Source organism: Kitasatospora paranensis (assembly GCF_039544005.1).
Classification (GTDB): domain Bacteria; phylum Actinomycetota; class Actinomycetes; order Streptomycetales; family Streptomycetaceae; genus Kitasatospora; species Kitasatospora paranensis.
Genome location: NZ_BAABKV010000001.1, coordinates 1,125,321 through 1,181,163, shown reverse-complemented (window position 1 = coordinate 1,181,163; position 55,843 = coordinate 1,125,321). Strand labels below are relative to the sequence as shown.

At 75.3% G+C, this 55,843-nt stretch carries 46 protein-coding genes and 14 pseudogenes (2 of these 60 only partly in view); 37 read left to right on the top strand and 23 right to left on the bottom strand.

Features of this window, described 5'->3' with window-relative positions:
• The 8 genes and pseudogenes from ABEB13_RS06015 to ABEB13_RS05980 form a co-directional block, all read left to right on the top strand.
• Nucleotides 1-308, top strand: a pseudogene (locus tag ABEB13_RS06015) (acyclic terpene utilization AtuA family protein) (it extends 1,317 nt beyond the left edge of the window).
• Nucleotides 305-1,903, top strand: coding sequence for an acyl-CoA carboxylase subunit beta (locus ABEB13_RS06010; protein ID WP_345704604.1), 1,599 nt, complete (start codon nt 305-307; stop codon nt 1,901-1,903). Before ABEB13_RS06015 ends, ABEB13_RS06010 begins: the two are co-directional and overlap by 4 nt.
• 14 nt (nt 1,904-1,917) lie before the next feature.
• Nucleotides 1,918-3,845: pseudogene (locus ABEB13_RS06005) on the top strand (acetyl/propionyl/methylcrotonyl-CoA carboxylase subunit alpha).
• Nucleotides 3,846-3,963: 118 nt separating this feature from the next.
• Nucleotides 3,964-5,144 (top strand): annotated as a pseudogene (locus tag ABEB13_RS06000) (acyl-CoA dehydrogenase family protein).
• Nucleotides 5,145-5,310: 166 nt separating this feature from the next.
• Nucleotides 5,311-6,912, top strand: coding sequence for an AMP-binding protein (locus ABEB13_RS05995; RefSeq protein ID WP_345704603.1), 1,602 nt, complete (start codon nt 5,311-5,313; stop codon nt 6,910-6,912).
• A 44-nt stretch (nt 6,913-6,956) separates the two neighbouring features.
• Nucleotides 6,957-7,586: a TetR/AcrR family transcriptional regulator gene (locus ABEB13_RS05990; RefSeq protein ID WP_345704602.1), complete on the top strand. Its 630-nt coding sequence runs from the start codon at nt 6,957-6,959 to the stop codon at nt 7,584-7,586.
• Nucleotides 7,587-7,719: 133 nt separating this feature from the next.
• On the top strand, nt 7,720-8,478 hold the full coding sequence (locus ABEB13_RS05985; RefSeq protein WP_345704601.1) for a PAS domain-containing protein: 759 nt from the start codon (nt 7,720-7,722) through the stop codon (nt 8,476-8,478).
• Nucleotides 8,454-10,190 carry an ATP-binding SpoIIE family protein phosphatase gene (locus ABEB13_RS05980; protein ID WP_345704600.1) on the top strand — a complete coding sequence of 579 codons (1,737 nt, stop codon included), beginning with the start codon at nt 8,454-8,456 and terminating at the stop codon, nt 10,188-10,190. Before ABEB13_RS05985 ends, ABEB13_RS05980 begins: the two co-directional genes overlap by 25 nt.
• Before the next feature lie 54 nt (nt 10,191-10,244).
• Here the strand turns inward: ABEB13_RS05980 and ABEB13_RS05975 are convergent, their stop codons facing one another.
• From ABEB13_RS05975 to ABEB13_RS05960, 4 genes and pseudogenes are all read right to left on the bottom strand, one after another.
• Nucleotides 10,245-10,466 (bottom strand): helix-turn-helix domain-containing protein, encoded by a 222-nt coding sequence (locus ABEB13_RS05975; RefSeq protein WP_345704599.1) that lies wholly within the window; start codon nt 10,464-10,466, stop codon nt 10,245-10,247.
• Complete coding sequence (locus ABEB13_RS05970) at nt 10,466-10,951, bottom strand: DUF2975 domain-containing protein (protein WP_345704598.1); 486 nt, start codon at nt 10,949-10,951, stop codon at nt 10,466-10,468. Before ABEB13_RS05970 ends, ABEB13_RS05975 begins: the two co-directional genes overlap by 1 nt.
• Before the next feature lie 169 nt (nt 10,952-11,120).
• A complete protein-coding gene (locus ABEB13_RS05965) occupies nt 11,121-11,912 on the bottom strand; it encodes a diacylglycerol kinase (protein ID WP_345704597.1) in 792 nt (263 codons plus the stop codon).
• A 145-nt stretch (nt 11,913-12,057) separates the two neighbouring features.
• Nucleotides 12,058-13,637, bottom strand: a pseudogene (locus ABEB13_RS05960) (FAD-binding oxidoreductase).
• Nucleotides 13,638-13,711: 74 nt separating this feature from the next.
• Here ABEB13_RS05960 and ABEB13_RS05955 point away from each other — a divergent pair.
• The 9 genes and pseudogenes from ABEB13_RS05955 (at nt 13,712) to ABEB13_RS05915 (ending at nt 21,794) form a co-directional block, all read left to right on the top strand.
• On the top strand, nt 13,712-14,299 hold the full coding sequence (locus ABEB13_RS05955) for a TetR/AcrR family transcriptional regulator (RefSeq protein WP_345704596.1): 588 nt from the start codon (nt 13,712-13,714) through the stop codon (nt 14,297-14,299).
• Nucleotides 14,296-15,863, top strand: a pseudogene (locus ABEB13_RS05950) (glycerol-3-phosphate dehydrogenase/oxidase). The gene ABEB13_RS05955 and the pseudogene ABEB13_RS05950 overlap by 4 nt, the downstream one beginning before the upstream one ends.
• A gap of 37 nt (nt 15,864-15,900) precedes the next feature.
• Nucleotides 15,901-16,143 carry a hypothetical protein gene (locus ABEB13_RS05945; protein WP_345704595.1) on the top strand — a complete coding sequence of 81 codons (243 nt, stop codon included), beginning with the start codon at nt 15,901-15,903 and terminating at the stop codon, nt 16,141-16,143.
• The gene (locus ABEB13_RS05940) at nt 16,119-16,535 is read left to right on the top strand and encodes a class I SAM-dependent methyltransferase (RefSeq protein ID WP_345704594.1); all 417 of its coding nucleotides are present in this window, start codon (nt 16,119-16,121) and stop codon (nt 16,533-16,535) included. Before ABEB13_RS05945 ends, ABEB13_RS05940 begins: the two co-directional genes overlap by 25 nt.
• A 122-nt stretch (nt 16,536-16,657) precedes the next feature.
• A complete protein-coding gene (locus tag ABEB13_RS05935) occupies nt 16,658-18,124 on the top strand; it encodes an oxidoreductase (protein WP_345704593.1) in 1,467 nt (488 codons plus the stop codon).
• Between the two features lie 10 nt (nt 18,125-18,134).
• Nucleotides 18,135-19,115 (top strand): leucine-rich repeat domain-containing protein, encoded by a 981-nt coding sequence (locus ABEB13_RS05930; RefSeq protein WP_345704592.1) that lies wholly within the window; start codon nt 18,135-18,137, stop codon nt 19,113-19,115.
• A 115-nt stretch (nt 19,116-19,230) separates the two neighbouring features.
• Entirely contained in the window at nt 19,231-19,875 is a 645-nt protein-coding gene (locus tag ABEB13_RS05925; protein WP_345704591.1) for a hypothetical protein, read from the top strand.
• Nucleotides 19,761-20,906: a PP2C family protein-serine/threonine phosphatase gene (locus tag ABEB13_RS05920; RefSeq protein ID WP_345704590.1), complete on the top strand. Its 1,146-nt coding sequence runs from the start codon at nt 19,761-19,763 to the stop codon at nt 20,904-20,906. Before ABEB13_RS05925 ends, ABEB13_RS05920 begins: the two co-directional genes overlap by 115 nt.
• A 231-nt stretch (nt 20,907-21,137) precedes the next feature.
• Entirely contained in the window at nt 21,138-21,794 is a 657-nt protein-coding gene (locus ABEB13_RS05915; protein ID WP_345709554.1) for a VIT1/CCC1 transporter family protein, read from the top strand.
• A gap of 177 nt (nt 21,795-21,971) precedes the next feature.
• On the opposite strand, the pseudogene ABEB13_RS05910 reads toward ABEB13_RS05915, so the two are convergent.
• From ABEB13_RS05910 to ABEB13_RS05895, 4 genes and pseudogenes are all read right to left on the bottom strand, one after another.
• Nucleotides 21,972-23,460 (bottom strand): annotated as a pseudogene (locus tag ABEB13_RS05910) (MFS transporter); the annotation flags it as partial.
• Nucleotides 23,457-24,011: a TetR/AcrR family transcriptional regulator gene (locus ABEB13_RS05905; protein ID WP_345704589.1), complete on the bottom strand. Its 555-nt coding sequence runs from the start codon at nt 24,009-24,011 to the stop codon at nt 23,457-23,459. The pseudogene ABEB13_RS05910 and the gene ABEB13_RS05905, both read right to left, overlap by 4 nt.
• Before the next feature lie 135 nt (nt 24,012-24,146).
• Entirely contained in the window at nt 24,147-24,545 is a 399-nt protein-coding gene (locus ABEB13_RS05900) for a cell division protein SepF (RefSeq protein ID WP_345704588.1), read from the bottom strand.
• 270 nt (nt 24,546-24,815) lie between these two features.
• Entirely contained in the window at nt 24,816-25,325 is a 510-nt protein-coding gene (locus ABEB13_RS05895) for a DinB family protein (protein ID WP_345704587.1), read from the bottom strand.
• A 199-nt stretch (nt 25,326-25,524) separates the two neighbouring features.
• Here ABEB13_RS05895 and ABEB13_RS05890 point away from each other — a divergent pair, with 199 nt between their 5' ends.
• Nucleotides 25,525-25,878 (top strand): DUF2568 domain-containing protein, encoded by a 354-nt coding sequence (locus tag ABEB13_RS05890; RefSeq protein WP_345704586.1) that lies wholly within the window; start codon nt 25,525-25,527, stop codon nt 25,876-25,878.
• Here the strand turns inward: ABEB13_RS05890 and ABEB13_RS05885 are convergent.
• The 3 genes and pseudogenes from ABEB13_RS05885 to ABEB13_RS05875 all read right to left on the bottom strand — a co-directional run bounded on the left by ABEB13_RS05885 (nt 25,853) and on the right by ABEB13_RS05875 (nt 28,781).
• Nucleotides 25,853-26,503, bottom strand: coding sequence for a TVP38/TMEM64 family protein (locus ABEB13_RS05885; protein ID WP_345704585.1), 651 nt, complete (start codon nt 26,501-26,503; stop codon nt 25,853-25,855). The genes ABEB13_RS05890 and ABEB13_RS05885 overlap by 26 nt on opposite strands.
• Nucleotides 26,500-27,414 carry a deoxyribonuclease IV gene (locus ABEB13_RS05880; protein ID WP_345704584.1) on the bottom strand — a complete coding sequence of 305 codons (915 nt, stop codon included), beginning with the start codon at nt 27,412-27,414 and terminating at the stop codon, nt 26,500-26,502. The genes ABEB13_RS05885 and ABEB13_RS05880 overlap by 4 nt, the downstream gene beginning before the upstream one ends.
• A gap of 177 nt (nt 27,415-27,591) precedes the next feature.
• Nucleotides 27,592-28,781: pseudogene (locus ABEB13_RS05875) on the bottom strand (MFS transporter).
• A 118-nt stretch (nt 28,782-28,899) separates the two neighbouring features.
• Between ABEB13_RS05875 and ABEB13_RS05870 the strand changes: the two are divergent.
• The 4 genes and pseudogenes from ABEB13_RS05870 (at nt 28,900) to ABEB13_RS40320 (ending at nt 32,560) form a co-directional block, all read left to right on the top strand.
• The gene (locus ABEB13_RS05870) at nt 28,900-30,075 is read left to right on the top strand and encodes an ROK family transcriptional regulator (RefSeq protein WP_345704583.1); all 1,176 of its coding nucleotides are present in this window, start codon (nt 28,900-28,902) and stop codon (nt 30,073-30,075) included.
• Nucleotides 30,076-30,236: 161 nt separating this feature from the next.
• Nucleotides 30,237-30,653, top strand: coding sequence for a TOBE domain-containing protein (locus tag ABEB13_RS05865; protein ID WP_345704582.1), 417 nt, complete (start codon nt 30,237-30,239; stop codon nt 30,651-30,653).
• 67 nt (nt 30,654-30,720) lie between these two features.
• Nucleotides 30,721-31,434 carry a glycerophosphodiester phosphodiesterase gene (locus ABEB13_RS05860; protein ID WP_345704581.1) on the top strand — a complete coding sequence of 238 codons (714 nt, stop codon included), beginning with the start codon at nt 30,721-30,723 and terminating at the stop codon, nt 31,432-31,434.
• Nucleotides 31,431-32,560, top strand: a pseudogene (locus tag ABEB13_RS40320) (winged helix DNA-binding domain-containing protein). Before ABEB13_RS05860 ends, ABEB13_RS40320 begins: the two are co-directional and overlap by 4 nt.
• 46 nt (nt 32,561-32,606) lie before the next feature.
• Here ABEB13_RS40320 and ABEB13_RS05845 read toward each other — a convergent pair.
• Nucleotides 32,607-33,458: a universal stress protein gene (locus ABEB13_RS05845; RefSeq protein WP_345704580.1), complete on the bottom strand. Its 852-nt coding sequence runs from the start codon at nt 33,456-33,458 to the stop codon at nt 32,607-32,609.
• A gap of 348 nt (nt 33,459-33,806) precedes the next feature.
• Here ABEB13_RS05845 and ABEB13_RS05835 point away from each other — a divergent pair.
• A pseudogene (locus ABEB13_RS05835) lies at nt 33,807-34,867 on the top strand (AI-2E family transporter).
• A gap of 30 nt (nt 34,868-34,897) precedes the next feature.
• Here the strand turns inward: ABEB13_RS05835 and ABEB13_RS05830 are convergent.
• Nucleotides 34,898-35,845 (bottom strand): hypothetical protein, encoded by a 948-nt coding sequence (locus ABEB13_RS05830; protein WP_345704579.1) that lies wholly within the window; start codon nt 35,843-35,845, stop codon nt 34,898-34,900.
• Between the two features lie 189 nt (nt 35,846-36,034).
• Between ABEB13_RS05830 and ABEB13_RS05825 the strand changes: the two genes are divergently transcribed.
• The 4 genes from ABEB13_RS05825 (at nt 36,035) to ABEB13_RS05810 (ending at nt 40,460) form a co-directional block, all read left to right on the top strand.
• Entirely contained in the window at nt 36,035-36,994 is a 960-nt protein-coding gene (locus ABEB13_RS05825; protein ID WP_345704578.1) for an alpha/beta hydrolase, read from the top strand.
• Between the two features lie 53 nt (nt 36,995-37,047).
• Nucleotides 37,048-37,833, top strand: a complete 786-nt coding sequence (locus tag ABEB13_RS05820) for a spermidine synthase (RefSeq protein ID WP_345709551.1) — start codon at nt 37,048-37,050, stop codon at nt 37,831-37,833.
• A 59-nt stretch (nt 37,834-37,892) separates the two neighbouring features.
• Nucleotides 37,893-38,744 (top strand): class I SAM-dependent methyltransferase, encoded by an 852-nt coding sequence (locus ABEB13_RS05815; protein ID WP_345704577.1) that lies wholly within the window; start codon nt 37,893-37,895, stop codon nt 38,742-38,744.
• Nucleotides 38,745-39,398: 654 nt separating this feature from the next.
• The gene (locus tag ABEB13_RS05810; protein WP_345704576.1) at nt 39,399-40,460 is read left to right on the top strand and encodes an EcsC family protein; all 1,062 of its coding nucleotides are present in this window, start codon (nt 39,399-39,401) and stop codon (nt 40,458-40,460) included.
• 127 nt (nt 40,461-40,587) lie between these two features.
• Here the strand turns inward: ABEB13_RS05810 and ABEB13_RS05805 are convergent, their stop codons facing one another.
• The 7 genes and pseudogenes from ABEB13_RS05805 to ABEB13_RS05775 form a co-directional block, all read right to left on the bottom strand.
• Nucleotides 40,588-41,679, bottom strand: a complete 1,092-nt coding sequence (locus ABEB13_RS05805) for an LLM class flavin-dependent oxidoreductase (protein WP_345704575.1) — start codon at nt 41,677-41,679, stop codon at nt 40,588-40,590.
• Nucleotides 41,680-41,682: 3 nt separating this feature from the next.
• Nucleotides 41,683-42,582, bottom strand: a complete 900-nt coding sequence (locus ABEB13_RS05800) for an ABC transporter substrate-binding protein (RefSeq protein ID WP_345704574.1) — start codon at nt 42,580-42,582, stop codon at nt 41,683-41,685.
• 59 nt (nt 42,583-42,641) lie between these two features.
• The gene (locus tag ABEB13_RS05795) at nt 42,642-43,439 is read right to left on the bottom strand and encodes an ABC transporter ATP-binding protein (protein ID WP_345704573.1); all 798 of its coding nucleotides are present in this window, start codon (nt 43,437-43,439) and stop codon (nt 42,642-42,644) included.
• Nucleotides 43,436-44,314, bottom strand: a complete 879-nt coding sequence (locus tag ABEB13_RS05790) for an ABC transporter permease (protein WP_345704572.1) — start codon at nt 44,312-44,314, stop codon at nt 43,436-43,438. The genes ABEB13_RS05795 and ABEB13_RS05790 overlap by 4 nt, the downstream gene beginning before the upstream one ends.
• The gene (locus ABEB13_RS05785) at nt 44,311-44,772 is read right to left on the bottom strand and encodes a substrate-binding domain-containing protein (RefSeq protein ID WP_345710002.1); all 462 of its coding nucleotides are present in this window, start codon (nt 44,770-44,772) and stop codon (nt 44,311-44,313) included. Before ABEB13_RS05785 ends, ABEB13_RS05790 begins: the two co-directional genes overlap by 4 nt.
• A gap of 101 nt (nt 44,773-44,873) precedes the next feature.
• Nucleotides 44,874-45,113 (bottom strand): annotated as a pseudogene (locus tag ABEB13_RS05780) (ABC transporter substrate-binding protein); the annotation flags it as partial.
• A gap of 254 nt (nt 45,114-45,367) precedes the next feature.
• A pseudogene (locus tag ABEB13_RS05775) lies at nt 45,368-46,350 on the bottom strand (ABC transporter substrate-binding protein).
• A 361-nt stretch (nt 46,351-46,711) separates the two neighbouring features.
• Here ABEB13_RS05775 and ABEB13_RS05770 point away from each other — a divergent pair.
• From ABEB13_RS05770 to ABEB13_RS05755, 4 genes and pseudogenes are all read left to right on the top strand, one after another.
• A pseudogene (locus tag ABEB13_RS05770) lies at nt 46,712-47,494 on the top strand (IclR family transcriptional regulator); the annotation flags it as partial.
• A 228-nt stretch (nt 47,495-47,722) separates the two neighbouring features.
• Nucleotides 47,723-48,406: a DedA family protein gene (locus ABEB13_RS05765; protein WP_345704571.1), complete on the top strand. Its 684-nt coding sequence runs from the start codon at nt 47,723-47,725 to the stop codon at nt 48,404-48,406.
• Between the two features lie 99 nt (nt 48,407-48,505).
• Nucleotides 48,506-49,174, top strand: a complete 669-nt coding sequence (locus ABEB13_RS05760; RefSeq protein WP_345704570.1) for an O-methyltransferase — start codon at nt 48,506-48,508, stop codon at nt 49,172-49,174.
• 55 nt (nt 49,175-49,229) lie between these two features.
• Nucleotides 49,230-50,122, top strand: a pseudogene (locus tag ABEB13_RS05755) (Gfo/Idh/MocA family protein).
• Nucleotides 50,123-50,164: 42 nt separating this feature from the next.
• Here ABEB13_RS05755 and ABEB13_RS05750 read toward each other — a convergent pair.
• Nucleotides 50,165-51,250 (bottom strand): hypothetical protein, encoded by a 1,086-nt coding sequence (locus ABEB13_RS05750; protein ID WP_345704569.1) that lies wholly within the window; start codon nt 51,248-51,250, stop codon nt 50,165-50,167.
• Nucleotides 51,251-51,410: 160 nt separating this feature from the next.
• Here ABEB13_RS05750 and ABEB13_RS05745 point away from each other — a divergent pair, with 160 nt between their 5' ends.
• Nucleotides 51,411-51,959 (top strand): GNAT family N-acetyltransferase, encoded by a 549-nt coding sequence (locus ABEB13_RS05745; protein WP_345704568.1) that lies wholly within the window; start codon nt 51,411-51,413, stop codon nt 51,957-51,959.
• A 46-nt stretch (nt 51,960-52,005) separates the two neighbouring features.
• Here the strand turns inward: ABEB13_RS05745 and ABEB13_RS05740 are convergent, their stop codons facing one another.
• Nucleotides 52,006-52,377, bottom strand: coding sequence for a YkvA family protein (locus ABEB13_RS05740; protein WP_345704567.1), 372 nt, complete (start codon nt 52,375-52,377; stop codon nt 52,006-52,008).
• A gap of 227 nt (nt 52,378-52,604) precedes the next feature.
• Here ABEB13_RS05740 and ABEB13_RS05735 point away from each other — a divergent pair, with 227 nt between their 5' ends.
• The 3 genes and pseudogenes from ABEB13_RS05735 (at nt 52,605) to ABEB13_RS05720 (ending at nt 54,470) form a co-directional block, all read left to right on the top strand.
• Nucleotides 52,605-53,183 (top strand): GNAT family N-acetyltransferase, encoded by a 579-nt coding sequence (locus ABEB13_RS05735; protein WP_345704566.1) that lies wholly within the window; start codon nt 52,605-52,607, stop codon nt 53,181-53,183.
• 55 nt (nt 53,184-53,238) lie between these two features.
• Nucleotides 53,239-53,586 (top strand): hypothetical protein, encoded by a 348-nt coding sequence (locus ABEB13_RS05730; RefSeq protein ID WP_345704565.1) that lies wholly within the window; start codon nt 53,239-53,241, stop codon nt 53,584-53,586.
• A gap of 87 nt (nt 53,587-53,673) precedes the next feature.
• Nucleotides 53,674-54,470, top strand: a pseudogene (locus ABEB13_RS05720) (DUF4184 family protein).
• A gap of 46 nt (nt 54,471-54,516) precedes the next feature.
• Here ABEB13_RS05720 and ABEB13_RS05715 read toward each other — a convergent pair.
• Nucleotides 54,517-55,098 (bottom strand): hypothetical protein, encoded by a 582-nt coding sequence (locus ABEB13_RS05715; RefSeq protein ID WP_345704562.1) that lies wholly within the window; start codon nt 55,096-55,098, stop codon nt 54,517-54,519.
• 199 nt (nt 55,099-55,297) lie between these two features.
• On the opposite strand from ABEB13_RS05715, the gene ABEB13_RS05710 reads away from it, so the two are divergent.
• Both ABEB13_RS05710 and ABEB13_RS05705 read left to right on the top strand, forming a co-directional pair.
• On the top strand, nt 55,298-55,531 hold the full coding sequence (locus ABEB13_RS05710) for a hypothetical protein (protein ID WP_100891861.1): 234 nt from the start codon (nt 55,298-55,300) through the stop codon (nt 55,529-55,531).
• Nucleotides 55,532-55,673: 142 nt separating this feature from the next.
• Nucleotides 55,674-55,843: the 5' end (the start) of a hypothetical protein gene (locus ABEB13_RS05705; RefSeq protein ID WP_345704561.1), read on the top strand. The gene runs 1,285 nt beyond the window's last position; only the first 170 of its 1,455 coding nucleotides appear in the window; the start codon lies at nt 55,674-55,676; its stop codon lies beyond the right edge, outside the window.

Sequence of the window (55,843 nt, the reverse complement as noted above, 5' to 3'; positions counted from 1 at the left end):
GGGTGCTCGGTGCCCGCAGTGGGGACAAGGGCGGCGACGCCAACCTCGGGGTGTGGGCCCGCAGCGACGACGGCTGGCGCTGGCTGGCGCACACCCTGACCGTCGACCTGCTGCGCACGCTGCTGCCCGAGGCGGCCGCCCTGCCGGTCGAGCGGCATCTGCTGCCCCACCTGCGCGCCGTCAACTTCACCCTGACCGGACTGCTCGGCGAGGGCGTCGCCGCCCAGGCACGCTTCGACCCGCAGGCCAAGGCGCTGGGGGAGTGGCTGCGCTCCCGGCACCTCGACATCCCGGAGGCCCTGCTGTGACCATCCTCGCCACCCGCCTGGACACCGGCGGCGACGAGTACGCGGACCACCGCGCCGTCATGCTGGAGAAACTGGACGCGCTCGCCGTCGAGCACGCCAAGGCGCTGGCCGGCGGCGGCCCGCGCTACGTCGACCGGCACCGCGCCCGCGGCAAGCTGACCGCCCGTGAGCGGATCGAGCTGCTCGTCGACCAGGACTCGCCGTTCCTGGAGCTCTCGCCGCTGGCCGCCTGGGGCAGCGACCACCCGGTCGGCGCCTCGCTGGTCACCGGAATCGGCGTCATCGAGGGTACCGAGTGCGTCATCACCGCCAACGACCCGACGGTGCGCGGCGGTTCCAGCAATCCGTGGACTCTGCGCAAGGCGCTGCGGGCCAACGAGATCGCCCTGCACAACCGCCTCCCGCTGGTGAACCTGGTCGAGTCCGGCGGCGCCGATCTGCCGAGCCAGAAGGAGATCTTCATCCCGGGCGGCGCGCTGTTCAGGGACCTGACCCGGCTGTCCGCCGCCGGGATCCCGACGATCGCCGTCGTGTTCGGCAACTCCACTGCCGGCGGCGCGTACGTGCCGGGCATGTCCGACCACACGGTCCTCGTCCGGGAGCGGGCCAAGGTCTTCCTGGGCGGCCCGCCGCTGGTGAAGATGGCCACCGGCGAGGAGGCCGACGAGGAGCGGCTCGGCGGCGCCGACATGCACGCCCGCACCTCCGGCCTGGCCGACCACGTCGCCGAGGACGAGCCGGACGCCTGCCGGATCGCCCGGCGGATCGTGCACCGCCTGCACTGGCGCCGGGAGGGACCGCGCCCGGACATCGCCGCCGCGCCGCCGAAGTACGACGAGGAGGAGCTGCTCGGCATCGTCCCCGGCGACCTGCGGGTGCCGTTCGACCCGCGCGAGGTGATCGCCCGGCTCGTCGACGGCTCGGACTTCGACGAGTTCAAGCCGCTGTACGGGCCCAGCCTGGCCACCGGCTGGGCGACCCTGCACGGCTACCCGGTGGGCATCCTGGCCAACGCGCAGGGCGTGCTGTTCAGCGCCGAGTCGCAGAAGGCCGCACAGTTCATCCAGCTCGCCAATCAGCGGGACATCCCGCTGGTCTTCCTGCACAACACCACCGGCTACATGGTCGGCGAGAGCTACGAGCAGGGCGGCATCATCAAGCACGGCGCGATGATGATCAATGCGGTCTCCAACTCCCGGGTGCCGCACCTCTCCGTGCTGATGGGCGCCTCCTACGGCGCCGGGCACTACGGCATGTGCGGCCGCGCGTACGAGCCGCGCTTCCTGTTCGCCTGGCCGAGCGCCAAGTCCGCGGTGATGGGCCCGCAGCAGCTCGCCGGGGTGCTCTCGATCGTCGCCCGGCAGTCCGCCGCAGCCAAGGGCACCCCGTACGACGAGGACGCCGACGCGGCGATCCGGGCCATGGTCGAGCAGCAGATCGAGGCCGAGTCGCTGCCCGCCTTCCTCTCCGGCCGGCTGTACGACGACGGGGTGATCGACCCGCGCGACACCCGCACGGTGCTCGGCATGTGCCTCTCCGCCGTCCACAGCGGCCCGGTCGAGGGCGCGCGCGGCTACGGCGTCTTCCGGATGTAAGGGCAAAGGACGAGATGATCACCTCACTGCTGGTCGCCAACCGCGGCGAGATCGCCCGCCGGGTCTTCCGGACCTGCCGGGAGCTCGGTATCGCCACCGTGGCCGTCCACTCCGACCCGGACACCGACGCCCCGCACGTCCGGGACGCCGACGCGGCCGTCCGGTTGCCCGGTGCGGCCCCGGCCGACACCTACCTGCGCGGCGACCTGGTGATCGCCGCCGCCCTCGCCGCGGGGGCCGACGCGGTCCACCCGGGGTACGGCTTCCTGTCCGAGAACGCGGAGTTCGCTCAGGCCGTGCTGGACGCCGGGCTGACCTGGATCGGCCCGCCGCCCGCCGCCATCGCCGCGATGGGCTCCAAGACCGGCGCCAAGCGGCTGATGGCCGCGGCCGGGGTGCCGGTGCTCACCGTCGGCGACACGCCCGCCGCGAGCGACCTGCCGCTCCTGGTCAAGGCCGCGGCGGGCGGCGGCGGGCGCGGCATGCGGGTCGTTCGCGACCTGGCCGAGCTGCCCGAGGCGCTGGCCGCCGCCCGCGCCGAGGCGCTCGCCGCCTTCGGCTCCGACGAGGTCTTCTGCGAGCCGTACCTGCCGACCGGGCGGCACGTCGAAGTCCAGCTGATGGCGGACGCGCACGGCACCGTCTGGGCGGTCGGCGACCGGGACTGCTCCCTCCAGCGCCGCCACCAGAAGGTGGTCGAGGAGGCCCCCGCGCCCGGCCTCGAACCGGAGCTCCGGGAGTCGCTGCACTGCGCCGCCGTCGACGCGGCCCGCGCGATCGGCTACATCGGCGCGGGCACCGCCGAGTTCCTGCTCGCCCCGGACGGCCGGCTGGCCTTCCTGGAGATGAACACCCGCCTCCAGGTGGAGCACCCGGTCACCGAGTGCGTCACCGGGCTCGACCTGGTCGCCCTCCAGATCGCCGTCGCCGAGGGCGATCGGCTGCCGGGGAGCCGCCGGCGACCACCGGCCACGCGATCGAGGCCCGGCTCTACGCGGAGGATCCGGCCCGCGACTGGCAGCCGCAGACCGGACGCCTGCATCGCGTCGAACTCGCGACCCCGGCCGTGGAGTTCACCACCGCGCCCGGGCCGCACGGGCTGCGCCTGGACTCCGGCGTCACCGCCGGGTCGACCGTCACCGTGCACTACGACGCGATGCTCGCCAAGGTGATCGCCTGGGCCCCGACCAGGGCCGCCGCGGCCCGCCGGCTCGCCGACGCGCTCGACCGGGCCCGGCTGCACGGGCCGGCCACCAACCGGGAGCTGCTCGTCCGGGCGCTGCGCCACCCGGCGTTCCTGGCGGCCCGGCTGCACACCGGCTTCCTGACCGAGCACGCCGCCGACCTCACCGCCCCGGACGGCAAGGACCGGGCGACCGCTGCCCTCGCGGCCGCTCTCGCGGACGCCGCGACCCGGCGCACCGCACTGCCCTCGGGCTGGCGGAACCTGCCGTCCCAGCCCCAGGTCAAGCGCTACCGCACCGCCGACGGTGAGGAGTTGGAAGTCCGCTACCGGCTCGGCCGGGCCGGTCTGGACGCCGAGGGCCACCCGGGCACCCGGCTGCTCGCCGCCGAGTGGGACGGGGTCGAGCTGGAGGTCGACGGGGTGCGCCGGGCCTACCGGGTCGCCGCCTACGGCCCGGCCGTCCACGTCGAGGGCCCGCTCGGCGCGGTCGCCCTCACGGCCCTGGACCGCTTCCCCGACCCGGCCGAACGGACCGAGCCCGGCGCCCTGCTGGCCCCCATGCCGGGCACCGTCGTCCGGGTCGCCGTCGCGGTCGGCGACACCGTCACCGCCGGCCGGCCGCTGCTCTGGCTGGAGGCGATGAAGATGGAGCACAAGGTGAGCGCCCCCGCCGACGGCGTCGTCACCGAACTGCGGGTGGAGCCCGGCCGCCAGGTCGAGCCCGGCACCGTCCTCGCCGTCGTCCAGCCCGCCTGATCCGCCGATCCCGCCCGCACGATCCCGCCGCCCGGTCCGGCCGCCCGCCGGCCCCCGGCCCGGTGGCCGGGCCGTGCACATCCCCGCCCTCACGCCCTCCGCCCGGAAGGACCATCGCATGTCCGCACCGCGCACCACCGCAGGCCCGCTCGTCGAGACCCCCGAACAGACCGCGCTGCGCCGGGCGGTGGCCGACCTCGCGGCCCGCTACGGCCAGGCGTACTTCCAGGACAAGGCCCGGGCCGGCGAGCCCGTCACCGAACTCTGGGCCGAGGCCGGGAAGCTGGGCTACCTCGGCGTCAACCTGCCCGCCGAGTACGGCGGTGGCGGCGCCGGGATCACCGAGCTCTCGATCGTCCTGGAGGAGCTCGGGGCGGGCGGCTGCCCGCTGCTGATGATGGTCGTCTCGCCCGCGATCTGCGGCACCGTCATCGCCCGCTTCGGCACCGAGGAGCAGCGCCGGCAGTGGCTGCCCGGCCTCGCCGACGGCAGCCGCAAGATGGCGTTCGGCATCACCGAGCCGGATGCCGGCTCCAACTCCCACCGGATCGGCACCGTCGCCCGCCGGGACGGCGAGGACTGGCTGCTCAGCGGCCGCAAGGTGTTCATCTCGGGCATCGACCAGGCCGACGCGGTGCTCTTCGTCGGCCGTACCGAGGATGCCCGCACCGGCAAGCTCCGGCCGTCCCTGTTCGTCGTCCCGCGCGACACCCCGGGCTTCGAGTACCGGGCCATACCGATGGAGCTGGTCGCGCCCGAGAAGCAGTACCAGGTGTTCCTGGACGACGTCCGGCTGCCCGCCGAGGCCCTGGTCGGTGACGAGGACGCCGGGCTGCTCCAGCTGTTCGCGGGCCTCAACCCGGAGCGGATCATGACCGCCGCGTTCTCGATCGGCGTCGCCCGCCGGGCCCTCGCCACCGCGGTCGACTACGCCCGTACCCGCACGGTCTGGGACGTGCCGATCGGCGCCCATCAGGGCATCGCGCACCCGCTCGCCCAGTGCACCATCGAGGTCGAGCTCGCCCGGCTGATGATGCAGAAGGCGGCCCACCTGTACGACGCCGGCGACGACCTGGCGGCGGGCGAGGCCGCGAACATGGCCAAGTACGCGGCGGGGAGGCCGCCTGCCGCGCCGTCGACCAGGCGGTGCAGACCCTGGGCGGCAACGGCCTCACCCAGGAGTACGGTCTCGCGGCGCTGCTCACCGCCACCCGGGTCGGCCGGGTCGCGCCGGTCAGCCGGGAGATGATCCTCAACTACGTCGCGCAGCATACCCTCGGCCTGCCCCGCTCGTACTGACCCGCCGTCCGGCGGCCGCCGGTGTCGACCCGCCGTCCGGCGGCCGTCGGGGTGTCACCGGTGCCCGCCGGACGGATCTCTCGTGTCCGCCCTCTGGGCCCCGGGCCGGAAACCCGGCAGGCTGTCACCAGCGCAGAACCACACCGAGGACCAGCCGGAGGCATGCATGGTGTTCCGCAGCGACCACCCCGACATCGAGCCCCTCGACCTGCCGATCCACGAGGCCGTGCTCGGGGACCTGAACGGCCGGGCCCACCTGCCGGCCCTGGTCGACGGCGTCACCGGCACCGCGCTGACCTACGCCGAGCTGGCCGAGGCCACTCGCCGCACCGCCGCCGGACTCGCCGCGGCCGGCGTTCGCCCGGGCGACGTGGTCGCGCTGTACAGTCCCAACTCGATCGCCTACCCGGTCGCGCTGTACGCGGCCTCCCGGGCCGGTGCTGTCGTCACCACCGTCTCCTCGCTCGCCACCCCCGGCGAGCTGGCCGGCCAGCTCCGCGACAGCCGTGCCCGCTGGATCGTCACCATCGCCGCCTTCCTGCCGACGGCAGCCGCGGCCGCGGCCGAACTCGCCGCCGAGGGGCACCCGATAGCCGAGATCGTGGTCTGCGACCGGGCGCCCGGGCACCGGTCGCTGGCCGACCTGGCGGCGGCCGGCGCCGAGGACCCGGCGCCGATGATCGACCCGGCCCGCGACCTCGCGGTGCTGCCCTACTCCAGCGGCACCACCGGCCTGCCCAAGGGCGTGATGCTGACCCACCGCTCGCTCGCCTCGAACCTGGCCCAGACCGACGCGGTGCACGCCACCGAGCCGGGCGAGCGGATCCTCGCGGTGCTGCCCTTCTTCCACATCTACGGGATGACGGCGCTGCTCAACCAGCCGCTGCGCAGCGGCTCCACCGTGGTCGTGCTGCCGCGCTTCGACCTGGAGCAGTTCCTGCGGACCATCCAGGAGCAGCGGATCGAGGGTGTCTTCGTGGCCCCGCCGATCGTCCTCGCGCTGGCCAAGCACCCGCTGGTGGACCAGTACGACCTGTCCTCCGTCCGCTACGTGCTGAGCGCCGCCGCCCCGCTGGACGCCGACCTCGCGGCGGCCGCCGCCCGCCGGCTCGGCCTGCCCCGGATCCTTCAGGGCTACGGCATGACCGAGCTGTCGCCGGTCACCCACGTGGTGTCGCTGGACGACCCGAACCCGCCGCCCGGCACGGTCGGCCGGATGGTCCCCTCGACGGAGCTGCGGGTGGTGGCGCTGGACGACCCGGCGTCCGACCTGCCGGCCGGGGAGAGCGGCGAACTGCTCTTCCGCGGGCCGCAGGTGATGAAGGGGTACTTCGGCCGCCAGTCGGAGACCGACGCGATGATCGACGACGACGGCTGGCTGCACACCGGCGACGTCGGCTACGTCGACGAGCGCGGCTACCTCTTCGTCGTCGACCGGGTCAAGGAGCTGATCAAGTACAAGGGGTACCAGGTCGCGCCCGCGGAGTTGGAGGCCCTGCTGCTCACCCATCCCGAGATCGCCGACGCCGCAGTGGTCGGCGTCACCGGCGAGGACGGCACCGAGCGGCCCAAGGCGTACGTGGTGCGGACCCCGGGCAGCGCGCTGACGGGAGCACAGGTGGAGGAGTACGTGGCGGCCCAGGTGGCCCCGTACAAGAAGGTGCGGGCGGTCGAGTTCCTGGACGCCGTACCGAAGTCCGCGAGCGGCAAGATCCTCCGCCGGGAGCTGCGCGGCCGCCCGCGGACCGCCTCCGCCGAGCCGATCTGAGAGGATCGGCCCCAGCCTCCGACGTCCGCGACCCGAGAGCAGCCATGACCGCCCATGCCGCCGCCTTGCGCGCCCCGCAGCAGGACCGTAGCCGCGCCACCCGCCGACGCCTGCTGGAGGCGGCGGTGGAGTGTCTGGCCGAGGTGGGCTGGAACGGCTCCACGGTCGCCGTGGTGGCCGAACGCGCCGGGGTGACCCGCGGCGCGGCGCAGCACCACTTCCCGACCCGGGAGGACCTCTTCACGGCGGCCGTCGAGTACGTGGCGGACGAGCGGCTGGCGGCGGTGCGGGCCAGCGCGGAGCAGCTGCCGCCGGCCGGGTCGGGCAGGACGGAGGCCGTGGTCTCCATGATCGTCCGGCTGTACACCGGCCCGCTGTTCCGGGCCGGGCTGCACCTGTGGGTGGCCGCCGCCACCGAGGAGGCGCTGCGCGAACGGATCGTCGCCCTGGAGAACCACGTCGGGCGCGAGTCGCACCGGGCCGCGGTGGAGTTCCTGGGCGCGGACGAGTCGGTGCCCGGGGTGCGCGAGACGGTGCAGGCCACCATGGACATGGCCCGCGGCCTGGGCCTGGCGAACCTGCTGACCGACGACGGCCCGCGCCGGGCCGGCATCGTCCGGCAGTGGGCCGGCCTGCTGGAGACCGCGCTCGCCGGCGGACGGCCCTCGTGCTGAGCCCCGCGGACAGACCCCGCCCGTTCCGGCGCCCGGCGCGCAGTCGCCGACCGGTCGGGCTTTCGGCAGTCTGGTGGGAGCCGGGTTGTCCGGACTTCTACCGGGAAGGTACCGGGCAGGTGGATTCCTGATCATGCACGGATTCGAGTGGACGGCCGCCGACGGCGCCGGCCGCGGCGAGGCGGGCGCCGATCCGGCGCGCCTGGGTGGCCACCGGCTGGTGCCGCTGGCGACCGCCCTCGTCCAGGCCGACGGCCGCATCCTGCACTGGAGCGAGGAGGCGGAGGCGCTCTCCGGCTACCCGGCCGAGCTGGCCGTGGGTGCTTACGCCGCGCAACTGCTGGTGCCGGAGGTCCGGCGCGAACGGGTGCAGGAGCTGTTCCGGCAGATCATGGCCGGTCCCGGCTGGTCGGGGGTGCACCCGATCAGGCACCGGGACGGGTCCGACATCGAGCTGGAGTTCCACACCTATCCGATCGCCGGGCCGGACGGCAGCCCGTTGCTGCTCGCCACCGCCTCGGACGTCCGGGCGCTGCGCCAGGTGGAGGCGGACCTCGCGGTGCTGGACGGCCTGTTCACCCAGTCCCCGATCGGCATGGCGGTCTACGACACCGACCTGCGCTACGTCCGGCTGAACAACGCCCTCGCGAAGATCAACGGGGTGCCGGTCGAGGACCACATCGGCCGGCGGGTCGCGGCGGTGCTGCCGGGCATCAACAGCGCCGAGATCGAGGCGGTGATGCGCCAGGTGCTCAACACCGGCCGCCCCGTCGTCGACGCCCGCTCGCACGGCCGCACGCCGGGGATCCGGGACGCGACCGGGCCTGGTCCGCGTCCTACTTCCGGCTGGAGGACTCCACCGGCCGGGTGCTCGGTGTCAGCTCCTCGCTGATCGACGTCACCGAGCGGTTCCAGGCCGAGGCGCGGGCCGCCCGCGCCCAGGAGCGCCTGGCGCTGCTCGCCGAGGCCACCGCCCGGATCGGCACCACCCTCGACCTGCAGCGCACCGCGGAGGAGCTGATCGAGGCGGTCATCCCGCGCTTCGCCGACTTCGCCACCGTGGACCTGCTGGAGCCGGTGCTGCGCGGCGAGGAGCCCGCGGCCCTCCAGCCCGACAAGTCCGTCCAGGTCCGGGCCGTCGCGGTCGGCGAGGCGTACGAGTCCGGGCTCACCCGGGCGGCCGACGCGGTCGGCGTCACCAGCGAGTACGAGGCCAACCGGGTGTACACGCAGTGCCTGCGCAGCGGCCGGCCGCTGCTGCGCGCCCGGGTCGACGAGGACGTGCTGCGGGGCCTGGTACCGGACTCCGAGCGGGTCGCCCCCGGCGTCGCGGCCGGCGTCCACTCGTACCTGATGGTGCCGGTGCTGGCCCGCGGCATGGTGCTCGGCGGCGCCGAGTTCGTCCGCACCCGCAACCCGGAGCCGTACACCGCCGCCGACGTCGCGCTCGCCGAGGAGCTGGTCGCCCGCGCGGCGCTCGCCATCGACAACGCCCGGCTGTACCGGCGCGAGCGGGAGACCGCCCTCACCCTGCAGCGCAGCCTGCTGCCGCAGGAGATCCACCGCACGCTGGGCCTGGAGATCGCCCACCGGTACCTGCCGAGCAGCCTGGTATCCGAGGTCGGCGGCGACTGGTTCGACGTGGTGCCGCTCTCCTGCGGGCGGGTCGCGCTGGTGGTGGGCGACGTGATGGGGCACGGCATCCGGGCCGCCGCCACCATGGGTCAGCTGCGCACGGTGGCGCGCACCCTGGCCACCCTGGACCTGGCGCCGGAGCAGGTGCTGACCCGTCTCGACGAGACCGCCGGCGCGATCGGCGAGGGACAGTTCGCGACGTGCGTCTGCCTGGTCTACGACCCCGTGGAGCGCACCTGCACGGTCTCCTCGGCCGGGCACCTGCCGCCGGTGCGGATTGCCGCGGACGGTTCGGCCACCGTGGTCGAGCTCCCGCCCGGGCTGCCGCTCGGGATCGGCGGCGCGGCCTTCGAGAGCGTCGAGTTCACGCTGCCGATGGGCGCCACCGTCGCCCTCTACACGGACGGCCTGATCGAGCGCCGCGGACACGACCTCGACGAGGGCATCGAACTGCTCTGCCGCACGCTCGCGGCCCGCTCGCGGACTCTGGAGGAGAGCGCCGACGCCGTCCTCGGCACCCTGGTGGCCGAGGGCACCGACGACGACATCGCGATGATCCTGGCCCGGGCCCTGCCGGTGCCCGCCGAACGGATGGCGACGCTGCACCTGCCCGCCGACGGCCCGCTGCCCTCGCAGGCCCGCCGTTTCACCCGGGCCACCCTGCAGAACTGGGGCCTGACGGTGCACGGCGACTTCGCCGAGCTGATGGTCAGCGAGCTGGTCACCAACGCCCTGCTGCACGCGGACGCGCCGCGCCGGCTGCGGCTGTTCCGGGACGACCGGATGCTGACGGTGGAAGTCGCCGACGCGGGCGGCCAGCCGCCGCGGCTGCGCCCGTCCGCCGAGGAGGACGAGGGCGGCCGCGGCATGCACCTGGTCAGCGAGCTCGCGCACCGCTGGGGCTCGCGCAACACCCGCGAGGGCAAGGTGGTGTGGGCCGAGATCGAGCTGCCCTACCGGGCCGGCTGACCGCCGGCCGGCCCGGCGCCGGGCGCGCCCGGGCCCGCGCCCGCCCGGGGCGCGTCATCCGCTCGCGGCGTCGTCGGCTTCCCAGCGCAGCAGGTCGCCCGGCTGGCACTTGAGCACCTCGCAGAGCGCGGCGAGGGTCGCGAAGCGCACCGCCTTGGCACGGCCGTTCTTGAGCACCGCCAGGTTGGCCGGGGTGATCCCCACCCGGTCCGCGAGCTCGCCGACGGACATCTTGCGCCTCGCCAGCATCACGTCGATGTCCACGGTGATCGGCATCAGATCACCTCGTCCAACTCGGCCCGCAGCTGCGCCGCTTCGACGTCGCGTGCGACGGCCTGCACGAGCAGCGTCCGCATCACGAGCACGAGGAGCGCGACCCCCAGGATGGCCAGGCCGATCCCGGCCATGATCACGGTGACGCCCGGGTCCTCCCGCTGGCCCGGAGCATTGACGGCCGTGACCGAGAACCAGACCAGGGAGGCCGCCACGATCGCACCGATCACGCCGTCCACGTAACGGAAGGCGGCGTGGGAGAACACGGTCCCGCGCCGCACCATCGCCAGCAGTCGCCAGACGCAGACCACGGCGACCTGGACGGACACCATCCCCAGGATCGTGATCACGCGCAACGGGGTGAGCGGGAGCGACCCGTCCACCGGTTTGGTGGCCAACGCCCACACCATGCCCGCCTGTACGAACACGGTGCCGGCGAGCACCACCACGAGCACGGCGCGCAGCGCACGTACGGTCAGCTTTCCCACGACCCATCCCTCCATCGAGTTGCGATGGGAATCTATCGAGTTTCGATAGGTTGGGCAAGGTGTGGGGGCGAGGACGGGCGGTGGTTCCGCACCGTGGCGGGCCGGATCCCGGCCGGTGGCGCGGAGCGGGTGCCCGGAGCGCGTCACCGGCCGGACGGCGGACGGCGCGTCAGGCGGGGACGACGATCCGCAGGGCGCCCGGCGCCACCGTCACCTCGGCCGGCAGGGGGCCGACGTACTCGCCGTCCGCGTACGCGGTGATCCCGGCGGACTCGATCCGTACCGAGGCCGTCCGGTAGGTCTCCACCTCCTCGTGGTGGACGTGGGTGCCGCGGAAGACCGTGGGGAAGAACCGGGCGACCCGCAGCCGCGGCATCGCCCGGACGACGGTGAGGTCGAGCAGCCCGTCGGCGTGGTCGGCGTCGGGGCAGATCAGCATCCCGCCGCCGTAGCTGCGGGTGTTGCCGGCGGCGGCGAGGACGAGGTCCCGCTCGACCACCGTGCCGTCCGCCAGCACCAGGCGGAACGGCAGCGGCCGCAGATGCGCGAACTCCACCAGGATGGCGAGGTTGTAGCGCATCCGCCCGCGCGGCCAGCGCAGCCGGTTCGTGCGGTCGCTGACCAGCGAGTCGAAGCCGGCGGCCAGCACCGAGCCGAAGTGCCGCACGGTGCCGTCGGCCGTCTCCACCCGGCCGAGGTCGACGGTGACCGTCCGGCCGTCGAGCAGCACGTCGGCCGCCGCCTCCGGATCGCCCAGCGGCAGCCCGTACTCGCGGGCGTGGTCGTTGCCGGTGCCCGCGGGGACGATGCCCAGCGCGACGCCGGTGCCGGCCACCGCCTCGAGGGCCAGCGCCACCATGCCGTCGCCGCCCGCGACCGCGAGCACGTCCACCCCGTGGTCGACCGCTTCGCGGGCGACCCGGACGGCGTCCTGCGGGTCCGCGCCGACGACGTCCAGCACCTCGGCGCCGCGGCCCGCAGCCGGACGGCGGCCCGGCGGGCGGCCTTCTGCGCGTGGCCGCCGCCCGCCGCCGGGTTGGTCAGCAGGACCACCCGGCGGCGGGCGCCCTGCGCGGGAGCGGCTCCGGGCAGGGGATCGGGGCCCGTCACGGGATCAGCTTGCCGGGGTTGAGGATGCCGGCCGGGTCGAGGGTCTCCTTGACGGCGCGCAGGATCCGCACGCCGAGGTCGCCGATCTCGGCGTCCATCCACGGACGGTGGTCGGTGCCGACGGCGTGGTGGTGGGTGATGGTGCCGCCGTTGCCGACGATGGCGTCCGAGACCGCGCGCTTGGCCGCGTCCCACTGCGCGATCGGGTCGTCCTGCTGGGCACCGAGCACGGTGAAGTACAGCGAGGCGCCGGTCGGGTAGACGTGCGAGATGTGGCAGAGCACCAGGGACGAGCTGCCGCCGGCGGTCAGCGCGGACTGCAGCGAGGCGGCCACCGCGTCCTTGAGCCGGCCGAGGTTGGCCCAGTCGGTGGCGGTCTCCAGGGTCTCGCAGAGCGCCCCCGCGTCGAGCAGGGCGTCCCGCAGGTACGGGGCGTTGAACCGGCCGTGCTCCCAGGCCCGCGCGGGTTCGGCGCCGAGCGGGTGCCGCCGGCGGCCAGCAGTACGGCCCTGGTGCGCTCGTGGCGGGCCTCGGCCTGCTCCTTGGTGCCCTCGAACACGGTGACGGCCAGGCATCCGCCGGTGACCTGCTCGCCGCCGATCCGCTCCGTCATGGCCAGGTTGACCGCGGTCTCGGCCTCGTCGGAGAGCCGGATCACGGTCGGGCCGGTGCCCTGCTGCTCCACCTCGCGCAGCGCCGCGGCGCCGGTCGCGAAGTCCGGGAAGGACCAGGCCTCGTGGATCTTCACCGCGGGGACGGGGTGCACCCGCAGCCGGACGGCCGTGATCACGCCGAACACGCCCTCGGAGCCGAGGAACAGCTCGCGCAGGTCCGGCCCGGCCGCCGAGGCCGGCGCCCGTCCGAGGTCGAGCGTCCCGGCCGGGGTCACCACCCGCAGCCCGCGCACCATCTCGTCGAAGCGGCCGTGGCCGGCCGAGTCCTGTCCGGAGGAGCGGGTCGCCGCGAAGCCGCCGACGGTCGCGAAGCGGAAGCTCTGCGGGTAGTGGCCGAGCTCGAAGCCGTGCTCGGCGAGCAGCTCCTCGGCGCGCGGCCCGGTCACCCCGGCGCCGAGCACCGCCTCGCCAGAGACGGCGTCCAGCGCGAGCAGCCGGTCGAAGCGGCGCAGGTCGAGGGAGAGCACGGCGGCCAGGGCGCCGCGGACGGGGTCCACGCCGCCGACCACGCTGGTGCCGCCGCCGAACGGCACCACGGCGATCCGGCGCTCGGCGCAGACCGCGAGCAGTGCGGCGATCTCCTCCTCGCTGCCGGGCAGCACCACGCCGTCCGGCGCGTCCTGCGGCTCGCGGCTGCGGCGGCGCAGCAGGTCGGGCGTGGACTTGCCGCCCGACCGCGGCAGCCGGTCGGCGTCCGCGGTGGACACGTGTTCCGGGCCGACGACCGCGGCCAGCGCGGCGACGTCCTCGCCGGTCAGGGCGGACGGGCGGAGCCGGATCTCCGCGGCGGTCGGCCGGTCGCCGTCGAGCGGCGACACCCCGAGCGCCGCGGCCAGCAGCCCCCGGATGTCGTCCGACAGCGGCTTCGCGAGGGCGGGGTCGCCCCAGGCGTCCCACGCCATCGGGGAGCGGCAGCGCGGGGCTCCGCCGGGGCCTGCTTGCGTCTCAGATGCCATGCGTTACAGTATTACGCATTATGTCAAGTAGTAACGCCGGGCCCGAGCAGCCGACCAGCACCGACGACGCGATCCTCGACGCCGCCGCCGACCTCATCGTCCACCTCGGCGTGCACCGCACCCAGCTCGCCGAGATCGCCCGGCGCGCCGGGGTCAGCCGCCCCACCGTCTACCGCCGCTGGCCCGACGTCCGGGCCGTCATCGGGGCCCTGCTCACCCGCGAGATCCGCGCCACCCAGCAGCAGGTCGCGCTCACCGGCGAGGACCGCGAGGCCTTCGTCGCCGCCGTCGTCGAGGTCGCCGTCCGGCTCCGCGACCACCCGGTGCTCGGCGCCCTGCTGCACTCCGACTCCGACACGCTCATGGAGTACGTCGTCGAGCGGCTCGGCACCAGCCAGCAGGGTCTGCTCGACGCCCTGCGCGCCGCGATCGTCCAGGGCCAGCGGCACGGCTCGATCCGCGCCGGCGAACCCACCGAACTCGCCGCCATGGTGCTGCTCATCGCCCAGTCCACCGTCCAGTCGCACCGCATGGTCGCGCACCTGCTGCCCGAGCAGGCCTGGCGTCGCGAACTGGCCTCCGCCCTGAACGGATACCTCGCACCATGACCCCCACCGCAGGCCGCCCCGACCCCGCGTACGCGGGCACCACCGTCCTCGACGCGCGCCGCCGCACCCGCGAGCTCGACGCCCTGGCCGACCGCCCCGCCGTCGACCTGCTGGTGATCGGCGGCGGCATCACCGGCGCCGGCATCGCCCTGGACGCCGCCGCGCGCGGCCTGCGGACCGTCCTCGTCGAATCCCGCGACCTCGCCTTCGGCACCAGCCGCTGGAGCTCCAAGCTCGTCCACGGCGGCCTGCGCTACCTCGCCTCCGGCCGGATTGGCGTCGCCCGCGAGAGCGCCGTCGAACGCGGCATCCTGATGACCCGCACCGCCCCCACCTCGTCCGCGCCCTGCCGCAGCTCGTCCCGCTGCTGCCCGCCGTCCGGCCCGCCCAGGCCGCCCTGGTGTACACCGGCTTCCTCGCCGGCGACGCCCTGCGCGCCACCGCCGGCACCCCGGCGCGGCTGCTGCCCCGGGCCCGCCGGATCGGGCCGGCCGCGGCCACCGCCCTCACCCCCGCCGTGCGCAGCGACGGCCTGCGCGGCGCACTCGTCGCCCACGACGGCCAGCTCGTCGACGACGCCCGCCTGGTCGTCGCCGTCGCCCGGACGGCCGCCCAGCACGGCGCCGCCGTCCTCACCCGGGTCCGCGCGGAGCAGGTCACCGGGACGGGCGCGCTGCTCACCGACACGCTGACCGGCCGCGGCCTGCACGTCACCGCCCGCGCCGTGGTGAACGCCACCGGCGTCTGGGCCGGCGAGGTCGACCCGTCCGTCCGGCTGCGGCCCAGCCGCGGCACCCACCTGGTGTTCGACGCGGCGGCCCTCGGCCACCCCCGGGCCGCCCTCACCGTCCCGGTGCCCGGCTCCACCAGCCGCTTCGTCTTCGCCCTGCCGCAGCAGCTCGGCCGGGTCGTGCTCGGCCTCACCGACGAGGACGCACCCGGGCCCGTCCCCGACGTGCCGGTGCCCACCGACGGCGAGATCACCTTCCTGCTCGACACCGTCAACACCGCGCTGCGCACCGCGCTCACCCGCGAGGACGTCCGCGGAGCCTTCGCCGGGCTGCGGCCGCTCATCGACACCGGCGACGGGGCCACCGCGGACCTCAGCCGGCAGCACGCCGTCATCGAGTCGCCCACCGGTGTGATCACCGTGGTCGGCGGCAAGCTCACCACCTACCGCCGGATGGCCCAGGACGCCGTCGACACCGCCGTCCGCACCCGCGCCCTCGCCGCCGCGCCGTGCACCACCCACCGCCTGCCGCTGGTCGGCGCCCCGGGCCACGCCGACAGCGCCCCGCCGGCCCCCGGCGCCCCCGCCTCGCTGACCGCCCGTCACGGCGGCGCCGCCGCGGCCGTACTGGCCGTCGCCGCCGTGCCGCGCCCCGACGAGCCGGTCGCCGAAGGCATCGACGTCACCCGGGCCGAGATCGCCTGGGCGGTCACCCACGAGGGCGCCCTCGACGCCGACGACGTCCTGGACCGCCGGACCCGGATCGGGCTCGTCCCCGCCGACCGCGAGCGGGCCCGCCCCGCGGTCGAGGAGATCCTCGCCGGTCTGCGCTGACCTCGGCACCCGGCCCGCCGCAGTGCCAGACTGGGAGGTGGCGCTGGAGGTTGTGATGGGCTACTACGGCGACCGGGTCGTCCCACGGATCCTGAACGTCGCGTGCGCGATGGGGGAGGCCGGCACGCTCAGACGCAGGGTCTGCGACGGCCTGGAGGGCGTCGTCATCGAGATCGGCTTCGGCTCCGGCCTCAACGTGCCGTTCTACCCGGCGGCGGTCACCCGGGTCGACGCGGTCGAGCCCAACGACGTCGGATGGGGCTGGCGCAGAAGCGCCTGAACGAGACCCCGGTCGAGGTGCGCCGGGCCGGCCTGGACGGCCAGCGGCTCCCGTTCGCCGACGACACCTACGACTGCGCGCTGTCCACCTGGACCTTGTGCACCATCCCGGACGCCGACGCGGCCCTGCGCGAGATCCGCCGCGTCCTCAAGCCCGGCGGCCGGCTCTTCTTCATCGAGCACGGCCTCGCCCCGGACGAGAAGGTCCGCCACTGGCAGCACCGGATGGACCCGCTCCAGCAGCGGCTGTTCGCCGGCTGCCACCTCACCCGGCCGATCGCCGACCTGATCACCGGCGCCGGCTTCGTCCTCGCCGACGTCGACTCCTTCTACGAGAAGGGCGCACCCCGCATGATGGGGGCCGACACCCTCGGCACCGCGGTCGCACCCTGAGCCCCCGGGCCGTCACCCGCGGCGCGCCGTCCGGCGGCCCAATTCCACCTGTGCCGTCGGAGGGGCCGCGGCCCTCCACTAGGCTGCTGAGCCGGTGTCAACCGACCACGGGGGAGCAGAGGGTGGCGTTCGGTGAGCTCGGCACGGCCGAGCAGCGGCTGTGGGACGACTTCCCTGCCGGGGTCGCGGTCGACCTCCGGGCGGCGGAGGACCGGACGGTCCGCGCCGAGGTGCTCACCGCCCTGCTGCTGCGCGGACCGGACGCCGCCGCGGGCCGGGTCGGCGGCCTGCGGCTCACCGGCGCCCGGATCACCGGGCAGGTCGACCTGGCGGGCGCCGGGCTCGACTTCCCGCTCGGCCTCACCGACTGCGACTTCGAGGAGCCGGTGCTGCTGCGCGGTGCCTCCCTGCGCGGCACCACCTTCCACGGCTGCCGGATTCCCGGCCTGGACGGCTGGCTGCTGAAGGTCGACGGCAACCTCTTCTTCGAGGACTCCGTCATCGCCGGCCGGCTCACCCTGACCCGCGCCCACATCACCGGCGAACTGCGGCTCAGCGGCGTCACCCTCACCGCGACCGAGCTGGTCGGCCTGCCCGCCGAGACCGACCCGGCCTGCGCCCCCGGCGTCTGGGCGCTGTGGGCCGGCGGCCTGGTCATGGAGGGCGGCTGCTTCGCCCGCAAGGGCTTCCGCTGCCGCGGCGGCCTGCGGCTGCCCGGTGCCCGGTTCGGCGGCGGGCTCTTCATGGAGGGCGCGCAGATCGACAACCCGCTCGGCGACGCCCTGAGCGGCGACGACCTGACCGCCTCCACCATGGTCCTCACCGACGGCTTCACCGCCAACGGCGCGATAGCCCTGCCCGGTGCCACCGTCCGCAGCCGGCTCTCCTTCGACGGGGCCCACCTCAACGGGGCCGGCACCGCCCTCGACGGCAGCCGGCTCACCGCCGGCGACCTCCACCTCACCCCCGCCGCCCGCCCGGCCGGGAGCCTCGACCTCCGCGAGGCCCAGGTCGCCGTCCTGCACGACAACGCGCACGCCCGCGCCGCCGACACCCGCCTCGACGGCCTCGTCTACACCTCCGTCCAGGGCGTCACCGGCCTCGACGAACGCCTCGCCTGGATCGGCCACGCCCCCGGCTACACCCCGCAGCCGTACGAGCAACTCGCCGCCTGGTACCGGCGGATCGGCCACGACGACGACGCCCGCCGCGTCCTGCTCGCCAAACAGCGCCGCCGTCGCCGCACCCTCGGCCCGCTCGGACGCGCCTGGGGCCGGGTGCTCGACGCCACCGTCGGCTACGGCTACCGCCCCTGGCAGGCCGCCCTCTGGCTGATGCTGCTGAGCGCCCTGGGCACCGCCGCGTTCGCCGAGGGCCGGCCGACCGCCGCCCAGCCCGGCCAGGGCGTCCCGTTCAACGCCTTCGTCTACACCCTCGACCTGCTCGTCCCGATCGGAGGCTTCGGCCAGCGCACCGCCTGGTACTTCACCGGGCTCCACCAGTGGCTCGGCTACGGTCTGATCGCCGCAGGCTGGCTGCTCACCACCGCCGCCGTCTCCGGCGTCACCCGCGCCCTCAACCGCACCTGAGGAGCCTCCCGTGGACCTCCCGCCCGACCTCCCGCGCGGAGCGCTCCGGCTGGATCCGGACGGCCGCCCGGTGGCCCTGCGCGCGCCGCACCACGGCCTCACCGACTGGCCCGACGGCCTGCGGACGCTCGCCACCCTGCGCCACATCGACCTCGACGGCAACGCCCTCACCCGGCTGCCCGCCGACGTCCTCGCCCTCCCCGAACTGCACACCCTCCTGCTGTACGGCAACCGGATCACCGCCGTCCCCGGCGCCGTCGGCCGGGCCCGCCGGCTGCGCCACCTCAGCGTCGGCGGCAACCTCCTCACCGCCGTCCCCGACAGCCTGTGGACGATGACCGGGCTGCACTCCCTCAACCTCGCGGAGAACGCGCTCGACACCGTCCCCGACAGCGTCGGGAACCTCACCGGCCTGCGGATGCTCGACCTCGCCCACAACCGGATCGACCACCTCCCCGCCGCCCTCGGCGACCTGCCCGACCTGACCGACTTCCTCTACCTCGGCGACAACGGCCTGACCCGCGTCCCCGCCTCCCTCGGCCGGCTCCACCGCCTCCGCTACCTCGGCCTCACCGGCAACCGGCTCACCGCACTCCCCGACACCCTCGGCGGCCTCGCGGCCCTGCGCGAACTCCGGCTCCAGGACAACCGCCTGACCGCCCTGCCGGACACCCTCGGCCGGCTCACCCGGCTCCGCGAACTGCACCTCACCGGCAACCCGGTCACGGAACTCCCCGACACCCTCGGCGCCCTGGCCGACCTGCGGCTGCTCGACCTGCGCAACACCCCGCTGCGGCGGCTGCCCGACGCGGTCGCCGCCCTCACCTCGCTCACCCACCTCGACCTGCGCGCCACCCGGATCACCGACCTCCCCGACGGCCTGGCGCGCGTGCCGCACCTGGAGAAGCTCGACCTGCGCTGGACGAAGCTGGAGACCACCCCCGACTGGCTGGCCGACCTGCGCGACCGCGGCTGCGCCGTCCTGCACTGACGGCCCCGGCCCTCAGCCGAATGGCTGACCCCCACCGCTGCGCAGCGCCGTACCGCGCCCCGCGCCGCGGCCGGGGAGATGCTGGGCGTACCCGCCGCCGGACCTCGGAGAGCCGATGCCAGACCCCGCACCCGCCCAGGGCACGGCCGAGGCCGCACGCCTGCGGCGGACGGTGGCCCGGCTGCGCCGGGAGCACCGTGCCCACCGGCTGGTGCTGGCCGGCGAGACCGCCGACGATGTCGACGCGTCCCAGGCGGCCCCGCCGTCCGTCCGGCCCGCCGAGCCCGTGGTGCACGAGCTGCTGGACGCCGTCCCCGTCCCCGCAGCGCTCACCGAACCGGTCATCGACGCCGACGGCACCGTCCGCGACCTCGCGGCCCTCGCCGTCAACCGGGCGGCGGTGCGCTTCGCCCACCACACCGGCGCCTCGCTGCGCGCCCTGGTCGCCGAGCGGCCGGTGCTGCTGCAGCGGTTCTTCCCGGCGCTGCGCGACCGCGGCTGCTCACCGCCCTCGCCGACGTCGCCCGGACCGGCCGCCCGATGGGCGAGCGGACGGTGGACTGGCTCCGCCGACGCTCGGGCGGCCGCATCGAACACCGGCGGGCCCTGCTCTCCGCGCACCCCTGCGGCCGGCGGGTCCTGCTGGTGCTCAACCGCGAGGGCGGACAGGTGCTCGCCGTCGACGCCCAGCGGATCGCCCGGGTCGGCTGGGCCGAGTGGAACCTCCTCGACGGCCGCGTCGAGGCCTCCGACGGCCTGACCGGACTGCTCGGCCTCGACCCGGACGACCCGGCACCGAACCTGGCCACGCTGCTGGGCGCGGTCGCGCCCCCATCGCTGCCGAGGCTCCACCGCGATCTCGACCGGCTGCTCGACGGCGGCCGGCTCGATGCCGAGACGACACTGACCGTCCACGGCCGGGCGCGGCGCGTCCGGCTGGTCGCCGAGTCCGTCCGGGCGGCGAACGGCGGCCCGGTCCTCGGCGTGCGCGCCGTGCTGCAGGACGTCACCGACCTCGCCGAGAGCCGGCGGGCGCTGCGCATCCAGGAGTCGGAGACGCTGCGCGAGCGCCGCCGCGCCGACGCCGAGGAGGAGGTGGTGCGCCGGCTCCGGGAGGCCCTCGTGCCGCGTGCCGCCACCCCGCTCACCGAGCTCGGGCTCAGCACCGCGGTCGCCTACCGGCCGGCCGAGGCCGGGGTCGGCGGGGACTGGTACAAGAGCCGTCGGCTGCCCGAGGGCCTGGCGCTGCTGGCGATCGGGGACGCCCGCGGCCACGGCCTGGACGCCGTCGCCCTGATGTCCCGGCTCCGGCACGCCCTCGGCGGCCTCGCCTTCACCCGGGCCGTCGTCGAGGACCTCGGCACCTGGCTCAACGAGATCGCCTACGACGACGGCCCCGAGTCCACCGCCACCGCGGTGATCGCCCGCTACCACCCCGAGCGGCGGCTGCTGCGCTGGATCTGCGCCGGCCACCTGCCGCCCGTCCTGGTGCGCGACGGCCGCGCCCGCACCCTGGTGCCGGACCTCGGCCCGCCGTTCGGCGTGCTGCCCGACACCCGCTACCGGGCGGTGGAGACCGTGCTGCGGCCCGGCGACACCGTGCTGCTCTACACCGACGGCCTGGTCGAACGCCGCCACGAGGACATCGACCGACGGATCGACGCCCTGGTCGAGGTCGCCGAGCGGCACACCGGCGAGGACCTCCAGCGCTGCATCGACGGCATCGTGCAGGCCATGTCGGGCCCGCGCTCCGAGGACGACGCCACCATCTTCGGAGTACGGCTGCGCTGACCGGTGCGGGGCCGGACAGTCCCGGGCACCACGGCAGGTGCGAGCGGCCGAGGACACTCCGAGCGGCCGAGGACACGTCGTGCCGTACGGCCGCCGAGGCCCGCCCGGGACGCAGACTGGCTCCGTGGACGAATCAGCCGACCGCGGCGCGAGCAGCACGAGCCCCCACCCCCGCCCGACGGGGCGGGCCAGGCCGACCACGAACCGGGGCACGGCGGACTCGGCAGCCGACTGAACTGGCTGCGGGCGGGCGTACTCGGCGCCAACGACGGCATCGTCTCGACGGCGGGCCTGGTGGTCGGCGTCGCCGGTGCCACCGGCTCGCGGGACACCCTGATCGCTTCCGGGCTGGCGGGCCTGCTGGCCGGTGCCCTGTCGATGGCCTCCGGCGAGTACGTCTCGGTCAGCACCCAGCGCGACGCCGAACGGGCCGCGCTCGCCCAGGAGAAGCACGAGCTGGCGACCATGCCGGAGGAGGAGCTCGCCGAACTGGCGGGCATGTACGAGGCCAAGGGCCTGAACCCCGATCTCGCCGGCGAGGTGGCCGAGGAGCTGACGGCACGCGACGCGCTGGGCGCCCACGCCGAGACCGAGCTCGGCATCGACCCCGACGAGCTGACCAACCCCTGGCATGCGGCGCTCGCCAGCTTCGTCGCCTTCACGGTCGGCGCGGTGCTGCCGCTGCTCGCCATCGTCCTGCCGCCGGCGGGCCTGCGGGTGCCGGTGACCGTGGTGTGCGTGCTGGTCGCCCTGGTCGTCACCGGTTGGATCAGCGCCCGGCTGGGTTCGGCACCGCCCGGCCGGGCGATCCTGCGCAACGTCGCCGGCGGCGCCCTGGCCATGGGCGTGACCTACCTGGCCGGGTCGCTGCTCGGCGCGGTCGTCTGACCGGCCCCGGCCGCCGCCCCGGCCCCGGCCCCGGCCCCGGCCGCCGCCCCGCGTCTGCTGCCCGCGGCTATGCCGCGCGGGCGGGGTCGGGGTCGGGGCCGGCTCCGTCGGCTCCTCGTCGGAGTGCGGGCCGACCTCCACCGGGCCGGTCGCCGCGGCGTTGCCGCCGTGGGGGTGGCGGAGCAGCCGCCAGGCGAGGGCCGCGGACACCAGCAGCAGGCCGGCGGCCAGCCACGCCGCCACGTTCATGCCGTGCACGAAGGCCTGTTCGGCGTCGGCGATGAGGCGGGCGCCGGCCGCTTGCGGGAGGGTGCGGGCCGTCTCGACGGCGCCGCCGATGGACTCTCTGGCCTGCGTCGCGTCCACCCCGGCCGGGACGCGCAGCGCGCCGGCGTAGAGGGCGGTGACCACCGAGCCGACCAGGGCGATGCCCAGCGCCGTGCCGAGCTCGTAGGCGGTCTCGGAGACCGCGGAGGCGGCCCCGGACTTCTCCGCGGGCGCGGCTCCGAGCACGAGGTCGGAGGCGAGGGTGTACACCACGCCCTCGGCGGTGCCGACGGCCAGGAAGGCGGTGCCGAGCAGCAGGTAGGTGCTGTCGGTGTGCACCAGCCCGAGCACGGCGAGGCCCGCACCCATCACGAGCAGGCCGCCGGTCAGGGTGGCCCGGGCACCGGTGCGTCGGGCCACCCGTGCGGTGAGCAGCCCGCCGACCACGGCGCCGACGAAGGCCGGCATCTCGGCGATGCCCGCGGTCAGCGGCGACATGCCGCGCACGAGCTGGAGGTACTGCGACATGAAGAAGATCACGCCGGACAGCCCGATCAGCGAGGTCAGGGTGCCGACCACGGCCGCGGTGAAGCGCCGGTCGGCGAAGAGCCGGACGTCCAGCAGCGGGGTCTCCAACCGGAGCTGACGGCGGACGAAGGCGACCAGCGCGGCCGCGCCGAGGACGAAGGCGGCCGGCACGCTCCAGTGCGAGAGCGGACCGTGCGCGGCGGCCTCCTTGACGCCGTAGACCACGCCGATGACGCCGGCGAGCGAGAGCACGACGCTCGCCGCGTCCCAGCGGCCGGGCCGGGGGTCGCGGGACTCGGGCAGCAGCCAGCGGCCGAGGGCCAGCAGCAGCGCCAGCACGGGCAGGTTGAGCAGGAACGCGGAGCCCCACCAGAAGTGCTCCAGCAGCAGCCCGCCGACCAGCGGGCCGAGGGCGGCGCCGGCGGTGGCGCCCGCGCCCCAGATGCCGATGGCGGTGGCCCGCTCCCGGGCGTCCGGGAAGAGCGCCCGGATCAGCGACAGCGTGGAGGGCATGATCGTGGCGCCGGCGACTCCGAGCAGGGCGCGGGCCAGGATCAGCCAGCCGGCGCTCGGCGCGTACGCGGCGAGCAGCGAGGCGGCGCCGAACGCGGTGGAGCCGAGCAGCAGCAGCCGCCGGCGGCCGATCCGGTCGCTGAGGGCACCCATGCTGACGAGCAGTCCGGCGAGGACGAAGGAGTAGGCGTCGCCGATCCACAGCAGCTGGGTGCCGCTCGGGTGGAGCGACTCGCTGATGGAGGAGGGCGAGGGAGAGGACGGTCGCGTCGACGGCGACGAGGGTGACGGCCAGGACGAGTACGCCCAGGCCGGCCCAGCGCTGCGGGGCGCGGACCTGGACGTGGGTGCCGTTCATGAGGGTTCTGTTCTCCTGGTGGCTCCGCCGAGGAAGAGCTCGGTGAGCGAGTAGGCGCTGTCGCGGGGGGCGAGTCGTCCGTCCTGGACGGCCCAGCCGACGCCGGCGAGGAGGTCGAAGAAGGCCTCGCTGAGCCAGCCGGCGGTGAGCTCGATCCGGAACACGCCCTGTTGCTGTCCGCGCAGGAAGAGCGCGCGGACCCTGGCGTCCTGGATGTCCCAGAGGCGGTTGATCTCCGGGTCGTCGTAGAGCTGGTTCTCACCGGTCAGGAAGGCGCAGAGGGCCGCGTCCGGGACGACCGCCTCGACGAGGCGGCGCAGGGCCTCCTGGGCGTCGCCCTCCTCGATCCGGGCGGTGTCGCAGGCGGTCGCGAATCTGCGCAGGCTGAGCATGCCGACCTCGCGGATCAGCGCCTCGCGGCCCGGGAAGATCCGGTGCAGCGTGGCCCGGCTGATCCCGGCCGCGCGGGCGATCTCGTCGAGGTGCGCCGTGGGGCGCCGTGAGAGCACGCCGACGGCTGCTTCGAGGACGGAGTCGCGGTCGGTGGCCATGGATCGAGTGTAGAGCAAATGAGACATGGATGTCTCATTCTTAATTCCGGCGTCTCGATCGAGAGGGGGCGGGCCGGCCCCGGGCAGCAGAAAACCGGGGACGGCGGATGCCGTCCCCGGCCGGGGAGGGGTGGGTCAGCTCTGGTTGTAGAAGCCGGTGCCGTCCTGCGGGCGGTCGATCACCGTCACCTCGACGTCGGCGGGGGTCAGCAGGAAGACCCGGCGGGCGATCCGCTCGATCCCGCCGCGGGTGCCGAAGATCAGCCCGGAGGCGAAGTCCACCATCCGCTTGGCCTCGGGGCCGGTCATCTCCGTCAGGTCCATCACGACGGGCGTGCCGGTGCGCAGGTGCTCGCCGACGGTGCGGGCGGCCTCGAAGCCGGTCGGCTTCAGCGAGACGATGCGGGCCGCCGGCGCGGGCACGGCCGGCAGTGTGTCCTCGGCGTCCCACGGGTCGTCGTAGACCGCAGCGGGGTAGCTGCCGGAGGGCATCAGCCACCCGTTGTGGTGGTGCTCGTCGCGAAGTGCTCCCATGCCGCGCCTCCCTGTCCCGTCCCGTCCGCGTCCCCCGCGGTGTCCATGTCCTACTGACACGTCATCCACAAGGTGGAACTGTCCGAGTATCGCACTGATCACCGGTTCGGTGCCCGCTCGCGGCAGCCGTCCGTGGCGTGGCGCGACCGAGGGCCGGGATGATCCCGGTGATCGGTGCGACGCCGCAGGTCGCCGGACGGTTCCGCGGGTGGACCATATCGGTGTACGACGACAGCGGGTTGACGATCCGTCAACGAAGACGTAACGCCGTCACTCGCCGGTGACTCCGTCGATCCGCTCCCGCAGAAGATCGGCGTGTCCGTTGTGCCGCGCGTACTCCTCGATCATGTGGACGAGGATCCAGCGCAGCGTCACCTCGTTGCCGTGACGCAGCCGCTTGCCGACCGTCTCCAGCGGCAGCCCGGCCGCGGCCTGGCGGGCCAGGTCGATCTGGGCGCGCCAGGTGGCGAAGTCCGCCTCGGCGTCGGCGGTGTCGATGTCGTCGAAGTCGCCGTCCTCGTTCTCGTCGGTCCAGTACAGGCCCTGCTTGAACTCCTCGCCCTGGAGACAGCCCTGGAACCAGGCCCGTTCCACCTCGGCCATGTGGCGGACGAGCCCGAGCAGGGAGAGCGAGGACGGCGGCGCCGACCGCTGCCGCAGCTGCTCGGTGCTCAGCCCCTCGGTCTTCACCGCGAGGGTCTCGCGGTGGAAGTCCAGCCAGGCGTTGAGCATGGTCGTCTCGTCGGCGGCGAACGGGGGATCGATGCGTGAGGTCGTCATGGCCGCCATCCTGACGCAGCGTCCGGCGGGGCTGCCACCGAATTGCCGCCGGACACCCCGTGTCCGAACGAATCCGGGCCGATCGCGCCGAAGGGGGTGGCACCGGCCCCCGACCGCCCTAGGCTGTGCGCTCACGGAGACGTGTCGACGAAGACTGTGTCGGGGGAGGGGAAGAGCCGTGCGGGGTGGTGTGGCGGGGGTGGCCCTGCTGGTCCGGTTCCTGCTGGAACTGTGCGCGCTGGCCGCGCTGGCGTACGGCGGCTGGGCCGCGCCGGGGCCGCTCGCGCTGCGGATCGCGCTGGTCGTGCTGCTGCCGGTGGTCGCCGCCGTGTTCTGGGGGCGCTACGCCGCGCCGAGGGCGTCGGTGAAGTCGCCGGTCGGCTGGCTGCTGACCCAGCTGCTGGTGTTCGGCGGCGCGGTCGCCGCCCTGGCGCTCGCCGGGCACGGCCTGTGGGCGCTGGTCCTGGGCGTGGTGATGGTCGCCGACACGGCGGTGCTGGCCGGGTACGGCGAGTGGCGTCCGCCGGTCAGGGAGACTCCGGCCGAGGGGTAGCGACGGCCGCCCTGGCCCGCCACAGCGAGACCAGGCTGGCCGCTGCCAGCGCCACCACCACCGCGGACGACACCAGGAAGGCCGGCGAGGTGGGCGAGGACGCGCTCGCCCCGGCCACCACGTACGCGGCGGTGCCCGGCAGCACGCCCAGCGCGGTCGCCCCGAGGAACGGGGCCGCACGGACCCCGGACAGCGCGCACGCGTAGTTGGCGGCCTGGAACGGCACCCCGGGGATCAGCCGCAGCAGCAGGACGCTCCGGAAGCCCTGCTCGGTGAGCCGGCGGTCGACCGCCGCGGCCGCCTTCGCCCGCAGCAGCGGCCGCAGCGCGTCGCGGGCCAGCGTCCGGCCGAGCGCGAACGCGGCGGCCGCGCCCAGCACCGTCCCCGCGAGCGCCACCGGCAGGCCGACGGTGACGCCGAGCAGCAGCCCGGCGGCGGCGTTCAGCGCGGGCTTGGGGACGAAGGCGACGGTGCCCAGCGCGTACACGGCGAGCGCCACCGGCAGCCGCCACGGGCCCGCGGCGCCGGCCAGGACGGCGGTCGGGCTCCAGAACAGCAGCGAGCCGGCGGCGGCGACGAGCAGCAGCAGGAGGAGGGCGAGGCGCCGCCGCGGGCCGTGGTTCATGCCGGCACCCCGGCGGCGGCCCGCAGTTCCTTCAGCCGGGCGATGTCCCGGGCGTGCCGGGCGCCCTCCACCCGGTCCGGGTCGTGCCGCCCGTCCGGTGTCTCGATGACCAGCGGCACCCCGGCGGTGGCCGGGTGCGCCAGCAGCTCGCCGAAGGCCGGGGCGCCGATCATCCCGGCGCCGATGTTGGCGTGCCGGTCCTTGCGGGCGCCGACCGCGTCCTCGGAGTCGTTGGCGTGGATGAGCCGCAGCCGCCCGGGGCCGACGGCGTCGGTGAGCTCGTCGAGCATCGCGGCGACGCCACCCGGGGCGGCCAGGTCGTGCCCGGCGGCGAAGGCGTGGCAGGTGTCCAGGCAGACGCCGACGGCCGGGTGCCGGTCGAGCGCCTCCAGGTACGGGCCGAGGTCGGCCATCCGCGCGCAGAGCGAACGGCCCTGGCCCGCGGTGGGCTCCAGCAGCAGGGCGGGCGCGGCGTCGCCGAACGCCTCCAGCTCGTCGAGCAGCGGCAGGACGCCGCGGCGGACGTGCGCGAGCGCGGCGGCGGGCGGCCCGCAGAGCGCCGAGCCGGTGTGCACCACCACCCCCAGTGCGCCGATCGCGTGCGCCCGGTGCAGCGAGTGCCGCAGCGACTCGGCGGACCGCTCGCGGGTGGCGGCCGAGTCGGAGCCGAAGTTGATCAGGTACGGCGCGTGCACGTACGCCGGTGTGCCGGTCTCGGCACAGGCGGCGCGGAAGGCCTCGTCCTGGGCCGGGTTCCCGGCCGGGGTCGCCCAGCCGCGCGGGTTGGCCACGAACACCTGGACGCTCTCGGCGCCGACCTGCCGCGCGTAGGCGAGCCCCGTCCCGGCCAGCCCGCGCCCGGCGACCGGGACGTGGGCGCCGACGGGGTTGCGCTGCGCGGGGAGGTCCATGCCGGTGAGCATGCCCGATCGCCCCCGGCGGGCGGAAATCGGTCGCCCGCGCCCGCGAACACGGAGGGCGCGGGGGTGCGGAAAAGGCGGCGGGCGGGGCCTGCGGACGCGGCGGACCGCCCGCCCCGGGGAGGTGGGGCGGGCGGTCCTGGTCGTCGGCCGCTGCCGCGGCAGGCCTCAGTCGGCGTTGGCCGGGACGGGCTGCCGGCTGCGGTCCGCGGTCGGCCGCTGCCGCATCGCGCCGGCCGTGGGGATCAGGGCGGCCGCCAGGGCGGTGACGACCCCGAACGAGACGGTGAGCGAGGTGGCCTGGGCGATGCCGCCGATCACGGCGGGGGCGACCAGCCCGGAGGTGTAGGTGACGGTGGCGACGCCGGCGATGGCCTGGCTGGCGTTGGCGCCGGACTTGCCCGCGGCGGCGAGGCCAGCGGCACCACGACCGCGATGCCGATGCCGATCAGGGCGAAGCCGGGGATGGCGACCGCGGGCGATCCGGCGACGACCACCAGGAGGCCGCCGACCGTGGCGACGGCGCCGCCGAGGCGGACGGTGCGGACGGGGCCGAACCGCTGGACCACCGCGTCGCCGGCCAGCCGGGCGGCGGCCATGGTGGCGGCGAAGGCGGCGAAGCAGGCGGCGGCGGTGCCGGCCGAGGAGCCGGTGACGTCCCGCAGGTAGACGCCGCCCCAGTCCATGCTGGCGCCCTCGGCGAACACCGCGCAGAACCCGACCAGGCCGATGAGCAGGGCCGAGCGTGGCGGCAGCGCGAACCGCGGCGGTGCCTGCTCCTCCGGTTCGGGGCGGACGTCCAGCAGCCGGCGGGTGACGACCACGGCGAGCCCGGTCAGCAGGGCGGCGACCACCGCGTACTGGAGGCGGGCGTCGACCTGCCGGTGGGCGGCGAGCACGCCGAAGCCGGAGGCGACCAGTCCGCCGACGCTCCACATCCCGTGCAGCCCGGACATGATCGGCCGGCCGAGCCGGACCTCGACCTCGACGCCCTGGGCGTTCATCGCCACGTCGGCCATGCCGGCGGTCGCGCCGTAGACGAACAGGGAGACCCAGAGCAGTCCGAGGTTCGGGGTGATCGCGGGCAGGGCCAGCGCGAGCGTCCAGAGCATCAGCAGTCCGCGGACGGCGGCGCGGCCGCCGAAGCGGTGCACGATCCGGCCGGCCAGCGGCATCGCCAGGAACGAGCCGACCGCCGGGGCGACCAGGGCGAGGCCGAGCTGTCCGGGGCTGAGCCCCAGGTGGTCCTGGATCCACGGGATCCGGGTCGCGAAGGTGCCGGTCACCGCCCCGTGGACGGCGAAGACCAGCGCGATGCCGACCCTCGCCCGCCGTACGGCGTCGATGTCGTCTGCCATGGGTCCGTGCCTCCCCTTCCGGTTCGCGCTGGGGCTCGTCCTCCAGCCTGCGCCGGTAAACTATCAGGAAGGGACCCTGATAGAAACCCTCGGTGCCGCTCTGGAAGGATGCCGAGCCATGACGACCGTGCGTACGGCCACGCCCAGCACCGCCCGGGCCATCAACGACCGGCTGGCGCTCGACCTCCTGCTGGAGCGCGGCCCCCTCACCGCCAGCGAGCTGCGCGACCTCACCGGTCTCTCCCGCCCCACCGTCGCCGACCTGCTGGAGCGCCTCCAGCGGGCCGGCCTGGTCGCCGTCGCTGGCGAGAGCGGCGAGCAGCGCCGCGGCCCCAACGCCCGCCTCTACGCCCTCGTCGCCGACCGGGCCCACCTGGCCGGCCTCGACATCCGCTCCACCGGCGTCAGCCTGGTCGTCGCCGACCTCACCGGCCGCACGCTGGCCCGCGCCGAGGTGCCCGCACTCGGCGACGGGGACCTCGTCGAACGCACCGTCGAGGCGCTGCGCGCCGCCACCCGCGAAGCCGGCGCCGAACGCCTGCACACCGTCGCGATCGGCGCCCCCGGCCTGTTCGACCCGGCCACCGGCGTGCACAACAACTCCGGCGCGCTGCCCCGCTGGCACACCGAACTGCTGGCCGCCCTGCGCGCCGACCCCGACACCGTCGTCGTCGTCGACAACGAGGTCAACCTCGCCGGGATCGCCGAGCACCGCCTCGGCGCCGCCCGTGACCGCGACACCTTCGTGCTCTGCTGGCTCAGCCACGGCGTCGGCGCCGCCGTCGTCCTCGACGGACGGCTGCGCCGCGGCGCGAACGGCGGTACCGGCGAGATCGGCTACCTGCCGCTGCACGGCAGTGGCCTGCCGGACGCCGTCACCGGCTGCTCCGGCGGCGGCTTCCACACCACCGTCTCCTCGGCCGCCATCTGCGACCTCGCCGCCGCGCACGGCCTGCCCGTCCCGCCGCCCGGCACCGCACCGCGCGGCGAGGCCGTCGTCCGCCACGCGGTGGGCTCCGGCGCCGACGCCTTCCTGGACGAGCTGGCGCAGCGCATCGCGATCGGCGCCGCCGCGGTCTGCGCGGTGATCGACCCCGGCTGCGTCGTCCTCGGCGGCGAGATCGGCCGGGCCGGCGGTGACGACCTCGCCCGCCGGGTCGAACACCGGATCGCCCGGCTCGTCCCGCTGGTCACCGAGGTCCGCGCCGGCACGGCGGGTGGCGGCGCGGTGCTGGCGGGCGCCGTGCTGACCGCGGGCGAGGGCGTCCGGCGGGACCTCTTCGGCGGGGTCTGACCTCCTCGCCGGGCCGGGCCGAAGGGCTCGGCCGGGCGCGACGGCCGCCCGGGCGGCGCGACGCCCCGGACGGGCGGACGGGTCCGCTTGGCCCGCGGCCGTGCCGGTAGGGCAGGATGGCGGCGACAGTCCTTCGCCGCAGCACCGCCAGGAGAGTCCCCATGGCCAAGCCCGACCGGCCGGCCCACGCCTACCGCATCGGTGAGGCCGCCGCGATGCTCGGCGTCAGCGCCGACACCATGCGCCGCTGGGTCGACGCGGGCCGGCTCGGCGCGGCCCGCGACGACCACGGCCACCGGATCATCCCCGGCGCCCAACTCGCCTCCTTCGCCCGGGAGCTGGCCAAGCCGGAGAACGCGGCGGCGGAGGGCAGGCCGTCCTCGGCGCGCAACCGCTTCCCCGGCATCGTCACCGACGTGCAGCTCGGCGACGTGGCCGCCCAGGTGGAGATCCAGGCCGGGCCGTTCCGCGTGGTGTCGCTGATCAGCCGGGAGTCCGCCGAGGAGCTGGGCCTCGTCCCCGGCGCGCCCGCCACCGCCGTCATCAAGTCCACCAACGTGGTCGTCGAGGCCCGCTGACGGGCCGTCGCCCGCCCGCGGCCGCCTCCGCGCTGTTCCGCCCGTCCGAGGAAGGAAGCCCCACCCCATGAGCCGCCCGTCCGTGCTCGCGGTCGCCCACCGCGGCGACCCCTACCGCCGGCGCGAGAACACCGTGGGCTCGATCGCCGCGGCCGTCGCGGCCGGCGCCGACGCCGTCGAGGTGGACGTCCGGCTGACCCGGGACGGCGTCCCCGTGCTGCTGCACGACCCGACCCTGGAACGGCTCTGGGACGACCCCCGCGAGGTCCGCCGGCTGACCCTCGACCAGCTCGCCGACGTCGGGGCGCCGGGCCTGCGCGTGCCGACCCTGGCCGAGGCGCTCAAGACCGTCACCGAAGGCCCCCGTGCCCGGCTGCTGATCGACCTCGACACCCCCGGCCCGGCCGCCGCGACGCTGGGCCTCGTCGCCGACCTGGGCGCCGAGCGCCGCGTCGCGTACTGCGGCCCGGCCACCGCGATGCTCGCCGTCCGGGCCCTCGACCCCGACGCCGACATCGCGCTGACCTGGCGCCAGCCCCGGCTGCCGGCCCGTCCGCTGCTGGAGGACCTGCGCCCGACCCACCTCAACCCGCCGTTCGGCCTGGCCGGCCCGGCGCTCGTCGGCGCCGCCCACGACGCCGGACTGCGGGTCTCGGTCTGGACGGTCGACCTGCGCCGCACGATGCGCCGGATGGTCGCCGCCGGCGTCGACTCGATCACCAGCAACCGGATCGCCCTGCTGCGCCGCACCCTCGGCCCCGGCCCGGACGACCGCCCGTGACGGACGGCCGCGCCGCGGCGCAGCCGCTCACCGCGCGGGCGCTCGGCCGCGCCCTGCTGGCCCGGCAGCACCTGCTCGCCCGCACCGGCCGGGAGGCGGCCGAGGTTGTCGGGCACCTGGTAGGCCTGCAGGCCCAGGCCGCACCCGACCCGCCCTACCTCGGCCTGCTCAGCCGGATCGAGGGCTTCCGCGCGGAGGACCTCAGCAGCCTGCTGGAGGGCCGCGGTGCCGTGCGGATCGCCCTCCAGCGCGGCACCATCCACCTGGTCACGGCGGCCGACTGCCTCGCCCTGCGCCCACTGTTCCAACCCGTGCTCGACCGCTGGATCCGCTCCTCGTACGCCAAGCGGCTGCCCGACCTCGACCTCGCGGGCCCCGTCGCCCAGGCCCTGGCCCCGCTCGCCGAGCGGGCCCGCGCCCTGGTCGAGCAGGAGCCGCGCACCTTCCAGCAGCTCGGCGCGCTGCTCGCCGCGGACCACCCGGCCAGTGAGCCGGCCGCCCTCGCGCAGGCGGCGCGCTGCGCCCTGCCGCTCGTCCAGGTGCCGCCGCGCGGCTGTGGGGCCGCAGCGGTCCGGCGGCGCACACCACGGCCGAGCACTGGCTCGGCAGGCCGTTGGACGACACCCCCTCGATCGAGGGGCTGGTGCTGCGCTACCTCGCCGCCTTCGGCCCGGCCACCGCGGCCGACGTGCAGAAGTGGTCCGGGCTCAGCCGCCTCGGCCCGGTGCTGACCGGCCTGGCCGACCGGCTGGTGCGGCTGCGGGACGATCGGGGCCGCACCCTCTGGGACCTGCCGGACGCGCCGCGCCCCGACGAGGCCGAACCCGCGCCCGTCCGCCTGCTGGCGCCGTTCGACAACCTGCTGCTCTCGCACGCCGACCGGACGCGGGTGCTGCCCGAGGCCCACCGCCCGCGGGTGATGACGGTCAACGGCATCGTGCTGGGCACCGTCCTGGTCGACGGCGTGGTCGCCGGGACATGGCGGACGGAGCAGGGGGCGGTGCGGGTCACCCCGTTCGCGCCGCTGTCGAGGAGTGCGGCGGCCGGGATCGAGGAGGAGGCCGGCCGGGTGCTCGCCTTCTCCGGCGCCCCGGACGGCGCGGTGCTGGTCGACCCGGCCGGGTGACCCGGCGGCCGGCTGCGCCCGGTCACTCCCGACCGTCTGCGCCCGGTCACTCCGGCAGCGGGACGACGGCCACCGGGCACTCGGCGTGCTGCACCACCGTCTGGCTGGTTGAGCCCAGCCGCCCGACCGGGCCGCGCGGCTTGCCGCGGCGCCCGACCACCAGCAGCTGCTGGTTCTTCGACCGGGAGACGAGCTCCTTCGCGGCGCCCGTGCGGACGGAGACCGCCGTGACCGGCACCTCCGGGTGGCTCTCCCGCCAGCCGGCCACGGCCTCGGCGAGCAGCCGCTCGTGCTCGGCGGCGACGTCGCCCGCCTCGTAGACCACGGGCAGGGTGCCACGGCTCGTCAGCAGCGGGTAGCTCCAGGTGTGGACGGCGAGCAGCGAGGTCTGGCGAAGGCGCGCGCTGTCGAAGGCGAAGGCGAGGACCGGCTCGTCGCGGGCATCGCCGCGGACGGCCGCGACGACCCCGCCGGATGCGCCCTCGAACGGGCGCACCACGACCACCGGGCAGGCCGCCCGTCCCGCCGCCAGGAGGCTGGTCGAGCCCAGCAGCAACCGCGGGAACCCGCCGGAGCCGCGGGCGCCGACGACCAGCAGGTCGGCCGACTCGGACTCCGCCACCAGGCCCGCCCGCGCCTCGTCCTGCACCAGCGCGGTGGTCACCGCCAGCCCCGGATGCCGCAGCAGCGCACGGCGGCGGGCCGCGTCCAGCAGGTCCTCCCCGGTGTCCCGGGCCGTCCGGGGTTCCTGGCCCGCCGGGGCCTCGGCGGCCTCGCCGAGCCAGGCGTGGACGACGTGCAGCGGCTCCGCGCGTCGCCAGGCCTCGTCCGACGCCCAGTCCAGGGCGGACGCGGCCGTGTCCGAGGCGTCGACTCCCACGACGACGGGCTGACTCATGGGCCCACTCCTTCGCAGGTCCCCGACGGCCGTACCGTCCGGTGCCGCAGCCGGCACCGCGTGGGGGGCTTGGCACCAGGTTATGCCGCAGGGCGCACCCCAGCAGCGCGGACGCAGCCGCACGGGCTGCGCCGCCCGCGGAGCGGAGAAACGCCGCGGACGGCGCGGAACGGATGTTCCCCGCGAATGTGCTGAGATGGTGCGGAATCGGAACAGGCCGACCCGGAGGTGGGAGTGTCCGCGGAGCCCCCGCCCCCCGGCCCCGAGGACGGTCGCGCCGGGCAGGCTCGCGCCGGGCAGAGCCGCGCCGGGAACGGGCGCCCACCCTACGAGGCGCTCCCGCCGCCCGTGCGCGCCGCCGCCGCGTGGTCCGCCGCGGTGATCCTGCTGATCGCGGTCGGCGGGCTGGTGGTGTACGCCCTGGTCGCGCTGCGCGCCGCCACCGTCCCGATGATGGTGGCCCTGCTCGCCACCTCGCTGCTCCAGCCGGTGATGCCCTGGCTGCTGCGCCGCGGCCTCGGACGCGGCGCAGCAGCCGGGCTGACCTGCGCCGTCCTGGTGCTGGCGGTCACCGGGGTGATCGCCCTGCTGGTCAACTCGCTGGTGCACAGCGCCCCGAGATCGCCCCCGCGCTCGTCCAGGCCGGCGACAAGCTGGCCTCCTGGCTGGGCCCGGCCGGCGAGAAGCTGCAGTACGCGCTCCAGCAGAGCTCCGGCTCCGGCAGCTCGCTGATCAACTCGCTCGCCAGCGGCGTGCTCTCCGGCCTCGGCCTGGTCACCCAACTGCTCACCGGCAGCGTGCTGGCGCTCGCGCTGGTCTTCTTCTTCCTGAGGGACGGCCACCGGACCCCGGAGGCGGTCGGCCGGTACCTGCACGGGCGGGCCGCGGACACCGTGGTCGCCTGCGGACAGCAGGCGTTCGGCGCGATGGCCGGCTTCATGCGCGGCACCACCCTGATCGCCCTGATCGACGCGGTGTTCATCACCGTCGGCCTGCTGATCCTCGGTGTCCCGGGCGCGCCGGGGCTGGGCGCGCTGGTCTTCATGGGCGCCTACATCCCGTTCGTCGGCGCGTTCCTCTCCGGTACCGTCGCCGTCCTGGTGGCGCTCGCCGACGGCGGGCTGTCCAAGGCGCTGTGGACGCTCGGCGTGGTGCTGGCCGTCCAGGCGGTCGAGGGCAACATCCTCCAGCCGGTGATCCAGAGCCGCACGGTGGAGCTGCACCCGGCCACCATCATGATCGCGGTGGTGGCCGGTGCGGGCGTGGCGGGCATCATCGGCGCCCTGCTGGCCGTGCCGGTCAGCGCGGCCGGGCTCGGCGTGATCACGGTGCTGCGCGGCGCCTCGGGCGAGGGCCCGCCCGCCGAGGACGGTGCGGCCGGAGAGCCGCCGACGCCGCCGCAGGCCTAGCACGTGCCGACGGCGGGCCCGCGGCGCCGGTCAGCCCGCCGCCGGCGCCTGGTCGCGCCAGTGCGCGAACTGCTCCACCGGGTCGCCGTCCAGCGCCCACGGCCACGGCGTCACCACCCCTGCCAGTGCGCCGAACACCGGCCCGGCCTCGCGGATCCGGCCCGCCTGCCCCAGGGCGTAGGCCAGCAGGTTCAGATCGCCCAGCGCGGCCGCGTGCCGCAGGAAGCCCGGCGTCGTCCAGTCCGCCAGCGCCCGGGCCAGCGCCGCCTCCGCGTCCGGCAGGACCCAGCGGCGGCGGGCGCCGAGCGCGGTGACGCCGCCCTGGGCGAGGCTCGCCCGGTAGCGGTCCGTCAGCAGCACCAGGTCCAGGCCCGCGACGGCCGAACCGGGCGGGGCGGCCGCCCGGACGGCCTCGGCGAAGTCCAGGGCCTGCAGATGGGAGCCGCACTCGTCCGGCGACAGGTAGCGGAGCATCTCCAGGTGCGCCGTGCGGTTCCAGGCGTCCCGCGCGCCGATCTCCCGGCACAGCGGGTACACCTCGGGCTCCGGGCGGCGCAGCAGCCGGTGCACGGCCAGCAGGGCCACCCACGGCGCCGGATCCTCCGGACGCAGTTCGGCGGCGCGCCGGCAGCGGCCCACGGTGGCCCGCGGATCCTCCAGCGCCCCGGCCATCCGGGCCTGCGCAATGTCGATCCAGGCGTGCAGCACCAGCGGGTCCGCGTCCCGCGGCCGCTGCCGCCGCCACACCGCGGCCAGCGCGGGCGTGGCGACCCGGGCGAGCACCGCGAGGCGGTGGGTGCGGCGGTCCCAGTCGGAGCCGGCGTCCCGCAGCAGCTGCTCGACCAGCCCGGCCGTCAGGTCCAGCTGACCCTGGATCCGGGGCCCGGTGAGCTGCCGGCAGACCCTGCCGAGCTCCGTGTCGTCGAGCTCAGGAGCCAGGCGAGGGGCGGTACTTCGGCGTCGTCCAAAGATCGGCATGCCGCCTGAGGCTAGCCTGCGCGCCCCCGACCGGCCAAAGCCCGGAGACGGCCCCCGGGCCCCGTACGGCTGCTCGGTGTACGGCCGGACGGCGCCGCCCGCACCGCCCTCCGGTCACCCCCGCAGCTACCGGGCGGTATGGTCGGGCGACGGATCACGGACCAGCACGGCGAGCGAGGCAGGGGCGGCATGGAGTTCCGGACGGACATCCTGGGGGAGCCGTACGAGGCGGCGGAGCTGCCGCTCGCCGCGGACGAGGAGGGCGCCGTCAGCGCCACCCTGGTCCGCCGGCTGGTGCCCGGCTCCCGGCAGGCGGTGCTCTACGTGCACGGCTACGTGGACTACTTCTTCCAGACCCACCTCGCCGACCACTTCAATGCCGCCGGGTACTCCTTCTACGCCCTCGACCTGCGCAAGTACGGCCGTTCGCTGCGGACCCACCAGTCGCCCAACTTCGTCCGCGACCTCGCCGCCTACGACGAGGAGCTCGACGAGGCCGTCCGGATCGTCCGCGAGGTCGACGGGCACACCCGGCTGCTGGTCAACGGCCACTCCACCGGCGGCCTGGTCACCGCCCTGTGGGCGCACCGCAGGGCCGGCCGCGGCCTGGTCGACGGCCTCTTCCTGAACAGCCCGTTCCTGTCGATGCCCGCCGCGCCCGCCGTCCGGACCCTCGGCGCACCCGCGCTCGACGCCCTCGGCCGGATCGCCGGACTGCGCAAGCTGCCCGCCCCGCTCAACCCGCACTACGTGCACAGCCTGCACCGGGACCACCGCGGCAGCTGGGACTTCGACCTCGCCCTGAAGCCCGCCGAGGGCTTCCCGCTGTACGCCGGCTGGCTCGCCGCGATCCAGCGCGGCCACCGGCAGGTCCGGCGCGGCCTCGCCGTGGACTGCCCCGTGCTGCTGATGGCGTCCACCGCCTCTACCTCCACCACCCGCTGGACGGAGGACCTGCACCGCACCGACGCCGTGCTGCGCGCCGACGACATCGCCGCCCTCGGGCCGCGGCTCGGCCGGCACGTCACCGTCGTCCGGATCGACGGCGGCGTGCACGACCTCGTGCTCTCCGGCGAGCGGGCCCGCACCGAGGTCTTCGCCGAACTCGACCGCTGGCTGGCCGCCTACCTGCCCGGCCGCGTCGCGTGAGCGACGACCCGCGCCCGGTGGAACGCCGGACGGCCCTCGGCACCGCCAAACTCATGCCCGACCTCGACGAACCCGGCGGCTGGCTGCTCACCCTCGACGGCACCCCGCAGTCCTACGTCGACCTCGGCGACCCCACCCACCTCGAATTCGAGTACGTCCGCCGGATCGCCCACCTCGCCGACGTCCTCGCCCCCGACGGGGAGCCGCTGGACACCCTGCACCTCGGCGGCGGCGCCCTCACCCTGCCGCGCTACCTCGCCGCCGCCCGGCCCGGCTCCCGGCAGCACGTCGTCGAGGCCGACGGCCCGCTGGTCGACCTCGTCGCTGAGCACCTGCCCTGGCCGGCCGGCATCGAGGTCACCGTGGGCGACGCCCGGGCCGCACTCGCCGCCGCCCCGGCGGGCGGCGCGGACCTGGTCGTCGCCGACGTCTTCCACGGCTCCCGCACCCCCGCCCACCTCACCTCGGTCGAGTTCCTGCGGCTGGCCTCGGCCGCGCTGCGCCCGGCCGGCTGCTACGCCGCCAACCTGGCCGACGGCCCGCCGCTCGCCTTCGCGGCGGCGCAGGCCGCCACCCTGCGCGCGGTCTTCCCGTACACCTGCCTGGCCGCCGAGCCGTCGGTGCTGCGCGGCCGCCGCTACGGCAACGTGCTGCTGGTCGGCTCGCACGCGCCGCTTCCCGCCGAGCCGCTCACCCGGCTGCTGGCCGGCGACCCCTTCCCGGCCAGGCTCGCCGAGGGCGCCGAACTCGGCGCCCTGATCGGCGCCGCCCGCCCCGTCGCCGACCACGCGGCCGCCGACTCCCCGCCGCCGCCCGACGGCGCGTTCAGCATCGGCTGACCGCCGCCGCGGGGCACAATGCTGCCCGGGGAGAACCGCACGGGGACAGGAGCCGAACGATGACGGTGCAGCAGCCGGAGAAGGTCACCGCGGACCTGGGGGCGGTGCCCGAGACCGCGCTGTGGACGCTCTACCACCGCGCCGTCGAGGCGCGCCGGCCCGACACCGTGCTGCCGGACCCCAAGGCGGTCGAGCTCGTCGAGCTGATCGACTACCCCTTCGCCGACCGGTTCGGCGCCGACGGCGGCCTCCTCGGCCAACTGCAGGCCCTGCGGGTGGCCTGCTTCGACCGCGAGGTCGCCGACTTCCTGGCCCGGGAGCCGCGCGGCACGGTGGTCTGTCTCGGCGAGGGCCTGGAGACGCAGTTCTGGCGGGTCGACAACGGCCGTGCCCAGTGGGTCTCGGTCGACCTCCCCGAGGCCGTCGCGCTGCGCGAGCGCCTGCTGCCGCCCGGCCCCCGCCAGCGACTGATCGCCCGTTCGGTGACCGATCCGGGCTGGCCGGACGAGATCGACCCCTCGCGCGGCGTCCTGATCACCGCCCAGGGACTGCTGATGTACCTGCGCCCGCCCGAGGTCCGCGACCTCATCGCGCGTTGCGCCGAGCGCTTCCCGGGCGGTTCGATGGTGTTCGACGCCGTCCCGCGCTGGTTCAGCCGGCTCACCCTGACCGGCCGGATGCGCTCCGCGGGCTACCAGGCGCCCCCGATGCCGTGGGGGATGGACGCCGGTGAGCGCGCGAAGCTCCGCACCGCGAGCCCGGCGGTGGGCGCGGTGCGGGACGTCGGGCCGACCGGTGGACGCGGACCGGTCGGCGCCCTGCTGCCGTTCGCACTCACCCTCCCGCCGCTGGCCACCCGACGCCCCTCGGTCACCGTCCTGGACTTCGCCGGGCTGCCCGAGCGGTCGTAGACGGAGGGGTGGCGACATGTTGCAGGTCCGCCCTCTTGAAGACGATCCGTGGTTGAGGCCGGTTGACCAGGATGCGTTTCGGTGGACAGCGTGACCTGCCAAGCGGCCTGACCCAAGCCGGGGCGTTCGCCGGGCACCTCTCGCGAGAGGTCGCCGGTACTACCGCTGTGTGATCGGGCTCGGTACCGACCCGTTCGTTACCGGCATCCCAATGCAGGCGCACATGGCGGAGAAATCGCAATCCGACAGGTGAGCAACTGTCAAGAGGCCTCCATCTGGAGTGCGGTGACGGGTGCCTCCCCGTGCCACCTTGCCTGGCTGGTCCACTTCGATGTCAACGCTCACGCTGCGGGCGTCGGCAAGGTTGCGTTCCGCCCACTTGCCGAAGACCCGAGCATGCCTCATGCCTGGCCCACTGCATGGCCAAGGTCCACCCAACCACCCCCAAGTGATCAAAAGAGACTTTGCGGCAATTCTGCGGGGTCATGTTCGCGGACCTCCTGGAACGCGTATTCTGCTCCACGATGTTCTTCCCCGACGGGTTCATCAGCTGCCAACCAGCCTTCGCGGTAAGGGTGTTGCCCTGTTCGTCGTGCGGAGTCGGCGAATGTTGCGCGGGACAGCTTCCAAACGCTCCGACAAAGAGGCGGCGACATGGCTCTCTCCACATACGAACAGCGGGAGTGGGACCGACTCCAGGAGCGGAAGGCGGCTTCCCTCAACAAGCAGGCAAGGAGCCTTCTTCCGCAGCAGGCCCGGGATCGACTCGCTTCGCTGGGCCAGAAGGCGATGAGCGCACCTGGGGCCGGCAAGGTGGCTGCTGCCTACGGCGGAGCCGCCAAGGGCCTCGGCAAGGCCGTGGGAGGAACCGCAAGTCGGACGGTGAGCAAGAACCGTGTCATTGAGCAATATCGGCGAGCCGGACATGACCTCGCCGGGTTGGACGAAATCCGAGGCCTTGACCTCAGGGTTGTCGACGAGGTCGCGAGGCACAACCTGGTCAGGTACGGGCACGCGCTCTCGGCAGCAGCAACCGGCCTTGGCTCAGCTGCAGCCGTGACCGGCGGAGAAGTCCTCGTCAGCGCCGGAACAATCGCCGGCGCAGGCGCGGGTGCCGCACCGGGATTCGGAACCGTGGCCGGGGCGATGGTCGCCGACGCTGCGATGATGCTCGCCCTTGCCACGCGAGTGGTCGCCGCCACAGCTCTCTGCTACGGGTATTGCCCCAGCGATCCCGAGGAAGAGCTCTTCGCGATGTCGGTGATTGCCCTCGGAATGTCCACCGGCACATCGGCGAAGACAGCCGCTTACGCTGAACTGTCCCAACTCACCCAGCTGCTGGCGAGGAACGCGCCTTGGGCCAAGTTGAACGAGAAGGTCCTGACCAGGATCGCCCAGAGCTTCGCGGCGAAGTTCGCCCAGCAGCTGCCGAAGAGGAAGCTCGGACAGTTCGTGCCTGTCGCCGGAATGGCTGTCGGTGCGGGGCTGAGCTACATGCTCATCGATCGAATTGCGGTTTCGGCACGCGACGCCTACCGCGAGCGGTTCTTGATCGAGAAGTCCGGCTGTGACCTGGCTGGCGTCCCGTCCTCCTACGACGCAGACCTCGGGCAGGACGATGACGCGATCGGCGTGATCGAACTGCTCCGGGAGGAAGACGCTCTGCCGACGTCCGACCCGTCCGACGACGAGGGGCAGTCGGACAGCCAGGCGTGATGCACGCTCCTCTCGTGAACGCAGGTTTTCGCGGACCTCGGGGACAGATGAAGTACCTGCGCCCACGAGGTTCGCGACCTCATCGCCCGTTGGGTTGAGCCCTACCGGGGCGGTTCGCCGCTTGCGCTCACCTTCCCGCCGCCGGCCGCTCGACATCCAGCGCGGGAAGGACGGTCTCGGCGATGCGGTAGGCCTCCTCCAGCAGGGGGTTGCCGGAGAGGATGAAGGTGTCCACGCCGAGGGCCTGGAACTCCTTCAGCCGCTCGATCACCTGTGGGGCCGAGCCGACGAGTGCGGTGCCCGGGCCGGGGCGGAAGAGGCTCATTCCCGGCCACAGGTTGGGGTGCACCTCCAGTTCGCGGGCGTGCGCGGGCACCTTGCCGCCGTGCTGGCGGAACTGCCGCTGCCAGCCGACGCCGTCCTCGCCGAGCGCCCCGCCGAGCTGCCGGGCGTAGGTCTGCTCGCTGGTGACCTCCAGCAGCCGGTCGGCCGCGGCCCAGGCCTGCTCCTCGGTGTCACGGACGATCAGGTGCAGCCGCAGGCCGAGGCGCAGTGTGCGGCCGAACGCCGCGGCGCGTTCGCGCACCCGCTCCAGCTTCTCCTTTAGCAGGTGCGGGGCCTCGCCCCAGGTGAGGTAGACGTCCACGTGCTCGGCGGCCATCTCGATGCCCGCTTCGGAGGAGCCGCCGAACCAGAGAGGGACATGCCCCTCGCGCAGCGGTGGCAGGTCGCGGAAGGACCCGCCGGCGTTGCTGAGCCGGAAGAACTCCCCGCGGTGGTCGAGGACCTCGCCAGCGGTGAGGCGCTTGACCAGGCTCCAGTACTCGGCGGACAGCCGGTAGCGGTCGTCGTGCTCCACGTCCAGCCCGTACTCGCGCAGTTGGGCGGTCGACCCGTTGACGACGTTGAACCGGAGACGGCCGGCGCCGTGCAGGTGCTCGAAGGACAGCGCCATCTTGGCGAGCAGGGTGGGCGAGACCAGGCCGGGGTGGACGGCGAGCAGCGGTTTGAAGGCCGGGCCGGTGGCGGCGGCGAGTGCGCTGCCGAGCGCCCACACGTCGTACTGATCGGTGGCCAGCAGCGCGCCGGTGTAGCCCAGGCGTTCGACGGTGGAAGCCAGTTGCTGGAGGTAGCCGAGGCCGGCCGGGCGCCGGCCGGCCGGTTCCCAGGGGTAGTGGCCCTCGCGGGGGATGATGTACCAGAGGACTTCCGGAGCCATCGGTCAGGCCCCCTTGCGGATGGCGTCGGCCACCATCTGCTCCAGCGCGGGCAGATGGGCGTCGGCGACGGTGACCGGGCCGTCGAGGAAGCCGACCTGGCGGAAGATGTCCGCCGCCTCCTGCTGTTCGGCGATGAACCCGGCGGTGGCGGGCTCGAGTTCCCACGGCAGGGCGGCCAGCGCCGTCCGCCAGTCCTCAACGCTGCCGCCCTGGTCCTCGGCGGCGATGGCCGCGGCCTCGGTGAGGTGGGCGGCTGCCCACGCGTCGGCGCGCCGCAGGGCGGTCACGATCGCCGCGACGATCTCGGGCCGCTCGGTGGCGACGTCCCGCCGGGTGAAGAAGACCGACCGGTCGGTGATCACGTCGCCGGTGCGGACCAGCTCGCGGAACTCGCCGCCGCGGTGGGCGGCGGCCAGGTCCGCGCCCTGGGCGATCCAGCCGCCGATCGCACCGGCGCGCAGGCGCTCGGCCTCGTCGCCGCGCGGCCGCTCGGCGGTGATGTCGTCACCGTACGAGAGGCCGGCCCGGTGCAGCGCCTTGGCGAGCAGGTGGGTCTGCCAGGATCCGATGCCGAGCACGACGGTGGCGCCCTTGAGGTCGGCGATGTCGGCTATCGGGCCGTCGGCCCGAACGAGCAGCGCGCCGTGGTCGGGCCGCGGCGCCGAGACGGCGGCGTAGACGAGGTCGTGGCCGGCGGCCTGGGCGGTGATCGGCGGGGTGGAGCCGGTGCCGCCGAAGTCGATGGTGCGCTCGGCGAGCAGTTCGCCCGTCCGGGTGCCGTCCGTGTAGTGGTGGAAGGCGGCCCGTTCGCCGAGCGGGGCGAGCTCCTCCTGGAGGAAGTCCAGGCGGGCCAAGTGGTGGAGGGAGGGGTTGCTGCGGTGGACACCGACGGTGACGGTCATGGGAGTTCGCTCCGGGAGTGGTCGGGGGTCAGGAGGCTCGGGGTCAGGAGGCTTCGGGGTCAGGTGGGTTCGGGGTGGACGCCGAGGTCGGTGAGGAGCCTGCGGCGCAGGGTGGTGAAGGCAGGGTCCGCGGGGTCGCGCGGGCGGGCGATGTCCACGCCCTCGTCGCGGACGAGCGCGCCGTCCCGCAGGACGGCCACGCGGTCGGCGAGCCGGATGGCCTCGTCCACGTCGTGGGTGACCAGCAGTACGGCCGGACGGTGCGTGCGGCACAGCTCGCCGACGAGATCCTGCATCCGCAGCCGGGTGAGTGCGTCGAGGGCGGCGAACGGCTCGTCCAGCAGCAGGAGTTCGGGCTCCCGGACGAGCGCGCGGGCGAGTGCGACGCGTTGTGCCTCGCCGCCGGACAGGGTGGCCGGCCAGGCGTCGGTGTGGTCGGCGAGACCCACCTCGGCCAGCGCCCGCCGTGCGGTCCCGATGGTCCGGGCGCCGCGCGGCAGGCCGACCGTCACGTTCCCCAGCACGCGCTTGGACGGCACCAGCCGGGGTTCCTGGAAGACGACCGTGCGCGCCGGGGGCACCAGCACGGTGCCCGCGTCGGCCCGGTCCAGGGCAGCCAGGATGCGCAGCAGGGTCGTCTTGCCGGTGCCGCTGGCGCCGAGCAGGGCCAGGAACTCGCCGCGGCCGATGTCGAGGTCGATCCCGTCCAGGACGGCGCGGGTGCCGAAGGCGCGGCGCAGGCCGCGCAGGTGGACGGCGGGCAACGGGGTGTCCGGCAGGCCGGTGCCCGTCGGTCGGCTGACAGACGCCCCGGTGACGGACGCCCGGGCGGACGGGCGGGTGGTGGAGGCGCTCATCGGGCCACCGGCTTCCCGGCCGCGCCCGCCGGGGCGGTGCGCGGTGCCCGCCACGGCATCAGCAGCCGCTCCAGGCCGCGGACGACGCCGTCCGCGAGCAGTCCGAGCAGCCCGTAGACGAGGATGCAGACAGCCAGGACGTCGGTGCGCGAGAAGTTCTGCGCCTGGGCCATCAGATAGCCGATCCCCTCAGTCGAGTTGATCTCCTCGGCGGCGATCAGCGCGATGACGCTGAGCGTCATCGACAGCCGCAGCCCGGAGAGCAGCGCCGGCAGCGCGCCGGGCAGGACCACCTCGCGGACCACCGCCCAGCGGCCGAGGCCGAAGCTGCGCATGGCCTCCACGAGTTTGCGGTCGGTGTTGCGCACGCCGCCGGAGGCGGAGACGTACATGGGGAAGCTCGTGGCGACGCCGATCAGGGCGACCTTGGCCGTCTCGGTGATGCCGAACCACACCATGAACAGGGGAACCAGGGCGAGGAACGGCACCGTCCGCAGGACCTGGACGGCCGAGTCGAGCAGCTCCTCGCCGAGCCGGAAGAAGCCGGTGACCACGCCGAGCACCAGGCCGGTAGAGGCGCCGATCAGCAGGCCCAGGCCGGCCCGGGTGAGCGAGGTCGTGAGCGCGGCCGGCAGTTGGCCGTTGCCCCACAGCTCCCCGACGGCCCGGACGACCTGCCCGGGCGAGGCCAGGACGTCCGGGGCGAGCGCGCCGGTCGCGGAGGCCGTCTGCCAGGCGGCGAGCAGGCCCAGCGGGCCGAGCACGCGCAGGCCGAGGGCGAGCGGCCGCGGCCGGTGGGCGGGCAGCTGGGGGTACGGCTCGACGAGGCCGGAGGCCCGCAGAGCGGCCTCGTCGACGACTGTGGCGGTGGTCACTTCGCGGCCCCGCCGAGGCTGTTGACGTCGATCAGGTACGGCCGCACGTCCACCGTCGACTTGGTGACCTTCTGTTCGGTGAAGAACGCCGCGACCGTGCCGAACCGGGTGATGTCGGCCTCGGTGATCGGGGAGTCCACGGCGCGCTGGCGGGCCACGCTGACGGCGAGGTCCTTCTCGGCCGGGGTGACGGCGGTCGGGCCGGCGTCGGTGAAGACGTTCAGGTACGCGGCGGGATCGGCCTTCTCCTTCTGCCCGTTCTCGTGCAGGTAGCCGTAGAAGGCCTTGACGACCTCGGGGTGCTGGTCGGCGAAGCCGGTGCGGACGGCCCACACCGCGTAGTTGTCGGAGCCGACGGCCTTGCCGTCGACGAGGAAGTGCGCCCCGGAGTTGGCGATCGCGGGGACGGCGAAGGTGCCCCAGGTCGCCCAGGCGTCCACCTGGCCGGAGTTGAACACGCCGGCGGTCTGGTCGGCGCGCAGGTAGACCCGCTGGACCTGCTCGGGGAGATCCCCGCCTGCTTGAGGGCCTTGAGCAGCAGGTATTCGCTGGTGCCGCCCTGCGAGCAGGCGACCTTCCTCCCGATCAGATCCCTGACCGTCCTGATGGGCGAGCCGTTCTTCACCAGGATGCCCTCGCCCGCCTGGTCGGGTGCGGTCTGGGCGAAGAGCTTGAAGCCGGGCTTCTGGGCGAGCGCCGCGACGGCCGAGGTGATGGAGCCCTGGGCAACGTCGAGCTGCTGCGCGTCGAGGGCCTGTGCGGCCGGGGCGAACGGCCCGGCGCTGCCGGTCCAGGCCACCTTGGCGTGCACGGCGGCGAGGGCTCTCTCCAGCGAGCCGTCCTTCTTTCCCTTGGCGAGGAAGCCGGAGTTGCCGGGATCGGGGATCCGCAGCGTCACCTCGGAGTTCCTGCTGTCGGAGGAGGCGGTGGTGGTGCCGGCGGATGAGCAGGCGGTCGGCGCGAGGGCGGCCGCGGCGGTCAGGGCGGTGGCGAGGGCGAGGCGGCGGGTGTGCACGGTGGCATCTCCTTGACGGGTGCGATGCTGAGGGGGGATCACGCGGACCGGCGGGCGGCGGCGAGCGGGGCCGGATCGGCCCAGGCGCGGACGTCGACCCGGCCGGCGAGGAAGCCCTGCGCGTGCAGGAAGTGCTCCTGCTGGGCGAGCAGTTCGAGGCGTTCCTCGGAGAGGTCGAGGTGCAGGGTGCGGTGGCTGCCGGCGGCGTAGGCTCCGGCGACGCCCTCGGCTCCGGCGCCCGTCTCGGCCCGCAGGATCCGGGCGACGTCCTCGGGCCGTTCGGCCGCCCAGTCGGCGGCGCGGAGCAGGACACCGAGGAAGCGGGCGACGAGGTCGGGGTGGTCGTCCAGCAGCCGCTGGTGGACGGTGATCGGCCGTGGGGTGCCGTTGTTGACCCGGCGGCGCCGGTCGGGGGCGGCGTCGAGTTCGATCGCGACCTCGGCGCCGAAGCGGCGGGCCGCCTCGACGGCGAGGGCGCCCTTGACGTACACCGCGTCGACCCGGCCGTCGCGCAGGGCGGCGAGTTCGGCCGTCCACTGGCCGCGGTGGCCGTCGGCCGGGACGTCGGTCAACTCGGCTTCGTCGATGGTGAGTCCGGCGAGTGCGAGGGCGCCGGTGAATCCGGCGAGCGCCATCGCGCGCCAGAAGTCGACGGCGAGGGGTGGCGGGGCACGGCGAGCCGCAGCCCCTTGAGCTCCTCGGCGGTACGGATGCCGCTGCCGGCCCGGACGAGGACCGCCTGGCGCTCCTCGATCCAGGTCAGGCCGATCAGCCGGGTCTGCTCGCCGCGCGAACGGGCCCACAGCGCGGGGACGTTGCCGCCCTCGCGGACGAGGGCGCCGAGGGCGTGGGTGTAGTGGTGGTCGGCGGCCTCCTCCGGCGCCGCGTCCTGGAGCGACCGTACGGCGATGCCGTCGGCCGCGAACTCGGCGGTCAGCCAACCCTGGTCGGCGGCGATGCCGGTGGCGGTCGGGACGGGGCAGCGGGTGAACCAGAGGGTGTCCGGGGCGTGGTCGGACATGGCAGGTCGGCTCCTGACGGCAGGGAGGTGGGCGCGGCGGCATCGGCGTGCGCGCCCACTGCCCATCAGATGGCAAGGGGAGGGCGGCGGTGCGGGCTCGCGGCGCGGGGAGAAAGGGCGTGCGGTCAGCGACAACAGGAGGTGCGGCACTGGCTGGCGTTCACGGTGCGGCTCCCTCCGGTTCGGTCCTGGCGACTGCGCCGAGCGTTCCACGCCCGGCGAATCGGAAGCAAGTCTTTCCACATCATGGGATCGCATGTTCATGTTTGCCACGCTCTTGCAATGCCGCCGTCACAATACGGCGGCGCAGGTTGCCATAACCTGGGATCCCCGTACCGCAGTTGCCCCGATGCGAGGTGCCATGCCCGAGGCCGCCAAGGTCACCGCCCCACCACCCGCCGGAGCACAGGCTGTGCACCGGGCGCTCAACCTGCTGCACTGCTTCCACGACAACGGGCCCGACCTCAGTGCCTCCGATCTCGCCCGCCGGATGGGCCTGTCGGTGTCGACGGCCCACCGCCTGGCGCGGACGCTGGTCTCCACCGGCTTCCTGGAGCAGGACGCGCACACCGCCCGCTACCGCCTCGGCCCGACCGTCGCCGAGCTCGGCCGGCTCAGCTTCCACCAGCGCGGTCTGCACCTCGCCGGCCCCGAGCTCGACCTGCTGGCGCGCCGGACGGGCGCCACGGCCGACCTGGCCATCCGCAGCGGACCGCACGCGGTCATCCTGGTCGGCGGCTCCGTCCGCCCGGAGGACGGCCTGGGCCTGCGCCGCCCCCTGCACTCCACCGCGCTCGGCAAGGTGCTGCTGGCCTGGCCCGGCCCCGGCGACCCCGGCCCGGCGGCGCTCGGTCCGCTGACCGCCTTCACCGGCCGGACGATCACCGACCCGGACGCCCTGGAGGCCGAGCTCGCCAAGGTCCGGGAGTCGGGCCACGCGCTGAACGACGGCGAGTCCGCCGCCGGGGTGCGCACCCTCGCCGTCCCGGTGCTGGACGGGGAGGGCCGGGCCCGCTTCGCCCTCGCCGTGCGCTCCACCGCCGCGCGGCTCACCGCGGACCGGCTGCCGGACGCGCTCGCCCGGGCGAAGGCGTGCGCCGCCGCGCTGGCGGTGCTGCTGCTGCCACCGGACCAGCGGGGGCCTGACCACCCGCCCCGCCGGTCCCACCTCTCTCGGCAGCCCCGCTCACCCCGCTGGTCCCGCTCGCCCCGCCGGTCCCACGGCTCGGGCAGCGCCGGGAACCTGCGTCCGAAGATCGCCGTTGAGGTAAAGGGCGGGTCAACACGTTAGGCTGCCCTGGCCGGGCCGGGTGCGCCCCGGCCCCGCAGTCCAGCCGAGACGCGGTCTCGTCCCGCCACGGAGGTACCGGCCTTGCACATCGACCAGTGGATCGAGGGCGTCCCACCGACCTCGGTGTATGCGCTCATCGCACTGATCATCGGGCTGGAGAGCATCGGCATCCCGCTGCCGGGCGAGATCGCCCTCGTGACGGCCTCGCTGCTGGCCGCCCGCGGTGTGGTCAGCCCCTGGTGGGTGGCGGCCTGCGCGATCCTCGGTGCGGTGATCGGCGACTCGATCGGGTACGCCATCGGCCGGCGCGGCGGGCGCCCGCTCTTCGACCGGCTCGGCCGGCGCTTCCCCCGGCACTTCGGGCCGGAGCACCTGGAGACCGCCGAGCGCTCCTTCCATCGGTGGGGCATGTGGGCGGTGTTCTTCGGCCGGTTCATCGCGCTGCTGCGGATCTTCGCCGGTCCGCTGGCCGGTGCGCTGCGGATGCCGTACTGGAAGTTCCTGATCGCCAACGTGCTCGGCGGCGTCGCCTGGGCCGGCGGCACCACGCTGCTCGTGTACCAGGTCGGCAAGGTCGCCGAGCAGTGGCTCAAGAGCTTCTCCTGGATCGGGCTGGTCGCCGCGGCGCTGGGCGGGGTCGGATCCGCGTGGCTGATGAAGCGCCGTGCCGCCAAGGCCCGCGCCGAACACCCCGAGCAGTCCGGCGGCCTGAGCGGCGAGCCGATGGAGCCCGCCGCCGCTCCCGTCGAGTCGGCCGTCGACTGACCGTCAGGCGGTCGTCGCGGGACGCCCGGACGGCGGTCGGCTAGGGTGCGGGTGACGGACCGCACACCCGGTCCGGCCGCGACGGATGGGGAGACGGGCGTGAGCCAGCAGCAGTGGACGGCGGTCGACGAGTACTTCACCGGCAGTCTGATCGGCGATGACCCCGTACTGGCGGCCGCCCAGCAGGCCGCCGACGAGGCCGGGCTGCCGCAGATCGCCGTGTCGGCCCCGCAGGGCAAGCTGCTCCAGCTGCTCGCGCAGACCGTCGGCGCCCGCCGGATCCTGGAGGTCGGCACCCTCGCCGGCTACAGCGCGATCTGGATGGCCCGGGCCCTGCCCGCCGACGGCACCCTGGTCACCCTGGAGATCGACCCGGTGCACGCCGACGTCGCCCGGGCCAACCTCAAGCACGCCGGCCTCGCCGAGGTCGCCGAGGTGCGCCTGGGTGCCGGCGCCGACAGCCTCCGCCGGCTCGCCGAGGAGGGCGCCGAGCCGTTCGACCTGGTCTTCGTCGATGCGGACAAGCCGAGCAACCCGGTGTACTTCTCGTGGGCCCTGCAGCTGACCCGGCCCGGCTCGCTGATCGTCGTCGACAACGTCGTCCGCGGCGGCCGGGTCGCCGACGCCGACTCCACCGACCCGGCCGTGCTGGGCGTCCGCCGCCTGCACGACGCGATCGCTGCGGAGCCGCGGGTCTCGGCGACATCGATCCAGACCGTCGGCACCAAGGGCTACGACGGTTTCACCCTCGTCCGGGTCGAGAGCTGACCCCGGCAGCCCCCGGCACGCCACCCCGGCCCCGAAGAGACACGAGACGCACACGATGAGGATCGGACTGCTCGGCACCGGCCCCTGGGCCCACACGGTGCACGCCCCCGCCCTGGCCGGCCACCCCGGGGTGGAGTTCGCCGGGGTCTGGGGCCGTCGCCCGGAGGCGGCCGCCGAGATCGCCGCCGCGCACGGCGTCCGTGCCTACGACTCCGTCGACGGGCTGCTGGCCGACGTGGACGCCGTCTCGGTCGCCCTCGCCCCGCAGGCCCAGGCCGACGTGGCCGCCCGCGCGGCCGCGGCCGGCCGGCACCTGCTGCTGGACAAGCCGGTCGCGCTGACCGTGCCGGACGCCCGCCGGATCGCCGACGCCGTGGCCGCCGGCGGCCTCGCCTCGGTCGTCTTCTTCACCCTGAGGTTCGGTGGCGAGCGGGTGCCGTGGCTCACCGAGCAGGCCGCCCGCGACGACTGGTTCACCGCCCGGTGCGACTGGCTCGGCTCTGTGTTCACCGCCGACAGCCCGTACGCGGCCTCGCCCTGGCGCCGGGACAAGGGCGCCCTGTGGGATCTCGGCCCGCATGCGCTGTCGCTGCTGCTCCCGGTGCTCGGCGACGTCGACGTCGTCACCGCCGCCCCCGGGCCGGGGGACACCGTGCACCTGGTGCTCGGCCACAGCGGCGGCGCCACCAGCAGCCTCGCGCTCAGCCTCACCACGCCGCCGGCCGCGGCCGGGGTGGCGCTGGAGCTGCGCGGCGAGTCGGGCACCGTCCGGCTGCCCGACCACGGCATCCCCCGGTCGACGCCCTTCAGCAGGCCGTCGACGCGCTGCTGGCCGCCGCCGGCGGCGGGGAGCCCCACCCCTGCGACGTCGCCTTCGGCCTGCGGGTGGTCGAGATCCTCGCCGCCGCCGAGCAGGCCCTGACCGGCGGAGCGACCGTCCGGCTCTGACCCGGCCGGCTCTGACCCCGCCCGCGCCGAGCCGCCCCGCGCTCAGCTCTTCGGGCGCCGGTCCTGCGGGCGGCGCGGCGGGATCGGTGTGGCCGGGAAGTCCCGCGGGCCCGTCCACAGCGAGGGCACCGCGTCGCTGCGCCGGGCCAGCTCGTAACCGATCGCCTCGTAGTTGATCCGCCAGCCGCGGAAATGCGGCCAGGCCTCGTCGACCGTCCGCTCGCGCTGGAATCCGGCGGCCGTCACCATCGCCACGGCGGCGTCGAACTCGTCGAAGGTCAGCCGGATCATGTCCTCCGGGTCCGGGTCCGGATCGAAGGGCACGCGCAGGGTCCGGGCGATGTCGCGCAGCGCGGTGAATCCGGCCCGGAGCACCAGCCGGGCCTCCGGCGGGGCCGACCGCGGGCTCAGCGACAGCTGTATGGCGGCGGCGTCCATCACCGCGAGCAGACCGACCACCCAGCTGCGGTGCGGCTGCGGTGAGCGGAACGACAGCAGCACCGGATAGTTGGAGTGGCCCTCGCCGAGGTCCGCGGCCAGCCGCTCCCAGTCCCGGTACAGCTCCGGCAGGGCGGTCTCGGTGGACACCAGCGACTGCCGGGCGAGCAGCTCCGGCCCCCAGGCGGGCTCGCCGGCCCGCGACTGGAGCAGGGTGACCTCGACCTCGCGCCGGTTGTAGGCGCCGTAGAGCGTCGGCAGGTAGCCGATCAGCAGCGCGATGATCAGCGGGCCGGTCGCCGCGGCCAGGAAGTCCAGAGCCGACAGGTGCAGGCGGTCCCCGCTGGCGAAGCCGAGCGTGAACAGGCTGGAGCCCGCCTCCCGGAACGACACCGACCAGGCCAGCTCCGAGGTGCCCTGCAGCAGCAGCGTGTACGCCAGCAGCATGCCGCTCAGCCAGGTGCCGAGCATGCCGATCAGTATCAGCGGCGCCAGCCAGGTCTGCACCCTGTCCTGCGCGCCGTACCCGCCGAAGGGCATCGCCGCCCTGCGCAGCACCGTCCGCAGCACCCGCCAGAGCCGGTCGACGAGCGCCGAGTACAGGCCGCGCGGCACGACCAGCGTCCGCAGGATGCTCGCCACCGTCGTGGCCAGGAGTGCCACGCCGGCCAGGCTGTAGATCCACCTCATGTGATCATTGTGACCCGTCGGTCGGCCCGTCCCGGCCAGGCCCCGGGGCGCGGCGCCCCCCGCCCGGCCACCGGCCCGGTCCGTGCGGGCTCGACCTCGACGGGGTCTTCTGTGGCACCATGGCGGCGCCCCCGCCGCAGACCACACCGGAGGACCGAACGTGTTCGCAGCCGAGACCGCCCCCGGCGCAGAGCCGACCTTCCGCACCGCCGGAGCCGATGACGTGCCCGCGCTGGTCGCCCTGGTCGAGTCCGCCTACCGCGGTGAGGCGAGCCGGGCCGGCTGGACGACCGAGGCCCATCTGCTGGCCGGGCAGCGCACCGACGCCGACGGCGTCGCCGAGGTGATCGCCCGCCCCGACTCGGTGCTCCTGGTCGCCGAGCGCGGCGGCGAGCTGCTGGCCTGCTGCCACGTGCAGCGCCGGCCGGCCGGTGCCTACTTCGGCATGTTCTCCGTCCGTCCGGAGCTCCAGGGCGGCGGCCTGGGCCGCGCCGTGCTCGCCCGCGCGGAGCGGATCGCCCGCGAGCAGTGGGGCCTGTCCCGGATGGAGATGACCGTCATCGCCCAGCGCGAGGACCTCATCGCCTGGTACGAGCGCCGCGGCTACCGGCGCACCGGCGAGTTCGAGCCGTTCCCGTACGGCGACGAGCGGTTCGGGATCCCGCTCCGCGACGACCTCCGCTTCGAACGGCTGGTCAAGGCGTTCTGAGCCGCGGCCACCGCGCCGCCGACCCGGGTCCGGCGGCGCCGCGGCGTCAGTCCGCGGCGGTCTCCTGCCGCACCCACTCCAGGTAGCGGCCGGACTCGCGGGTCAGCCCGGTGAGGAACCAGACCACCACCGCCGTGTCGTCCGTCCAGCCGAGCACGGGGATGAAGTCGGGGATGGCGTCCACCGGGCTGACCAGGTAGACGAGCACCAGCACCGCGAGCGCGGCCAGCTTGCCCGGCCCCACACCCGGGTAGCGGCGGATCAGGACGTCCCGGAGCAGCCGGGGCAGCGCGAACAGCCGGGCCCCCATGCCGGGCGACCCCGGCCGCCGGATCTCCCGGTACAGGCCCCACGCGGAACGGCCCACCGCGGCCCGGTCCAGCCCGCGCACCCGCTTCGACGCCACCGGCTTGGCCACGCCCGCCTCCTCAGTCCGGACGGACGCCCAGCCGCGCCGTTCCCGCGCCAACGGTACGCGAGCCGCGCAACCGCGGGCAGGGGTGGGTGCGCCGCGTCCGCGGGTGGCCGGCCCGGCCCCGGGCGAAACCCGGTGGACGGTGCGGGCGGGCCGCGCCTAGGGTCCGGTCGGAGCGGGTGTTCCGGGCCGCCGTGCAGCCGCGGCCCACGGTGAAGGGGTCGGTTCGGATGGCGTTGCCGCGGTTCCGTACGGGCGGTCCGGACGATGCCGGGGCGGTGGCGCTGCTGCACGCGGACAGCTGGCGCCGCAACTACCGCGGCGTCTACGCCGACTCCTACCTCGACGGCGACCTCGCCGCCGACCGGGAGGCCGTGTGGTCGGCGCGGCTGGCAGCGCCCGGCGACAGCCTGACCGTCCTGGCCGAGGACGGCGCCGGGCCCGTCGGCTTCGTGCACGTGGTCTTCGGCGACGACCCGCACTGGGGCAGTCTGGTCGACAACCTGCACGTGGCCCACGAACGCCGGCGCCGGGGGATCGGCGAGGCCCTGCTGACCCGCGCCGCGCAGGCCGTCGCCGCACGCGCCCCGGGCGCACCCCTGTATCTGTGGGTGCACGCGCGCAACACCTCCGCCCAGGGCTTCTACGCGGCGCTCGGCGGCCGCAACGTGGGGACCGCCCCGGTGTCACCCCCGGCGGGCGGCCGGAGCGGCTGCACGGCACCGCCGAGAAGTACCGCTTCGCCTGGCCCGACGCCGCCGCCCTCGGCCGTGCCGCCGCCCGGTGAACCGCCCGCCCCCGGCCGGTGAACCGCGGGACGCCGGCGTCCTCCGCCTCCCGGACGGGTCGTGGTGGGACTGGGAGGTGATCGGTTGGGACGCCGTCGCCTTCCGGCTCGCCGCCGGGTACGACCTCTGCTACCACCACGGTCTGGAGCTCGTCTTCGCCGACCCGGCGTACGTGGCCTGTCCGACGGCCTTCCAGGACCCGGTGTTCCGCGCACCGACCCCCGAGGAGGCCGCGGCGGTCGCACGCCGGCTCGGCGGGACCCCTCCCGTCCTGGTCGCCTTCGAGGCCGACGCGGGCGGCCCGCAGCCCGTGACCTGCCTGATCGCCGCCGCCACGCTCGACGTCGTCACCGGGACGGTCCTCCGCCACCGGCCGGAGCGCCTCGCGCCGGGCGAGCGCGTGACGGAGCGAGTGGCCCCGTGACGGTGGCCGGGCGGCGGCGCCGCGGTGCCCCCCGCGGGCGCCGGGCCCGCCGCGGCCGGTGCCGCCCGCCGCCCGTAGAGTGGCTCGATGCCCTTCACGTTCAGTCACCCCTTGGCCGTCCTGCCCTTCTTGGACCGGGGCCGGGCCCGCGGGCCGCTGGTGGCCTCGGCGCTGGTCTGCGGCGCGATGGCGCCCGACCTGCCGTACTTCGCGGGGAGTTCGCCCTCGGCGACGCCACCCACGCCTGGTGGGGCGTGCTCACCGTCGACATCGTGATCACGGCCGCGCTGGTGGCCGTGTGGCATCTGCTGCTGAGGGCCCCGCTGGTGGCGCTGCTGCCCGTCCGCTGGGCACGCGCCGCCGAGCTCCTGACGGCGCCTCGGGCCGACCGCCCGCTGCGGCCACGGCCGTCGGAGGCAGGCTGGTTCGCGCTCTCCGCGGCGATCGGGGCCGCCACCCACGTCGGCTGGGACGGCTTCACCCACCCCGGCCGGTTCGGCAGCCGGCTGATCCCGGCGCTGCAGACCGTGTCCGTCCTCGGGCGGCCGCTCTACGCGGCGCTCCAGTACGGGTCGTCGGCCGTCGCACTGGTGCTGCTGGCCCGCTACCTGCTGCGGGAGCTGCGCAGGGCGGCGGCGGCCGGCGGCCGCCCGTGCGCCATGAGGCTGGAGGCGGGCCGCCGCCGGCTCGTGCTGCTCGCGACCGGGCTGGCCGCGGTGGCCGGCGCCGGCTACCGGGTCGCCCGCCTGCAGCAGCCCGGCGAGACCCTGCTGGATCTGGTGCCGACCTCGGCGTTCGGCTCCATCGCCGGGGCCGGCACGGCCCTGCTCCTCTACGCCCTGCTGTCGGCGCGCCGGGCCCGGGAAGCGGCCGGCCGCCCGTAGCGGGCGCGGCCCGGCCCTTCCCCGCTCCGCCCGCAGCGCGATCGCCTCAGCCGCCGTACAGGCTCCGGCAGGCCCGGGCCTGCGCCGAACCGGGCAGCCACTGCCCCTGCCGCTCCGCCGCCGCGCACACCTTGAGTCCGGTCAGCGGCGGGACGGTCACCGGGCGGGTGCCGTGACCGGAGCCCGAACCGCGCGCCGTCCGGACCGGGGCCGGCCGCACGGGGCGCCGGGATGGCGCCGTGGCCGGCCCGTCGGCGTCGGCCGGGTCCGAGCCGTCCGACGGGGACGCGTCCGGAACGGCCGCCGCGTCCGGGCCCGGCGTGCCCGCCGACGCCACGGGCGGCGCCGCGCTGCCGGACGCCGCACCGGGGGACGGGTGGGCCGGGCGGAGCCGCTCCGTCGGGGTCGGGGAGGCGACGGCCGTCAGCGCCCCGTCGTCACCACCGGACGGCCCGCAGGTGACCAGTGCCGCGGCGAGCACCATCAGGACCCCGCCCAGCGCGGCCGCCGTCGTCCCGGCCGCCCGGCGGGGCCGGGGCGCCGGAGCCGGTGCGGCCGGCGGTGGCACCGCCTCGCCGGTCGGCTGCTCCCATTCGTACCGCCACGGCGGCTCCCACCGTTCGTCCATGCCCGACCTCCCGTGCGTGTGGTGCGTCCTGCCCAACGAGCGGGCGGGCCGCCGCGGAACGGGCTCGGCCGCTGGTCGTACCGCGTGTCGGCGCCCGGCGGCGGCTGACCGGCGCCGCGTTGCGCCGAACCGTTTCTCCCGCCCGCCGGGTGGGCGTGGTGCGCGTGCGCAGGCTCCCGGTGCGGACGATGCTGGGGGCATGAACAGCAACAGCAGCACGACCGAGCCCATGGTCGAGGTCGCCGAGTTCCGTACCGACAGCCGTTACCGCCTCGTCCACTTCAAGGGAGGCGGCTGGAAGCCGCTCGCCCCGGAGGAGTTCGAACCGGAGATCAAGCACCTCTTCCCCGACCTCGACCCGCACGATCCCCAGCTCGTCCAGTGGGCGGACCGCCCGTGGGAGTGGCCCAGCTGGCACCCGGGCGAGGCCTGACACCTCCGCACCCCTCATCGGTCCGGCGCCGGGGTCCGCTCCGCGGCGCCGGCCGCCCGTGTGCCGATCCGCCGGATCCCGCCCGGCCGCCCGCCGGCACGCCGTACGCTCGGCGGGTGAACCGAACCGCCTGGCAGGAGGCGTGGACGGGCGGCCGCCGCGCCGTCCACATCGGCGACGTGGCGGACTTCAACGCCCAGTTCGTCCCGCAGCCCCCGCCGCCCGGCAGCAGGCCCACCACTACTCCTGCCTCGCGGCGTTCTACACCCCGCACCCGGCCGCCCTGCTCCTCCCCGACCAGCCGGACGGCGA

Excerpts from the sequence above, each read along its gene's own strand:
- ABEB13_RS05925 (WP_345704591.1), top strand. The coding sequence starts at position 19,231 with ATGCCAGACCCCGCACCCGCCCAGGGCACGGCCGAGGCCGCACGCCTG.
- ABEB13_RS05800 (WP_345704574.1), bottom strand. The coding sequence starts at position 42,582 with ATGACCGTCACCGTCGGTGTCCACCGCAGCAACCCCTCCCTCCACCAC.
- ABEB13_RS05815 (WP_345704577.1), top strand. The coding sequence starts at position 37,893 with ATGACGGTGCAGCAGCCGGAGAAGGTCACCGCGGACCTGGGGGCGGTG.
- ABEB13_RS05825 (WP_345704578.1), top strand. The coding sequence starts at position 36,035 with ATGGAGTTCCGGACGGACATCCTGGGGGAGCCGTACGAGGCGGCGGAG.
- ABEB13_RS05880 (WP_345704584.1), bottom strand. The coding sequence starts at position 27,414 with ATGGACCTCCCCGCGCAGCGCAACCCCGTCGGCGCCCACGTCCCGGTC.
- ABEB13_RS05995 (WP_345704603.1), top strand. The coding sequence starts at position 5,311 with ATGGTGTTCCGCAGCGACCACCCCGACATCGAGCCCCTCGACCTGCCG.
- ABEB13_RS05990 (WP_345704602.1), top strand. The coding sequence starts at position 6,957 with ATGACCGCCCATGCCGCCGCCTTGCGCGCCCCGCAGCAGGACCGTAGC.
- ABEB13_RS05715 (WP_345704562.1), bottom strand. The coding sequence starts at position 55,098 with ATGGACGAACGGTGGGAGCCGCCGTGGCGGTACGAATGGGAGCAGCCG.
- ABEB13_RS05940 (WP_345704594.1), top strand. The coding sequence starts at position 16,119 with ATGGGGCTGGCGCAGAAGCGCCTGAACGAGACCCCGGTCGAGGTGCGC.
- ABEB13_RS05885 (WP_345704585.1), bottom strand. The coding sequence starts at position 26,503 with ATGAACCACGGCCCGCGGCGGCGCCTCGCCCTCCTCCTGCTGCTGCTC.
- ABEB13_RS05905 (WP_345704589.1), bottom strand. The coding sequence starts at position 24,011 with ATGGCCACCGACCGCGACTCCGTCCTCGAAGCAGCCGTCGGCGTGCTC.
- ABEB13_RS05795 (WP_345704573.1), bottom strand. The coding sequence starts at position 43,439 with ATGAGCGCCTCCACCACCCGCCCGTCCGCCCGGGCGTCCGTCACCGGG.
- ABEB13_RS05805 (WP_345704575.1), bottom strand. The coding sequence starts at position 41,679 with ATGGCTCCGGAAGTCCTCTGGTACATCATCCCCCGCGAGGGCCACTAC.
- ABEB13_RS05750 (WP_345704569.1), bottom strand. The coding sequence starts at position 51,250 with ATGAGGTGGATCTACAGCCTGGCCGGCGTGGCACTCCTGGCCACGACG.
- ABEB13_RS05895 (WP_345704587.1), bottom strand. The coding sequence starts at position 25,325 with ATGACGACCTCACGCATCGATCCCCCGTTCGCCGCCGACGAGACGACC.
- ABEB13_RS05735 (WP_345704566.1), top strand. The coding sequence starts at position 52,605 with ATGGCGTTGCCGCGGTTCCGTACGGGCGGTCCGGACGATGCCGGGGCG.
- ABEB13_RS05865 (WP_345704582.1), top strand. The coding sequence starts at position 30,237 with ATGGCCAAGCCCGACCGGCCGGCCCACGCCTACCGCATCGGTGAGGCC.
- ABEB13_RS05975 (WP_345704599.1), bottom strand. The coding sequence starts at position 10,466 with ATGCCGATCACCGTGGACATCGACGTGATGCTGGCGAGGCGCAAGATG.
- ABEB13_RS05810 (WP_345704576.1), top strand. The coding sequence starts at position 39,399 with ATGGCTCTCTCCACATACGAACAGCGGGAGTGGGACCGACTCCAGGAG.
- ABEB13_RS05830 (WP_345704579.1), bottom strand. The coding sequence starts at position 35,845 with ATGCCGATCTTTGGACGACGCCGAAGTACCGCCCCTCGCCTGGCTCCT.
- ABEB13_RS05985 (WP_345704601.1), top strand. The coding sequence starts at position 7,720 with ATGCACGGATTCGAGTGGACGGCCGCCGACGGCGCCGGCCGCGGCGAG.
- ABEB13_RS05710 (WP_100891861.1), top strand. The coding sequence starts at position 55,298 with ATGAACAGCAACAGCAGCACGACCGAGCCCATGGTCGAGGTCGCCGAG.
- ABEB13_RS05860 (WP_345704581.1), top strand. The coding sequence starts at position 30,721 with ATGAGCCGCCCGTCCGTGCTCGCGGTCGCCCACCGCGGCGACCCCTAC.
- ABEB13_RS05870 (WP_345704583.1), top strand. The coding sequence starts at position 28,900 with ATGACGACCGTGCGTACGGCCACGCCCAGCACCGCCCGGGCCATCAAC.
- ABEB13_RS05955 (WP_345704596.1), top strand. The coding sequence starts at position 13,712 with ATGTCAAGTAGTAACGCCGGGCCCGAGCAGCCGACCAGCACCGACGAC.
- ABEB13_RS05845 (WP_345704580.1), bottom strand. The coding sequence starts at position 33,458 with ATGAGTCAGCCCGTCGTCGTGGGAGTCGACGCCTCGGACACGGCCGCG.
- ABEB13_RS05900 (WP_345704588.1), bottom strand. The coding sequence starts at position 24,545 with ATGGGAGCACTTCGCGACGAGCACCACCACAACGGGTGGCTGATGCCC.
- ABEB13_RS05820 (WP_345709551.1), top strand. The coding sequence starts at position 37,048 with ATGCCCGACCTCGACGAACCCGGCGGCTGGCTGCTCACCCTCGACGGC.